Below are 56,124 nucleotides of genomic sequence, written 5' to 3'. Positions count from 1 at the left end.
CTCAATCGCCGGACGGGCTGGAATGGGGCGTAGGGGCGGGTAGGGACCAAAGCCCGCCGCAGGCGCGCCCACCCGCACCCACCCCGTCCCACCCTGCTAGCTCGTACGGCGCAGGGCCTCCGAGAGGCGGGCGGCCGCGTCGATGACCGCCTGGGCGTGCATACGGCCCGGGTGGCGGGTCAGCCGCTCGATCGGGCCGGAGACGGACACCGCCGCCACGACCCGGTTCGACGGCCCCCGTACGGGCGCGGACACGGACGCCACGCCCGGCTCGCGCTCGCCGATCGACTGGGCCCAGCCCCGGCGCCGTACGCCCGACAGGGCGGTCGCCGTGAAGCGCGCGCCCTGCAGACCGCGGTGCAGCCGCTCCGGCTCCTCCCAGGCCATCAGGATCTGGGCCGAGGAGCCGGCCTTCATCGTCAGTGTGGAGCCGACGGGCACCGTGTCCCGCAGTCCGGACAGCCGCTCGGCCGCCGCGACACAGATGCGCATGTCTCCCTGCCGGCGGTAGAGCTGCGCGCTCTCGCCGGTCACATCGCGCAGATGTGTCAGTACCGGCCCCGCCGTCGCGAGCAGGCGGTCCTCGCCCGCGGCCGCGGCCAGCTCGGCCAGCCGGGGACCGAGGATGAACCGGCCCTGCATGTCCCTCGCCACCATCCGGTGGTGTTCCAAAGCCACGGCAAGGCGATGTGCCGTGGGTCGTGCGAGCCCTGTCGCCGCGACCAGCCCGGCGAGGGTGGCCGGACCGGACTCCAGGGCGCTCAGTACCAGAGCTGCCTTGTCGAGAACGCCGACGCCGCTAGAGTTGTCCATGCAACGATACTCACGTCTCACTCTGTGAAACGCAAGTTCAATTTCTCCGAGAAGTTGCGAACCTGGATGTACGGCCGCACAAGGGCCCGCGTTACCCGCCGGTACCAAAGTGCGGACGGCGGCGCAATTGATCTCTAGTTGGGCCCGGCGAAGCTGCCGGGCCGGAGGGAAAGCGATGGGTAGGACACTCGCGGAGAAGGTCTGGGACGACCACGTCGTCCGGCGCGCCGAGGGCGAGCCCGACCTCCTCTTCATCGATCTCCATCTCCTGCACGAGGTGACCAGCCCGCAGGCCTTCGACGGTCTGCGGCAGAACGGCCGTCGGGTGCGGCGGCTCGACCTCACCATCGCGACCGAGGACCACAACACCCCGACCCTCGACATCGACAAGCCCATCGCCGACCCGGTCTCCCGCGCACAGCTGGAGACCCTGCGCAAGAACTGCGCCGAGTTCGGCGTACGTCTGCACCCGCTGGGCGATGTCGAGCAGGGCGTTGTCCACGTCGTGGGACCGCAGCTGGGACTGACCCAGCCCGGCACCACCGTGGTCTGCGGTGACTCCCACACCTCCACCCACGGCGCCTTCGGCGCGCTCGCGTTCGGTATCGGCACCTCGCAGGTCGAGCACGTGCTGGCCACCCAGACGCTGCCGCTGGCCCGCCCCAAGACCATGGCGATCACCGTCGAGGGCGAACTGCCCGACGGCGTCACCGCCAAGGACCTGATCCTGGCGATCATCGCCAAGATCGGTACGGGTGGCGGCCAGGGCTACATCCTGGAGTACCGCGGCTCCGCCATCGAGAAGCTCTCGATGGAGGCCCGGATGACCATCTGCAACATGTCGATCGAGGCCGGCGCCCGCGCGGGCATGATCGCCCCGGACCAGACCACGTTCGACTACCTCCAGGGCCGTGACCACGCCCCCAAGGGCGAGGACTGGGACGCGGCGGTCGCGTACTGGAAGACCCTGCGCACCGACGACGACGCCGTCTTCGACGCCGAGGTGCTCATCGACGCCGCCTCGCTCTCCCCGTTCGTCACCTGGGGCACCAACCCCGGCCAGGGCGCCCCGCTGTCGGCGAACGTCCCCGACCCGGCTTCGTACGAGGACGCTTCGGAGCGCCTCGCGGCCGAAAAGGCCCTGGAGTACATGGGGTTGACCGCCGGGCAGGCGCTGCGCGACATCAAGGTCGACACCGTCTTCGTAGGCTCCTGCACCAACGGCCGGATCGAGGACCTGCGCAACGCGGCCGCGATCCTGGAAGGCCGCAAAGTCGCCGACGGCGTACGGATGCTGATCGTTCCCGGCTCGGTGCGGGTCGCCCTGCAGGCCGTCGAAGAGGGCCTGGACAAGGTCTTCAAGGAGGCCGGCGCCGAATGGCGGCACGCGGGCTGCTCGATGTGTCTGGGCATGAACCCCGACCAGCTGGCCCCCGGTGAGCGCTCCGCGTCCACCTCGAACCGCAACTTCGAGGGCCGGCAGGGCAAGGGCGGCCGGACCCACCTGGTCTCGCCGCAGGTCGCTGCCGCCACCGCGGTGGTCGGCCACCTGGCCTCGCCCGCCGACCTGTCCGACACCGCCACCCGTACGCCCGCCGGAGTCTGAAAACCATGGAAGCTTTCACCACGCACACCGGCCGGGCCGTCCCGCTGCGCCGCTCCAACGTCGACACCGACCAGATCATCCCGGCCCACTGGCTGAAGAAGGTCACCCGCGACGGCTTCGAGGACGGTCTCTTCGAGGCCTGGCGCAAGAGCGACGACTTCGTCCTCAACCGGCCCGAGCGGCAGGGCGCCAGCGTCCTGGTCGCCGGCCCCGACTTCGGCACCGGCTCGTCCCGCGAGCACGCCGTCTGGGCGCTGCAGAACTACGGCTTCAAGGCAGTCATCTCCTCCCGGTTCGCCGATATCTTCCGCGGCAACTCGCTCAAGAACGGCCTGCTGACCGTGGTTCTGCCGCAGGAGACGGTGGACCGGCTGTGGGAGCTCACCGAGTCCGACCCGAACGCGGAAGTCACCGTCGACTTGGAGCAGCGCCAGGTCCGCGCGGGAGACATCACCGCCGACTTCGAGCTGGACGAGAACGCCCGCTGGCGGCTGTTGAACGGACTCGACGACATCAGCCTCACCCTTCAGAACGAAGCGGACATCGCGGCCTACGAGGTGTCCCGCCCGTCGTTCAAGCCCCGTACAATTGAGGTCTGAGCAGCGCTTTTCCCGTACTGCGCCCTCCACCGTCCGGTGGGGGGCGCAGTCGCTTGTTGATACCCCCTCGGGCGACAACTCGCCCCAGATGGCACAATCGGTGCATGGAACGCGACAGCCAACTCGAGCTCTACGAGGCAGTCGCCGCCCGATTGAAGGAAGCGCACACGCGGGTGCGTGAACTGCAAGTCCCGGAGGGCGTAAGGATGGCGCTGTCCCGGAAGCTGCTGGCCGTCACGGCTGTGGCGAAGCACGATCTCGCGGATGCCGCAAGGCGTCTGGACCGGTTGATGAAGGACCTCGATGAAGGTCGTTTCCCCCAAGGTGACTGATCACCCGGTGGCTGGGCCGATATGCGGCTCCGCCGCGTGGCCGCGACAGTCGACTTCGTTGCGGCACTAGGGTGATTAGCCCGTTTCGTGTTTGATTTGCGGTATATATCTGCCTAACGTGCGAAAAGGCTTGAACAGTTTCGTTCCGGCAATGTCTCCGAAGGGGAAGACGTGAACAAGGCGCAGCTCGTAGAAGCGATTGCCGACAAGATGGGCGGCCGTCAGCAGGCCGCCGAGGCTGTCGACGCGGTACTCGACGCGATCGTCCGCGCGGTTGTCGGCGGCGACCGGGTTTCGGTCACCGGCTTCGGCTCGTTCGAGAAGGTCGACCGTCCGGCCCGTTACGCTCGTAACCCGCAAACGGGTGAGCGCGTGCGGGTCAAGAAGACCTCCGTTCCGCGCTTCCGTGCGGGACAGGGCTTCAAGGACCTGGTCAGCGGCTCGAAGAAGCTCCCCAAGGGCGGCGAAGTCGCCGTCAAGAAGGCGCCGAAGGGCAGCCTCCAGGCCGCGGCGAAGAAGGCCGCCGCCAAGAAGGCCACCGCCAAGAAGGCGGCGGCCAAGAAGGCTCCCGCCAAGAAGGTCACCGCGGCGAAGAAGGCCGCCGTCAAGAAGGCCCCCGCCAAGAAGGTCACCGCGGCGGCCAAGAAGGCGGCTCCCGCGAAGACCACCGCCGCGGCGAAGAAGGCCGCGGCCAAGAAGACCGCTCCCGCGAAGAAGGCGGTGGCGAAGAAGGCGCCCGCGAAGAAGGCGACGGCGCGCAAGACCACGGCCAAGAAGGCCACCGCCGCGAAGAGGTAAGCGGCACGGCAGCACAGGGCCACTCACGCGACGGGCCGGACTCCCCGAGGGGAGCCCGGCCCGCGGCGCGTTCGGGGGGAGTCAGAGTGTTTGCAGCGTCACCAGTGTGATCCGCAGGCCCTCGCCCTCGCCCTCGGTCTCGATCCGGACGCGCTGGCCCGGGCGCAGCATCCGCAGGCCGCCGGCGTCGAAGGCGGCGGTGTCGAACGCGACGGGGGTGCCGTCGTCGAGCAGCACGCTTCCGCTGCGGGTTTCTGGGTCGTACGTGTACGAGGTCGCCTGCATACCCCGAGCGTATCCGCCCCGCCCGCTGTCCCTGGCGGGTGGGCGGGGGTTGGGGCGCCGGAAATCAGCCCGTCCGGCGTTTGAGGACACCGCCCGAAGGGCGGTACGGGGGTCTGGGGGCTTGCCCCCGGTTGTGGGAAGGGGCGGGTAGGGGAAAGGCCCGCCGCAGGTGCCTCCACCCGTACCCCCACTCGCACCGCTCCCCCCTACCCATCGCCCCCCGCCCCAGGGTCCCGTTGAGCCGGCAGGGAGGCGCAGTGGGCCGCCGTGCGGGGGCCCACCCCGAGGGCGAGGGCCGCGAGGAGGTCCTCGCCCGTGTCCACGTCGCGCCGCATCGAATCGACGCCCATCAATTCGATTTCCCGGGCCCCGGAGATCAAATGGCGGTCCCGCGACCGGCCCCCGAAAGCCGGACGCAATTTGACGCCGGGCCCGGCCGACAGCAATGTCGTGCCAATTCCGGCGGCGTCCGCCAGAAAAGACCGGGGGAATTCCCCGGCGGCGGCCAGCACCCGCGACAATTCAGCAGGTCGCAGCGCCGGCAGGTCCGCGTTCAGCGCCGCCACCGCCGCACCGGGACGCGCGGCGCGCACCGCGTCGGCCCCGTGCGTCAGCGCGGCGTTGAGCCCCGCCGCCGGGGAGTCCGGCACGATCCGGGCCCCGAGCGCCCCCAGCTCCGCCGCCGCCACCGGATCGTCCGTGACGACCGCCACATCCCGTACCGCCGGACACGACAGCGCGGCCGCCACCGTGTCCTGGGCGAAGGCGAGCGCGAATCGCGGGCGCAGCGCCCCACCCGCGGCCTTCGCCAACCTGCTCTTGGCCAGTGCGAGGGGCTTCAGCGGGATGACCAGTGACCAGTGCACGGGCCCATTGTCACCTGTTGTCACCTGCCCGTGCGGCGACCCGGACCGGTCGGCCCGGAGGCGGGGCGTACGGTGTTCTCGACAGACCAGGGGCCTGGGGCGACACTTGACCCCCAGCAGCCAGGCAGCAGCCAGTAGCAGCCAGGTCCTAGAGGAAGGTGTCCAAGTGTCCCGCCGCAGAATCGGCTTCTGGTACCGCCTGGCGGCGGTCATCGTGAAACCGCCGTTGATGGTTCTGTTCAAGCGGGACTGGCGGGGAATGGAGCACATTCCGGCCGACGGCGGATTCATCACCGCCGTGAATCACAACTCCTATCTGGACCCGCTGTCCTACGCGCACTTCCAGTACAACACCGGACGTGTTCCGCGCTTCCTGGCGAAGGCCGCCCTCTTCAAGGGCTCGTTCGTCGGCATGATGCTGCGCGGCACCGGCCAGATCCCCGTCTACCGGGAGACCACCAACGCGCTGGACGCCTTCCGCGCGGCCGTCGACGCCCTCGAACGCGGTGAGTGCGTGGCCTTCTACCCGGAGGGCACGCTGACCCGCGACCCCGACATGTGGCCGATGGCCGGCAAGACCGGCGTCGCGCGCATCGCGCTGCTCTCCAAGGCCCCGGTCATCCCGGTCGCCCAGTGGGGCGCCAACCTGGCGATGCCGCCGTACGCCAAGGAGGACAAGCTCCGTCTCCTCCCGCGCAAGACGCTGATCGTGCAGGCGGGACCGCCCGTCGACCTCTCGCGGTTCTACGGCCTGGACCCCACGCCCGAGGTGCTGCGCGAGGTCACGGAGGCCATCATGGCCGCGATCACCGCGCAGCTGGAGGACGTACGCGGCGAGAAGGCCCCCGCCGAGCCGTACGACCACCGCAGGGCCCGCGCGGAGCAGCGGCGCAAGGCCGCGGAGGAGGGGACCAAGTGACGCAGTCCGTCAAGGCCGCCGTATTCGGCACCGGATCCTGGGGCACGGCGTTCTCCATGGTGCTCGCCGACGCCGGTTGCGAGGTCACCATGTGGGGCCGCCGCGCCGGGCCCGTCGACGCCATCAACACCACCCGCGTCAACCCGGACTATCTGCCGGGAATCCAGCTCCCCGAGGCGGTACGGGCCACCACCGACCCCGCCGAGGCCGCCCGCGACGCAGACTTCACCGTCCTCGTCGTGCCGTCCCAGACGCTCCGCGCCAACCTCACGGAATGGGCGCCCAAGCTGGCCCCCGACACCGTCCTCGTCTCCCTGATGAAGGGCGTCGAACTCGGCACCGCCAAGCGGATGAGCGAGGTCATCGTGGAGGTGGTCGCCAAGGCGCCCGCTGGGGGTACCCCCGACGAAGTCAGGGGGAGGGTCGCGGTCCTCACCGGCCCCAATCTCGCCAAGGAGATCGCCGACCGCCAGCCCGCCGCCGCGGTCGTCGCCTGCGCCGACGAGACGGTCGCCCAGCGGCTCCAGGCCGCCTGCATGACCCCGTACTTCCGCGCGTACACCAACACCGACGTCGTCGGCTGTGAACTCGGCGGCGCCGTCAAGAACGTCATCGGGCTCGCCGTCGGCATCGCCGACGGCATGGGCCTCGGCGACAACTCCAAGGCCACCCTCATCACCCGCGGACTGGCCGAAACCACCCGCCTCGGCCTCGCCATGGGCGCCGACCCGCTGACCTTCTCCGGCCTCGCCGGGCTCGGTGACCTCGTCGCGACCTGCTCGTCGCCGCTCTCCCGGAACCACACCTTCGGCACCAACCTCGGCCGCGGTATGACCCTCCAGGAGGCCATCGCGGCCACCAAGCAGACGGCCGAGGGCGTCAAGTCCTGTGAGTCCGTACTGGATCTGGCCCGGCGGCACGGTGTCGACATGCCGATCACCGAGACCGTGGTGTCGATCGTCCACGAGGGCAAGCCCCCGGTTGTCGCCCTCAAGGAGCTGATGTCGCGCGCCGCCAAGCCCGAGCGCCACTGACCTGCCCGGCGCTCGGCCCTGCCGCCCCGCCGAAGGCGCAAGGTAGTCTCGTCGCGATATGAGCGAGAACCCCTCCCACAGCAACGACCTCGCCCCCTCCGGAGGCGAGGCGCGCCGCAAGCCGCGCGTCGCGGTCGTCTTCGGCGGCCGCAGCTCCGAGCACGCGATCTCCGTCGTGACGGCCGGTGCCGTCCTGCGGGCCATCGACCGGACCAAGTACGACGTGCTGCCCATCGGCATCACGACGGACGGCCGCTGGGCGCTGACCGCGGACGAGCCGGACCGGATGGCGATCGCTGACCGGAAACTGCCGTCCGTCGCCGACCTCGCCGAGTCGGCGGAGGGCGGCGTCGTCCTCCCCGTCGACCCCGCCAACCGCGAGGTCGTCTACAGCGAGCCCGGCTCCGTGCCCAAGGCCCTCGGCGAGGTCGACGTCGTCTTCCCGATGCTGCACGGCCCCTACGGCGAGGACGGCACCCTCCAGGGTCTGCTGGAGCTCTCCGGCGTCCCGTACGTCGGCTCGGGCGTCCTCGCCTCGGCCGTCGGCCAGGACAAGGAGTACATGAAGCGCGTCTTCACCTCCTTCGGGCTGCCCGTCGGCCCGTACGTCACGATCCGCCCCCGCGAGTGGGAGCAGGATCCTTCCGCCGCCCGCAAGAAGATCGTCGACTTCGCCGGTGAGCACGGCTGGCCGCTCTTCGTGAAGCCCGCCAGGGCCGGCTCCTCGATCGGCATCACCAAGGTCGACGACCTCTCCGGACTCGACGAGGCCATCGCCGAGGCACAGCGCCACGACCCCAAGATCCTTGTCGAGTCGCTGCTGCGCGGGCGGGAGATCGAATGCGGAGTGCTGGAGTTCGAGGACGGGCCGCGTGCCAGCGTGCCCGCCGAGATCCCGCCGGTCAGCGCGCACGACTTCTACGACTTCGAGGCCAAGTACATCGACTCGGCCACCGGGCTCGTGCCCGCGCCGCTGACCGATGAGCAGACGGCCGAGGTGCGGCGGCTCGCGGTCGAGGCGTTCGACGCCGCGTCCTGCGAGGGGCTGGTCCGCGCGGACTTCTTCCTCACCGAGGACGGCGAGTTCGTGATCAACGAGATCAACACCATGCCGGGCTTCACGCCGATCTCCATGTACCCGCGGATGTGGCAGGAGACCGGGGTCGGCTACCCGGAGCTCGTCGACCGGCTGATCCAGGCGGCGCTGCGGCGCTCCACGGGACTGCGCTAGCCGGACCGCCACCCACCCCCCCCGCTGCCGACGCTCAGCCGGCGGCGGTGGGGGAGGCTTCCGGGAAGCGGTGCGGGATCGTCTTCGCGACCGGTTTCGCCAGCTCCATCAGCGGACCCACTTCCGTGAACCGCTTCGACAGCGTCACCTCGACGTACGTCTTACGGTAGGTGGTGGTGAACCGGGGGCCGTCGTCCGAGCGCTCCTCCGCCATCCACTCGACGCCGTTCACGACCACCCCGGGCGCCAGCGGATCACGCATCCCCGCGGGCCGGGGAACACCGCAGCGCAGTACGATCGCGGCGTCCCCCCACCCGGCGGTCAGCTCGGAACGCGGTTCGGGGTCCTGCCGGGCCAGACCGGCAACGGACTCCGGCAGTTCCTCGTGCAGCGCACGGCACAGCGCCTTCTCCTCGGCGGGAGGAGCCGGAACCGTGATGGACGCGGGGGCGTCCGTGGAGGAACAGCCCGTCAGCAGCACGGCGAACACCACGGCTGCGGCGGGCACAGAGAGAGGCCGGCGAGGGAACATCACCGGCCAAGGGTAGACGGGGGCTACAGGTGCACGACCGGGCAGGTCAGTGTTCGCGTGATGCCGTCCACCTGCTGGACCTTGGCAACCACCATGCGGCCCAGCTCATCTACCGTATCGGCCTGAGCGCGCACGATGACGTCGTACGGACCCGTCACGTCCTCGGCCTGGATCACCCCCGGGATCTTGGAGATGGTCTCGGCGACGGTCGACGCCTTGCCCACCTCGGTCTGAATAAGGATGTACGCCTGTACCACGGAACCTCCAGGGCGGCCACGAGGATCATGTGGGGAGAAGGGACGCCACGGTATCGCGTCGCCACGGGCCACGGGGAGACCCGCGCGCCCCGAGGCCCGCGCAGCGTGGCGTACGAAGCACAGGAATTGACGGCCGACTCGGCCTACTCGACGGTACCTACAGCAGTGATGGCTCGCTACCGCAAGCGCACTGGGGCAGAAGGGGCACAGGAATGAAGGGCACTGTGGGCGAACTGGGAGAGTTCGGACTCATCAGGGAGCTCACCTCCCGGCTCACCTCCACCCCGGCGGTACGGCTCGGACCCGGCGACGACGCCGCGGTCGTGGCCGCACCCGACCGACGGGTCGTGGCCAGCACCGACCTCCTGCTGGAGGGCCGGCACTTCCGCCGCGACTGGTCGACCGCGTACGACGTCGGCCGCAAGGCGGCCGCGCAGAACCTCGCCGACATCGCCGCCATGGGCGCCGTGCCGACCGCGCTGCTCCTCGGCCTGGTCGTCCCGGCCGACCTGCCGGTCACCTGGGCCACCGAGCTCATGGACGGCATCCGCGACGAATGCCAGGTCGCGGGCGCCGCGGTGGTCGGCGGCGATGTCGTACGCGGCGACACCATCACCGTGGCGATCACCGCGCTCGGCGATCTGCGCAACCACGACCCGGTCACCCGCTCCGGCGCCCAGCCCGGCGACGTCGTCGCCTACACCGGCTGGCTGGGCTGGTCGGCCGCCGGGCACGCGGTCCTCTCGCGCGGCTTCCGCTCGCCCCGCGCGTTCGTCGAGGCCCACCGGCGCCCCGAGCCGCCGTACCACGCCGGCCCGGCCGCCGCCGGACTCGGCGCCACGTCCATGACCGACGTCAGCGACGGACTCGTCGCCGACCTCGGGCACATCGCCGAGGCCAGCAAGGTCCGTATCGACCTGCGCTCCGGACTCATCGACATCCCCTCGCAGATGAACGACATCGGCCAGGCCGTCGGCGTCGACCCGCTCCAGTGGGTGCTCAGCGGCGGCGAGGACCACGCGATCGTCGCGACCTTCCCGGCCGATGTGAAGCTGCCCGCGCGGTGGAAGGTGATCGGCGAGGTCCTCAACCCCTCGGCACTGCCGCAGGTGACGGTGGACGGGGCGCCGTGGACGAACAAGGGCGGCTGGGACCACTTCGGGGAGGACGCGTGACCCCGCCCCTCGTCCTCACGGTCGCCGGGTCCGACTCCGGCGGCGGCGCGGGCATCCAGGCCGATCTGAAGACCATGCTGGCCCTCGGCGTCCACGGCATGAGCGTGATCACCGCCGTCACCGCGCAGAACTCGCTGGGCGTCCAGGGCGCCTGGGAGCTGCCCGCGGAGGCGGTACGCGCCCAGTACCGCAGCGTCGTCGACGACATCGGCGTACAGGCCGTGAAGACCGGCATGCTGGCCTCGGCCGAGCTGGTCGAGACGGTCGCGGACCTGCTCGCCGGAACCGACGCGCCCGTGGTGGTGGACCCGGTGGGGGTCTCCAAGCACGGGGACTCCCTGCTCGCCGCGTCCGCGCTCGACTCCGTACGCAAGAGGCTGCTGCCCGCCGCGACCGTGGCGACCCCGAACCTGGACGAGGTCGCCCAGATCACCGGCGTCCAGGTGGAGTCCGAGACCGACATGCGGCGCGCGGCCGACGCGGTGCTCGGGTACGGGCCGGGCTGGGCGCTGATCAAGGGCGGGCACCTGGCGGGGGACGCCGTGGACCTGCTCACGGACGGCACCGAGGAGCACTGGCTGCGCGCGCCCCGCCACGACAACCGGCACACGCACGGCACGGGCTGCACGCTCGCCTCGGCGGTGGCGGCGGGCCTGGCGAAGGGCCTGCCGGTCCCGGAGGCGGTGGCCGCCGCCAAGGAGTACGTGACGGGCGCGATCGCGGCCGGGTTCGCACTGGGCGGGGGAATCGGCCCGGTCGACCACGGCTGGCGTTTCCGCTAGGCGGTTCGGCCAGGCGGTTCCCGCCGGGCCGTTCCTGCTGGGCCGTTCCCGCCGGGCCGCTCCCGCCGGGCAGGGGAGGTGCGGGAACAGCGAAAAGCCGGTCCACCGTGAGGTGGACCGGCTTTCAAGGCAACCGCAGGGGCTGCGCTACGACGAAACGTCGGCGTTAGCGCGAGACCTTGCCGGCCTTGATGCACGAGGTGCAGACGTTGAGCCGCTTCGGCGTCCGACCGACCACGGCACGCACGCGCTGGATGTTCGGGTTCCAGCGACGGGACGTACGGCGGTGCGAGTGCGAAATGTTGTTGCCGAAGCCCGGCCCCTTGCCGCAGACGTCGCAGTTGGCAGCCACGGGTCACTCCAAAGACTTCAGGTGCACTTACAGTGAATTCCGGCGTGCCGGAATCAGTGATCTGAAGTGGCCTGCCGGGGGAAAATGGCCCGACTCTCATCGGGCAACCGGAGCAGCATACAACGACTGCGTCGGTAGAACGAAACTACCATGGCTCCCTCCGACCCCGCCCCGCCCCCGGGCCCGGACCGGGTCTACCCTGCGGTGCAGCCCGGCGCCGCACAAGGAGGACGTCAATTGCCGCAGTCTCTCGATGCCCTGGCGGTACGCACGTGGTGCTCACTGGCGCTGGAGGCGCTGGGCCGGGAGCGCGAGGAGATCGACGCGATCAATGTCTATCCCGTCGCGGACGGGGACACCGGCACGAACCTGTACCTGACGGTCGAGTCCGCGGCGCGGGCGGTGGAAGCGGTCTTCGAGGCGTACGAGACCGGCGAGCCCGCGCCGGCCGACGTGGCGCGGGCCATGGCCCACGGAGCGCTCATCGGCGCCCGGGGGAACTCGGGGACGATCCTGGCGCAGCTGCTGCGGGGCATGGCGGAGGTCCTCGGCGGGGACGATGACCCGCGGCTGGCGGGCGCGCTGCGCCGGGCGGCCGAGTCGGCGCGCGAGGCGGTCGCGCACCCGGTCGAGGGCACGATCCTGAGCGTGGCGTCGGCGGCCGCGGAGGGCCCCGTGACGGACGACGACGCGACGGCGGTGACAGCCGCGTACGCGCGCGCCCGCGAGGCGCTGGAGCGCACCCCCGGGCAGCTGGAGGTGCTCGGCCGGGCGGGTGTGGTGGACGCGGGCGGGCAGGGGCTGCTGGCGGTGCTCGGCGCGCTGGTGGAGGCGGTGACGGGGGAAGCGCCCGCGGTACGTCCGGTCGTACGGGCCCACCCCACGCCGGTCCCGGTCGCGGCCGCCGTCACCGAGCCGTGCGCCGACGGGGGCCCCGCCTTCGAGGTGATCTACCTCCTGGAGGCGGACGACGCGGCGGTGACCCGCCTCAAGGCGCGGCTGGACGGGCTCGGCGACTCGCTCGTCGTGGTCGGCGGCGATGGGCTGTGGAACGTCCATGTGCACGTGGACGACGCGGGCGCGGCGGTGGAGGCGGGCGTCGAGGCAGGGCGGCCGTACCGGATCCGGATCACCCACTTCGGCGCGGCCGCGCCTGAGGCGCGCGAACGGGTGCAGCGGGCCGTGGTCGCCGTGGTGCCGGGCGAGGGGCTGGCCGGGCTGTGTGCGGAGGCCGGGGCGACCACGGTGCTCGCGCGACCGGGGGAGCCGCCCGCCAGCGGGGAGCTCGTGGAGGCGATCCGGCGCGCCCACGCGCGTGAGGTGGTGCTCCTGCCCAACGACGCCGAGCTGCGGCACACGGCGGCCGCGGCCGCCGAACAGGCCCGCACCGAGGGCGTCCGGGTCGCCCTCATCCCGACCCGCTCGGCGGTCCAGGGCATCGCGGCGCTCGCGGTCCACGAACCCGACCGCCGTTTCGACGAGGACGTCGTCGCGATGACCTCGGCGGCCGGTGCCACCCGGTACGGCGAACTGGCCGTCGCCGAGCGGCAGTCGTTCACGTCGGCGGGTGTGTGCCAGGCCGGGGACGTGCTCGGCCTGATCGAGGGCGATGTGGCGGTGATCGGCGCCGACCTCGCGACGACGGCGGAAACGGTCCTGGACCGCATGCTCTCGGCGGGCGGCGAACTGGTCACCCTGGTCCTCCCGGACGACGCCCCGCCCACGCTCGTGGCCCGCCTCGAGACCCACGTCCGCGAGGGCTACCTGGCCGTCGACACGGTGATCTACCACGGCGGCCCCGGAGCCCCTCTCCTCATCGGCGTGGAATAGCCCCCGTGCGACAGCCCCCGTGAAATGGCCCCCGTTCCTCCCCGGGGCCGCGCCACCCTCGTGACCAGCGGGTATCCACAGGGGCGCGACGGTTGTCAGCGCGGTGGTGTGCAATGGACCGCGTGTCCGCACTGGCTGAACCGCTCAAGAAGACCCTCGGTCCCGCGACCGCCAAGGTCATGGCCGAGAGCCTCGACCTGCACACCGTGGGTGACCTCCTCCACCACTATCCGCGCCGCTACGAGGAGCGCGGCCAGCTGACCCGGCTCGACGAGCTGCCCCTGGACGAGGACGTCACGGTGGTGGCCCAGGTCGCGGACTCCCGCGTGCTCAAGTTCAACGCCGGCCGGGGCCAGCGGCTGGAGATCACCATCACCGACGGCAGCGGACGGCTTCAGCTGGTCTTCTTCGGCCGGGGCATCCACAAGCCGCACAAGGACCTGCCGCCCGGCAGCCGCGCGATGTTCGCCGGCAAGGTCTCCGTGTTCAACCGGAAGCTCCAGCTCGCCCACCCCACCTACGAGCGGCTGGACGCGGACAGCGGTGACGGCGCCGTGAGCGCGTTCGCGGGGAGGCTCATCCCGATCTACCCGGCCTGCAAGGGACTCGAGTCCTGGAAGATCGCCAAGGCCGTGGACGCGGTTCTGCCGCAGGCGCGGGAAGCGGTCGACCCACTGCCGCCGGCGCTGCGCGAGGGCCGGGAATTCGTCTCCCTCACCGAGGCGCTGCTCAAGATCCACCGACCGGAGACCAAGGCCGACATCGAGGACGCCCGCCGGCGACTGAAGTGGGACGAGGCCTTCGTCCTCCAAGTCGCCCTCGCCCGGCGGCGGTACGCGGACGCGCAGCTCCCCGCCGTCGCCCGCAGACCCGCACCGGGCGGGCTGCTCGACGCCTTCGACGCGAAGCTGCCGTTCACCCTCACCGAAGGCCAGCAGAAGGTCTCCGCCGAGATCTTCGGCGACCTGGCCACCGAGCACCCCATGCACCGGCTGCTCCAGGGCGAAGTCGGCTCCGGCAAGACGATGGTGGCCCTGCGGGCCATGCTCGCCGTCGTCGACGCGGGCGGCCAGGCGGCGATGCTCGCGCCGACCGAGGTCCTCGCCCAGCAGCACCACCGCTCGATCGTCGAGATGATGGGCGAGCTCGCCGAGGGCGGCATGCTCGGCGGCGCGGAGCAGGGGACCAAGGTGGTCCTGCTCACCGGCTCCATGGGCGCCGCCGCACGCCGTCAGGCGCTGCTCGACCTGGTGACCGGCGAGGCCGGGATCGTCATCGGCACGCATGCGCTGATCGAGGACAAGGTGCAGTTCCACGACCTGGGCCTGGTCGTCGTCGACGAACAGCACCGCTTCGGTGTCGAGCAGCGCGACGCCCTGCGCGGCAAGGGCAAACAGCCGCCGCACCTGCTGGTCATGACCGCCACGCCCATTCCGCGTACGGTCGCGATGACGGTCTTCGGGGACCTGGAGACCTCCGTGCTGGACCAGCTCCCCGCCGGACGCTCGCCGATCGCGACGCACGTCGTCCCGGCCGCCGACAAGCCGCACTTCCTGGCGCGCGCCTGGGAGCGGGTCCGCGAGGAGGCCGAGGGAGGCCACCAGGCGTACGTCGTCTGCCCGCGCATCGGCGACGACGAGGAGGAGCCGAAGAAGAAGTCGGCGGAGGACGAGGCCGAGAAGCGGCCGCCGCTCGCCGTGCTCGACGTCGCCGAGCAGCTCGCGGCGGGCCCGCTGAAGGGCCTGCGGGTCGAGGTGCTGCACGGCCGTATGGCGCCCGACGACAAGGACGACGTCATGCGCCGCTTCGCGGCGGGCGAGGTCGACGTGCTCGTGGCGACCACGGTCATCGAGGTCGGGGTGAACGTGCCGAACGCCACCGCGATGGTGATCATGGACGCGGACCGCTTCGGCGTCTCCCAGCTGCACCAGCTCCGCGGCCGGGTGGGCCGTGGCTCGGCCCCCGGACTGTGCCTGCTGGTCACGGAGATGCCGGAGGCGAGTCCGGCCCGCGCCCGGCTCGGCGCCGTCGCGGCCACCCTGGACGGCTTCGAGCTGTCCTGTATCGACCTCGAACAGCGCCGTGAGGGCGATGTGCTGGGCCAGGCCCAGTCCGGCGTGCGCTCCTCGCTGCGCGTCCTCGCGGTCATCGACGACGAGGAGGTCATCGCGGCCGCCCGCGAGGAGGCGGTGTCCGTCGTCACCGCCGACCCGGAGCTGGAGCGTCTGCCGGAGCTGCGCACCGCCCTCGACGCCCTGCTCGACAAGGACCGTGAGCGCTATCTGGACAAGGGCTGACGTCCCGGCGCTGGTTATCGTGGAGGTGACCGGAACGGACAAGTACCCAGAAGGACTCGCACTCACATGACCCGCGTGATCGCCGGTGCGGCCGGCGGACGCCGCCTGGCCGTGCCGCCGGGCAACGGCACCCGCCCCACCTCCGACCGGGCGCGCGAGGGCCTGTTCTCCACCTGGGAGGCGCTGCTCGGCAGCCTGCACGGCACCCGCGTCGCCGACCTGTACGCCGGCTCGGGCGCCGTCGGCCTGGAGGCGCTGTCGCGCGGCGCGTCCCACGCGCTGCTCGTCGAGGCCGACCAGCGCGCCGCCCGCACGGTCCGGGAGAACGTACGGACGATCGCCCTGCCCGGCGCCGAGGTCCGTACGGGCCGCGCCGAGCAGATCGTCCAGGGGCCGCAGCCCGAGGCCCCGTACGACATCGTGTTCCTCGACCCGCCCTACGCCGTCACCGACGACGATCTCCGGGAGATTCTCCTCACACTCCGCGACCGGGGCTGGCTGGCGGACGACGCCCTCGTCACCGTGGAGCGCAGTACCCGAGGCGGTGAGTTCCTCTGGCCGGAGGGCATCGAACCACTGCGGGCCCGTCGCTACGGCGAGGGCACGCTTTGGTACGGTCGCGCCGCCGCCACGAGCGAAGACGCACCATGACCGGAAACACCGGACCGGAGAGCGAGGGACATCAGTTGCGCCGCGCCGTCTGTCCGGGGTCGTTCGACCCCATCACCAATGGACATCTCGACATCATCGCCCGCGCCTCCAAGTTGTACGACGTCGTACACGTGGTGGTGATGATCAACCAGTCCAAGCAGGGCCTGTTCACGGTGGAGGAGCGGATCGAGCTGATCCGCGAGGTCACCGCCGAGTTCGGGAACGTCGAGGTGGAGGCCTATCACGGCCTGCTCGTCGACTACTGCAAGGAACGGGACATCCCCGCCATCGTCAAGGGCCTGCGCGCCGTCAGCGACTTCGACTACGAGCTCCAGATGGCCCAGATGAACAATGGCCTCTCGGGCGTCGAGACGCTGTTCGTGCCCACCAGCCCGACCTACAGCTTCCTGTCGTCCTCCCTGGTCAAGGAGGTCGCGGCGTGGGGCGGAGACGTCTCCCACCTCGTGCCCCCCGCGGTGCTCTCGGCGCTGACCGAACGCCTCCCGAAGAAGTGACGTACAGCGTCCCTTCCTGACTGACCGTCACCCGGTGTCGGACGGGGACCGCCTGCCCGTACAGTCGTCCCGTCCGTCTCCAAATCGGCCGTAGCGGCTGAAGTGACTGTAGAGAGTGGCGAGCACACGGTGGACGTGCAGAAGAAGCTCGACGAGATCGTCGAGGCGGTCGGGAGCGCCCGGTCCATGCCCATGTCGGCCTCCTGCGTGGTCAACCGCGCCGAGCTGCTCGCGATGCTCGAAGAGGTGCGCCAGGCGCTGCCCGGCTCGCTCGCCCAGGCGCAGGAGCTGATCGGCGGCCGGGAGCAGATGGTCGAGCAGGCACGCCAGGAGGCCGAGCGGATCATCGAGGCCGCGCACTCCGAGCGCGGTTCGCTCATCTCCGACACCCAGATCGCCCGGCAGTCGCAGGACGAGGCCGACCGCATCCTCGCCGGGGCCCGCCGGGAGGCCGAGGAGATCCGCGCGGAGGCCGACGAGTACGTCGACTCCAAGCTCGCCAACTTCGAGGTCGTCCTCAACAAGACCATCGGGTCGGTCGACCGGGGCCGCGAGAAGCTGCTCGGCCGCGGACCCGGTGACCCGGGCGACGAGGACGCCCCCGAGTACAGCGCCGACCCGCAGACCCTGATCCAGCGGGCCGACGAGTACGTGGACGCCAAGCTGGGGGCTTTCGAGGCCGTCCTGAGCAAGACCCTGGAGGCCGTCGGCCGCGGTCGGCAGAAGCTGCACGGCCGCATCGCGACCGACGACCTGGGCGCGCACATGGCGGCCCAGGACGCGGCGGGCGGCGTTCTCCACACCAGCGACGCGGACTATCTGGCCGGGCTGGCGGAGCTCGCCGACCCGGAGCCGCAGCCCCTGCAGCCGCAGGTGTACGCGTACCAGTCGCAGGAGGCGTACGCCTACCAGCAGCCGGCGGACCCGTACGCGTACCAGCAGCCGGGGTACGACCAGGCGTATGGATACCAGCAGCAGCCGGACCCGTACGCGGCGTACCAGCAGCCCCAGCAGGCACAGGCCCAGCAGGCACAGCCCCATCAGCAGGCGCAGCAACAGCCGCAGCTCGACGAGACGAGCTTCTTCGACACGAGCATGATCGACCTGGAACAGCTGCGCCGCTACGAGCAGGGATACGAGCAAGGGCGCTGACTGGATTGGGCCAATAGCGAACGGTCCAGTATCCTGGCTCTTCGGTCGCGCGTGCGCTCTGCTCATGCTGCGCTGATTCGCGGCCCCTCACACGATCCGAAAGCAGGAAGAACCCTGAACGCCCGCCTCGACCACCGCAACCCCCTCGTGTTCGACACGCACGAGCTGGGCCGGCGGCCCGGTGCGCTCCAGCGGCTCTCCCGCTCGATCGCGGCTCCCGCGGACCTCGGTATCGAAGGGGTCGTCGGCGTGCCCGAGGGCGCGCCCGTGGAGATTGAGCTCCGCCTCGAGTCCGTCATGGAAGGGGTGCTTGTCACAGGCACCGCCCGTGCCGGGGCCGAGGGGGAGTGCGTAAGGTGTCTGGAGCCGACGCGCCATGAGGTCGCGGCGGACTTCCAGGAGATGTACTCGTATCCCGACGCCGATGACCGGGGCCGCCACAAGAAGGCGGAGCCGGACGACGACGCCGAGGACGAGGACATGATCCCCCTCGAGGACGGCATGTTCGACCTCGAGCCGGTGCTGCGTGATGCGGTGGTGCTCGCACTGCCGATGCAGCCGGTGTGCCGGGAGGACTGTGCAGGGCTGTGTGCCGATTGCGGCGCCAGCCTGAACGAGGACCCGGACCACCACCACGACGCCGTCGACATCCGTTGGGCGGCACTGCAGGGACTCGCCGGTTCACTCGGAACCGATGAGAAGGACAACATGAGCGGCGCCGAAGCGGGCGTCGACGAGAAGCAGGAGAAGTAGCCGTGGCTGTTCCGAAGCGGAAGATGTCGCGCAGCAACACGCGCCACCGCCGGTCGCAGTGGAAGGCTGCGGTCCCCACCCTGGTTTCGTGTGAGCGTTGCCAGGAGCCGAAGCAGCAGCACATCGCGTGCCCCAGCTGCGGCACCTACAACAAGCGCCAGGTCCTCGCGGTCTGAGGCTGGTGAGAGGCACGATGTCTGAGAGCATCAGTACGGCCTCGTCCCACACGCTTCTGGAAGGGCGGCTCGGCTATCAGGTCGAGTCCGCCCTTCTGGTGCGTGCGCTGACCCACCGTTCGTACGCGTACGAGAACGGCGGCCTGCCCACCAACGAGCGGCTGGAGTTCCTCGGGGACTCCGTGCTCGGTCTGGTGGTCACGGACACGCTGTACCGCACCCACCCCGACCTGCCTGAAGGCCAGCTGGCCAAGCTGCGGGCCGCGGTGGTCAACTCGCGTGCGCTGGCGGAGGTCGGCCGCGGGCTCGACCTGGGCTCCTTCATCCGGCTGGGCCGGGGCGAAGAGGGCACGGGCGGCCGGGACAAGGCGTCCATCCTCGCCGACACCCTGGAAGCGGTGATCGGCGCTGTCTATCTCGACCAGGGCCTCGACGCGGCCTCGGAGCTGGTACACCGGCTCTTCGACCCGCTGATCGAGAAGTCCTCGAACCTCGGCGCCGGCCTGGACTGGAAGACCAGCCTCCAGGAGCTGACCGCGGCCGAGGGCCTTGGAGTGCCGGAGTATCTGGTCACCGAGACCGGACCGGACCACGAGAAGACCTTCACTGCTGCCGCCCGCGTCGGTGGTGTCTCGTACGGCACCGGCACCGGCCGCAGCAAGAAGGAAGCGGAGCAGCAGGCGGCGGAGTCCGCATGGCGCGCGATTCGCGCGGCGGCGGACGAGCGCGCGGCGGCGGCCAAGGCCGTGCCCGAAGCGCCCGCCCCCGAAGCGGACGGGTCCGCCGACACCCCGTCCCCCAGGGCCACGGCCTGAGGCTGCGCTTCTTGCCCCCGCCGCGCCATTGGTGCGGCGGGGGTTTTCTTTTCCGCGGGGGCCGTCCCGCCGCGGAGCGCGGGCGGGGGCGCCTGCGGCGGGCCTTTCTCCCCACCCCGCCCCTTCCCGCAGTGTCGATTTGCGGCTCCGCCGCGTGGGGGGGGGCAGGCCCCCAGACCCCCGTACGGCCTCCGGCCGTGTCCTCCGGTTCCAGCCCCTCCGGCGATTGAGGAGCGGGGGTTCGGGGGGCGGAGCCCCCGCAACGAGGGCTGGGGCGGAGCCCCCCCCCACGCGGCGGAGCCGCAAATCGACACTGCGGGAAGGGGCGGGTAGGGGAAAGGAGCCCGTCCAGCACCCCAACCCCGGGATCCGTGCGCGGGATGCGCGGAGGTACGCTGCGGGCGTCGTCACCCCAGTCCCCTCCGGAGGAGCACCGTGCCCGAGCTGCCCGAGGTCGAAGTCGTACGGCGCGGACTCGCACGCTGGATCGCCGGGCGGACCGTGGCCGAGGTGCAGGTCCTGCACCCGCGCGCCGTGCGCCGGCACCTGGGCGGTGGCGAGGACTTCGCCGCTCGCCTCAAAGGGCATCGGATCGGGGCGGCCCAGCGCCGGGGGAAGTACCTGTGGCTGCCGCTGGAGGACAGCGGAGCCGCCGTGCTCGGGCATCTCGGCATGAGCGGGCAGCTGCTGGTGCAGCCGGACGAGGCCCCCGACGAGAAGCACCTGCGCATCCGCATCCGTTTCGACGACGCGCTCGGCACCGAACTCCGCTTCGTCGATCAGCGCACCTTCGGAGGGCTTTCGCTGCACGACACCACCCCCGAGGGCCTCCCGGACGCGATCGCGCACATCGCCCGTGATCCGCTGGACCCGGAGTTCGACGACGCCGTCTTCGTCACGGCGCTGCGCCTTCGCCGTACGACGATCAAGCGCGCGCTGCTCGACCAGACGCTCATCAGCGGGGTCGGCAACATCTACGCGGACGAGGCGCTGTGGCGGGCGAAGCTCCACTACGACCGGCCGACCGCGAGCCTGACCCGGCCCCGCTCCGCCGAACTGCTCGGGCACGTACGCGACGTGATGAACGCCGCCCTCGCCGCCGGCGGCACCAGCTTCGACAGCCTTTACGTCAACGTGAACGGCGAATCCGGGTACTTCGACCGGTCCCTGGACGCGTACGGCCGCGAGGACGAGCCGTGCCGCCGCTGCGGTACGCCGATGCGCAGGCGCCCATGGATGAACCGGTCCAGCTACTTCTGCCCGCGCTGTCAGCGCCCGCCGCGCCCGTCCCGTGCGGCGGCGGCCGTGCCGCGTGTCTCGTCGTAACGCTCCCTGGCCGTGAGCACCTCGGGACGGGTGAACTGCGCCTCGCGGCGTACGGGCCCGTCGCGTTCCGGTGCCTGAAGCGTCTGGGAGAGCGTCTTCTCGCTGACACCGTCGACGCGCCGCCGCAGCTCGCAGATGCGGAAGCCGCCTTCGTGCAACGCGCGCAGCGTCAGGACTCGGCGAAGACTCACCGGCGTGTGCGGCCTCAGAAGCCGAAGTCCTGGGTCCACCAGGGACCGCCGTCGGCGAAGTGCACGCCCACGCCGAGCGTCTTGTAGTCGCAGTTGAGGATGTTCGCGCGATGGCCGTCGCTGTTCATCCAGGAGTCCATCACCGTCCGGGCGTCGGCCTGGCCCCGGGCGATGTTCTCCCCGCCCAGCCCGCTGACACCGGACTGCCTGGCCCGGTCCCACGGATCGTCGCCGTCCGGGTCGGTGTGGTCGAAGAAGCCGCGCGCGGCCATGTCCGCGCTGAAGGCGCCGGCGAGAGCGCCGAGGGAGGCGTCGGCGCGCACCGGGGAGCAGCCCACCTTCGCGCGCTCCGCGTTCACGAGGCTCAGCACGGTGGCCTCGGCCGCGACCGCGCCGGACGGTGCCTTGCTCCGGGAGGGCTTCGGGGGAGCGGCCCGGCGCTCCGGCGTCGCGTTCTCGCTCTTCTCCGGCGCCGTCGTCGGCTTCTTCGGCTCGGGTGCCTCGGACGTCTTCGAAGGCGTCGGGGACGACGGCTTGGCGGACGCCGAGGACGGAGACGCCGAGGGGGTCACCGGCACGCGCTCGGCGCTGCGGGTCGCGGCGGTCGAGGGGCGGTCCGACGGGGTGGCGGAGGCGCCGCCCTGGGCGTTCAGCTGTCCGGGTCCGTCGGTGCGTATCTGCTCACCGCTGGTGCTGCCGCTGCCCACGACGAACTTCTCACCGCCCGGGAGCACACCGGTGGCCACGGCGACAGCGCCCACCGCCATGGCGGCGCAGGCCCCGAGCAGTCCGGTGCGTACGGGGCCTGTGGCCCGGTTCTTCCGGCGGTGGCGTCCCATTCCGCTGGCCCTTTCCGTGCTTCCCGGTTCTCTGCCTCGACACAATGGCGCACCCGAACGGGTGACGTTCATCGGGTCGCGACTGTACGCCAAGGCACGAGGGGGGCGATGTGCTCCCTGAGGAATTGGGCGGTTACCTTGCGGCAATGAATGAACATGTACGGCTCACGGCCTGGGTACGCGGGCGAGTACAGCGCGTGGGCTTCCGCTGGTTCACCAGGGAGAACGCCATGGAGATCGGCGCGATCGAGGGCTTCGCGCTCAATCTCGACGACGGCCGGGTGCAGATTGTCGCCGAGGGGCCACGTGAGAATTGCCACCGCTTGCTGGAGTGGCTTCGCTCCGACGACACGCCCGGCAGCGTCGACGGGGTCACCGAGATCTGGGGTGTCCCGAGGGGCGGATATGACGGATTCGCGATCCGCTGATCACGTACGCCGTTTCGAGGCCACGCGGTGTGTTCAGATGACTGCCCCGTGCACGCTCGTTCGAGGGAAAGAGCCTGGTGGTTGCCAGATAGGGGCTTGTCGTGCCAGGCTGCGGCAGTAAGGATGATCTCTACGCCCCCAGGGCCCCGCTGGAGAGCCGCCGCCGTGTGATTCGCGGCCGCGACCCCCGGGTTGCCCGCCGATACGGGGCGTGATCGTGTTGACCGTCAAACTTTTTGGTGAGACGCTGGAAGCCCCGCGCACCTTAGCTGTTTGGCAGTAAGAACCGCAGTGATGACAAGCCGCTGCCGAGCACCGCGGGTGCGAAATCCCTCACGACCCACACCGCATCGGTCGGTCACTCAGTGTGGAGGACCATCCATCATGGCAAAGGCGCTTCTCGGTTACGTCGGCGGTTCCGACCCGCGACTCCTCGCCGAGATGCGACGGCTTCAGCAGCGCGTCCAGGACCTGGAGTCCGAGCTCGTACGGATCCAGTCCGAGAACGACGCGCTGAGCGCTGCCGCCGCACAGCACCATGGCGAGTCGCTGCTCGAAGGCATCGACATCGACGTATCCAAGGCGGAGCCTGCGCTCACCTGATGTCATCCCCCCTTCGGGATCAGGTGAGAAACACTCACGCAAGGTACGTATGCGCAAAGCTACGCATGCAAGGGACGCTTCGGCGTCCCTTCTTTCTTTGTTTCGCTGCCCGTAAGCCTTCCTTTACCGTCTGATGTGCCCTGCACCTTCATGCGTGAAACCGAGGTGAAAGGTAGAGTCCGGCTGCGTGCACCTCAAGGCCCTTACCCTCCGCGGGTTCAAATCCTTCGCCTCCGCCACGACACTGCGTTTCGAGCCCGGAATCACCTGCGTCGTGGGGCCGAACGGTTCAGGCAAGTCCAATGTGGTGGACGCGCTGTCCTGGGTCATGGGCGAGCAGGGAGCGAAATCCCTGCGCGGCGGCAAGATGGAGGACGTGATCTTCGCCGGGACGACCGGCCGGCCGCCGCTCGGGCGGGCCGAGGTCTCCCTGACGATCGACAACTCCGACGGCGCGCTGCCGATCGAGTACGCCGAGGTCACGATCACGCGGATCATGTTCCGCAACGGCGGCAGTGAATACCAGATCAACGGCGACACCTGCCGGCTGCTGGACATTCAGGAACTGCTCTCCGACTCCGGTATCGGCCGCGAGATGCACGTCATCGTCGGACAGGGCCAGCTCGATTCCGTTCTGCACGCGGACCCCATGGGCCGGCGGGCGTTCATCGAGGAGGCCGCGGGCGTACTCAAACACCGCAAGCGCAAAGAGAAGGCGCTGCGCAAGCTCGACGCGATGCAGGCGAATCTCGCGCGCGTCCAGGACCTGACCGATGAACTGCGGCGGCAGCTCAAGCCGCTGGGCCGGCAGGCCGCGGTGGCGCGGCGGGCCACCGTCATCCAGGCCGACCTGCGCGACGCCCGGCTGCGGCTGCTCGCCGACGATCTCGTACGGCTGCGGGAGGCCCTGCGCTCCGAGATCGCGGACGAGGCGGCGCTCAAGGAGCGCAAGGAGAGCGCCGAGGCGGAGCTGAAGGCGGCGCTGGCGCGCGAGGCGGAGCTGGAGGACGAGGTACGGCGGCTCGCGCCGCGGCTCCAGCGCGCCCAGCAGACCTGGTACGAACTGTCGCAGCTGGCCGAACGGGTGCGCGGTACGGTCTCGCTGGCCGACGCCCGGGTCAAGAGCGCGACCTCGGCGCCGGCGGAGGAGCGGCGTGGCCGGGATCCCGAGGACATGGAGCGCGAGGCCGCCCGGATCCGCGAGCAGGAGGCGGAGCTGGAGGCCGCGCTGGAGGCCGCGGAGCGGGCCCTGGAGGACACGGTCGCGCACCGTGCCGAACTGGAGCGCGAGCTCGCTGTCGAGGAGCGGCGGCTGAAGGACGTGGCCCGGTCGATCGCCGACCGGCGCGAGGGCCTGGCCCGGCTGAACGGGCAGGTCAACGCCGCTCGTTCGCGCGCGGCCTCCGCCCAGGCGGAGATCGGCCGGCTCGCGGCGGCCCGCGACGAGGCGCAGGAGCGGGCGGTCGCCGCGCAGGAGGAGTACGAGCAGCTCAAGGCCGAGGTCGACGGGCTGGACGCGGACGACTCGGAGCTCGCGGACCGGCACGAGGCCGCGAAGCGTGAACTGGGCGATGCGGAGTCGGCGTTGTCCGCGGCCCGGGAGGCGGCCACGGCTGCCGAACGCAGACGCGCGGCCCTCGCCGCCCGCCACGACGCCCTCGCCCAGGGCCTGCGCCGCAAGGACGGTACGGGCGCGCTGCTGGCCGCGAAGGACCGCCTGAACGGTCTCCTCGGCTCGGCGTCGGAGCTCCTGTCCGTGACCCCGGGCCACGAGATCGCCGTCGCGGCGGCCCTCGGCGCGGCGGCGGACGCCCTCGCGGCGACCGACCCGTCGACGGCGGCGGACGCGATCCGCCTGCTCCGCAAGCAGGACGCGGGGCGCGCGTCCTTGCTGCTCTCCACCGGGACGGGCGGTGCCTCGCCGACCGGGGCGTCCGCCACGGTGAGCGGTGCCGCGGACGGGAGGGCCGAGGCTCCGCCGGCCGGTGCCGTGCCTGGGACGGCCGAGGCTCCGCCGGCCGGTGCCGAGGCAGCCGCGCACGGACCGGCCCGGGTCGTCGACCTGGTGCGGGGACCACGCGAGTTGATGCCCGCGGTGGAGCGGCTCGTACGGGACATGGTGGTCGTCGGGACGCTGGAGGACGCCGAGGACCTGGTGCAGGCGCGGCCGGAGCTGATCGCCGTCACCGCCGAGGGGGACGTGCTCGGGGCGCACTTCGCGCAGGGCGGGTCCGCGGGGGCGCCCAGCCTGCTGGAGGTGCAGGCGGCCGTGGACGAGGCCGCGGCCGGACTGGCGGAGCTGGCCGTACGGTGCGAGGAGCTGGCCGGGCAGCAGCACGAGGCGACGGACCGGCGCAGGGAATGTGCCGGGCTCGTCGAGGAGTTGGGGGAGCGCCGGCGCGCGGCCGAGAAGGAGAAGGCGGGCTTCGCCCAGCAGCTGGGGCGGCTCGCGGGTCAGGCGCGCGGCGCCGCGGGGGAGGCCGAGCGGACGGCCGCGGCGGCCGCCCGCGCCCAGGAGGCGCTGGAGAAGGCGACGTACGAGGCCGAGGAGCTGGCCGAGCGGCTGGCGGTGGCCGAGGAGACCCCGGTCGAGGAGGAGCCGGACACCTCCGTGCGGGACCGGCTCGCGGCCGACGGTGCCAACGCGCGCCAGACCGAGATGGAGGCCAGGCTCCAGGCCCGTACCCACGAGGAGCGGGTGAAGGGGCTCTCGGGGCGCGCCGACGCGCTCGACCGCGGGGCGCGCGCCGAGCGCGAGGCGCGGGCGCGGGCTGAGCGGTTGCGCACCCGGCTGCGGTACGAGGCCGACGTCGCGGCGGCCGTGGCGAGCGGCGCCCGGCAGCTTCTCGCGCACGTGGAGGTCTCCCTCGTACGGGCCGAGGAGGAGCGGGCCGCGGCCGAGCGCGCCAAGGCGGAGCGCGAGCGGGACCTGGCGGTGGCGCGCAACGAGGGCCGTGACCTCAAGAGCGAGCTGGACAAGCTGACCGACTCGGTGCACCGTGGCGAGGTCCTCGGCGCCGAGAAGCGGATGCGGATCGAGCAGCTGGAGGCCAAGGCCCTGGAGGAGCTCGGCGTCGAGCCGGCCGGTCTGGTCTCCGAATACGGCCCCGACCAGCTCGTACCGCCGTCGCCGCCCGCCGGGGGCGAGGACCTTCCGGACGACCCGGAGCACCCGAGCAACCAGCCCCGGCCCTTCGTCCGCGCCGAGCAGGAGAAACGGCTCAAGTCCGCCGAACGGGCGTATCAGCAACTCGGAAAGGTGAATCCGCTCGCCCTGGAGGAGTTCGCCGCGCTGGAGGAACGCCACAAGTTCCTCTCCGAGCAGCTCGAAGACCTGAAGAAGACCCGCGCGGATCTGCTCCAGGTGGTCAAGGAGGTCGACGAGCGCGTCGAGCAGGTGTTCACCGAGGCGTACCGGGACACGGCGCGCGAGTTCGAGGGCGTCTTCTCGCGGCTCTTCCCGGGTGGTGAGGGCCGGCTCGTCCTGACCGACCCGGACAACATGCTCACCACGGGGGTCGATGTCGAGGCCCGCCCGCCGGGCAAGAAGGTGAAGCGGCTGTCGCTGCTGTCCGGCGGCGAGCGGTCGCTGACCGCCGTGGCCATGCTGGTGTCGATCTTCAAGGCACGGCCGAGCCCGTTCTACGTGATGGACGAGGTCGAGGCGGCGCTGGACGACACCAACCTCCAGCGGCTGATCCGGATCATGCGGGAACTCCAGGAGAGCTCCCAGCTGATCGTGATCACGCACCAGAAGCGGACGATGGAGGTCGCGGACGCGCTCTACGGAGTGTCCATGCAGGGTGACGGCGTCTCCAAGGTCATCAGCCAGCGTCTTCGCTGAGACCGATCTTCAAGACTTGAACTCAACTGGCTGAGCCTTACGGAGGGATTCCCACTGCTCCGCCCCTTGACTTCGAAACCTGAACGCATAGTCTCTGCAGCGTTGCTTTTACCTTCAAGTGGTGGGCGGCGTGTTCTTGTGCGCCACTTGAAGGGCTCGCCCCCGACGCCCGGCGCCGCTGCCGGGCGGCCCCAGGAGTACATGTGACCAGCACACCGCAGGCGCAGCCCGAAGGCCGCAAGGCCCGGCCGGAGCATCTCAGCCATGTCATCTTCATCGCGGCCGCGGCCGCGATGGGCGGCTTCCTCTTCGGCTACGACAGTGCGGTGATCAACGGGGCCGTCGTGGCGATCCGGGACCGCTTCGACGTCGGTTCCGAGGTACTGGCCCAGGTCATCGCCGCCGCGCTGATCGGCTGTGCCATCGGGGCCGCGACCGCCGGCCGGATCGCCGACCGCATCGGCCGCATCCGCGTCATGCAGATCGCCGCCGTGCTGTTCACCGCCAGCGCACTCGGCTCCGCGCTGCCCTTCGCGCTCTGGGACCTCGCCCTGTGGCGGGTCATCGGCGGCATCGCCATCGGCATGGCCTCGGTCATCGCCCCGGCCTACATCGCCGAGGTCTCGCCGCCCGCGTACCGAGGCCGCCTGGCCTCCTTCCAGCAGGCCGCCATCGTCACCGGCATCGCCGTCTCACAGCTCGTCAACTTCGGCATCCTCAATCTCGCGGGCGGCGAGCAGCGCGGCGAGATCGGCGGCCTCGAGGCCTGGCAGTGGATGCTCGGCATCATGGTGGTCCCGGCCGTGCTCTACGGGCTGCTCTCCTTCGTCATCCCCGAGTCGCCCCGCTATCTCATCTCCGTCGGCCGCACCGAGCAGGCCCGCAAGGTGCTCCGCGACGTCGAGGGCACCGAGGTGGACCTGGACAAGCGGGTCACCGAGATCGAGCTCAACATGCGCCACGAGCAGAAGCCCACGTTCAAGGACCTGCTCGGCGGCAAGTTCCTCTTCCTGCCGATCGTGTGGGTCGGGATCGGCCTCTCCGTCTTCCAGCAGCTCGTCGGCATCAACGTGATCTTCTACTACAGCTCCTCGCTGTGGCAGTCCGTCGGTATCGACCCGGAGAGCTCGTTCTTCTACTCCTTCGAGACGTCCATCGTGAACATCATCGGCACGGTGATCGCGATGCTCCTCGTCGACCGGATCGGCCGCAAGCCCCTCGCACTCATCGGCTCCGCCGGCATGGCGGTCTCGCTGGGCCTGGCTGCCTGGGCGTTCTCGTACAAGACCGAGGTCGGCGGCGAGGTCTCGCTGCCCAGCCTGCAGGGCACGGTCGCTCTCTTCGCCGCCAACTTCTTCGTGCTCTTCTTCGCGCTCTCCTGGGGCGTCGTGGTGTGGGTGCTGCTCGGTGAGATGTTCCCCGGCAAGATCCGCGCCGCCGCGCTGGGTGTGGCCGCCTCGGCCCAGTGGATCGCCAACTGGCTGATCACCGTGACCTTCCCGCCCCTCTCGGACTGGAATCTCTCGGGCGCGTACGTGATCTACACATTCTTCGCCCTGCTCTCGATCCCCTTCATCCTCAAGTGGGTGCCGGAGACGAAGGGCAAGGCGTTGGAGGAGATGGGCTAATCCCCGCTGCCCCTCTCCTCGGCCACCGATGGCCACGGAACTGCCCCGGCTCAGCCCTTGAGCCGGGGCAGCACCTGTTCGCAGAACAGGTGCACGCTGCGCCACCCCTCGTCGACCGGCATGCCGCCGCACAGCGGATGCAGGACGAGACTGTCGGCGGCGAGCGATACGCACTCCTCCGGCGTGACGATCCGGTACACCCCCTCCGCGCGCAGCTCGTCCACCGTCGTCGCCGCCGACCTCACCGCCGAGCGGATGTCCTCGGACTGCCAGGAGGCGTACGTGTGCGCCTCGTGCAGGAAGTGCTCTCCGTAGCGGGCCCAGGTCTCGTCCGGGTCCTCCGCTATGTGCAGCAGCGGGGTCCGCTCCGCCGGCATCGTGCAGAAGCCGTCCGTCCCGTACTCCTCGCGCAGCCGGTGGTAGTACGCCTCGATCTCGGGCAGATGAGCGCTGGGGAAGAACGGCAGCCCCAGGCGGGCGGCGCGCCGGGCCGCGGCCTTCGAGGAGCCGCCGACCAGCAGCATCGGATGCGGCTGGGTGTACGGGCGCGGGGTGACCCGTACCGTACGCCCCCGATAGGTGAACTCCTCGCCGGTCCACGCCGCGAGAAGGGTGTCCAGGAGCTCGTCCTGGAGCGCGCCGCGCCTCTTCCAGTCGACGCCGTGGGCCGCGTACTCCTCAGGCCGGTAGCCGATGCCCGCGACCGTGACCAGACGCCCCCGGCTCAGCAGATCGAGTACGGCGATCTCCTCGGCGAGCCGCAGCGGATCGTGCAGCGGGCCGATGATCGCCGAAACGGTGACCGCGATCCGGCGGGTCGCGCCGAAGACCGCGCCCGCGAAGGCGAACGGGGAGGGCAGCCAGTTGTTCGCGGCGCCGTGGTGCTCCTCGGTCTGGACGGTGTCCACACCGCGATCGTCGGCGTACACGGCCATCTCCAGGGCGGCGCGGTAGCGGTCCGCGAGGGATTCGGGGGTCGCGTTCGGGTCGACGAGGTTGAACCGGACGACTGTGAAGGCCATGACGAAACGTCCCCTCCGCCGGATGCGTCGAGCGTGGCGAAGGGGACGTTAGCTGACGCTACGTCAGATGGAAACAGTCGCGGGCTCCGGAGCGGGCTCGTGCGTGGGCTCGGGCGCGCGCTCGGCGGCCGTACGGGGCAGCACCGCGTACAGCAGCGCGGCGACGACGATCGTCACGCCCCAGCCCAGGCCGTTCTCGCCGATGAACGACGACGCCAGCGGACCGGCGAACCAGTCGACCTTGGTGAAGAGCAGACCGACCACGAGCGCCAGGGCCCAGGCGGACATGGCCTGCCAGGCGAACCCGCCCCGGTACCAGTAGGCGCTGGTGCGCGTGGTGTCCATCAGAGCCTCGCCGTCGTACGTACGGCGGCGCAGCATGTCGACTCCGAACACGCCGATCCACGCGGAGAACGCCACCGCGAGCAGCGTCAGGAAGGAGATGAACGAACCGATGAAGCTGGTCGCCACCACCATCAGCAGGAAGCCGAAGACGAGCGAGATGACCGCGTTGACGCTGACGGCCCAGGCGCGCGGCACCTTGATGCCCAGCGTCTGCGCGGTGAAACCGGCGGAGTACATCGACATCGAGTTGATGAGCAGCATGCCGATCAGCGCGATCAGCAGATACGGCACCGAGATCCAGGCCGGCAGCAGCTCGCCGATGAACGACACCGGGTCCTGGGCCGAGGCGAGATCCGGCGTGGCCACCGCCATCACCGCACCCATCAGAACCATCGGCAGGACGACGATGCCGGCGCCGCCGACCGTCGAGGCGACCACCGCGCGGTTCGACGCGGTGTGCGGCAGGTAGCGGGTGAAGTCCGGACCGGAGGGAACCCAGCTGATGCCGCCCGCCGCGATCGTGCCGATCCCGGCGATCAGCATCGACGTGGAGCCGGCCGGCTTGTCGAGGACGGCCGACCAGTCGGTGTTCGCGACCAGGTGGACCAGTACGAGCACCGAGAAGGCGCCGAAGAGGTACGTCGACCACTTGCTGCACACCCGCAGGGCGTTGATGCCGAGGCCGGAGACCAGGAAGGTCGCCGCGACGAAGAACAGCAGCGTGATCACGATCAGCGCGGTGTTGGACTTGATGCCGAAGAGCAGATCGAGCACGGTCAGGACGGCGTAGGCGCCGGTGACCGCGTTGATGGTCTCCCAGCCCCAGCGGGCCACCCAGATCAGCGAACCGGGGAAGAGGTTGCCGCGCTGGCCGAAGACCGCGCGGGACAGCGCCATGCCGGGAGAGCCGCCGCGCTTGCCCGCGAGGGAGATCAGGCCGACGATCCCGTACGACAGGACGGGCGCCGTGATCCCCACGACCAGGACCTGCCAGATGTTGAGGCCGTTGAAGACGATCAGGCCGGCGCCCATCGTGAGCAGAAGCACACTGATGTTCGCGGCGACCCAGGTCGGGAAGAGTTCGCGGACGTGGCCGGTGCGCTCGTCGTGGGGGACGGGCTCGAGGCCGCGGGTCTCTATCGCGCCTTCGGTTTCGGAGGCGTGGGGCATGAAGAGGCTCCGTACAGATGTGGGGGGTAAGCCAGGCGGAATCCGGGCCGACGAGGCCAGGGCCTCATCCATCGTACGATCCCCCCAAAGGTCCAAATGGTGAGCAATCTTCTTGTCTGATCCTCCGGGGCCGCCTTCCGTCAGGAGGCGTGCCCGATACTGGGTGCGTTATGGGAATCCTCGAAACCGTCATCCTTGCTGTAGTCATCGCTCTGGTCGCGGTCGGCGCAATCAGCGGGCTCGTGGTCAGCAGCCGCAAGAAGAAGCAGCTGCCGCCCTCGGCCCCGCCGAGCACGCCGACCATCACAGCTCCGCCCGCCGAGCCGCATGTCGGCGAGGAAGCGGAGACCCCACGGGAAGAACCGCGCCGCACCATCGAGGAGGTCGACCTCCCCACGGCCGAGGCGCCGGTCGCCGAGGCTCCGGTCGTGGCGGCGCCCGAGGCGCCCGCGGCCCCCGAGATCGAGATCCCGGAGCCGACCGCGGGCCGTCTCGTACGGCTCCGCGCCCGGCTGGCCCGCTCGCAGAACACGCTCGGCAAGGGGCTGCTCACCCTGCTGTCGCGCGAGCACCTCGACGAGGAGACCTGGGAGGAGATCGAGGACACGCTCCTCACCGCGGACGTCGGCGTCGCACCGACGCAGGAGCTGGTGGAGCACCTGCGCGAGCGGGTGAAGGTGCTGGGCACGCGCACGCCGGACGAGCTGCGCGGACTGCTCCGCGAGGAGCTGCTCGCGCTGCTGGACACGGACTTCGACCGCGCGGTGAAGACCGAGAGCGGGCTGGACACCCCGGGTGTCGTGATGGTCGTCGGCGTCAACGGCACCGGCAAGACCACGACCACGGGCAAGCTGGCGCGGGTGCTGGTGGCCGACGGGCGGTCGGTCGTGCTCGGCGCGGCGGACACGTTCCGGGCGGCGGCGGCGGACCAGCTGCAGACCTGGGGCGAGCGCGTCGGCGCGCGTACGGTACGCGGGCCCGAGGGCGGCGACCCGGCGTCGATCGCCTTCGACGCGGTCAAGGAAGGCATCGCGGAGGGCGCGGACGTCGTCCTCATCGACACGGCGGGCCGGCTGCACACGAAGACCGGCCTGATGGACGAGCTCGGCAAGGTCAAGCGCGTCGTGGAGAAGCACGGCCCGCTGGACGAGGTCCTGCTGGTCCTCGACGCGACGACCGGCCAGAACGGGCTGGTCCAGGCGCGGGTCTTCGCCGAGGTGGTCGACATCACGGGCATCGTGCTCACGAAGCTCGACGGCACGGCGAAGGGTGGCATCGTGATCGCCGTCCAGCGCGAGCTGGGCGTCCCGGTCAAGCTCATCGGCCTCGGCGAGGGCGCGGACGATCTGGCGCCCTTCGAGCCGGAGGCGTTCGTCGACGCCCTGATCGGCGACTAGCGGGACGGTGTTTCCCGGGGGATCCCTCCCCGGGGCCCCTGGCTTTGGCGCCGGCCCCGGGGAGGTGGGCGGCCTGGGGCGGGGGTGGGGGGTGCCTGTGGCGGGCTTGTTCCCCTACCCGCCCCTTCCCGCAACTGGGGCTCCGCCCCGGACCCCGCGCCTCGATCGCCGGCGGGGCTGATTCTGAGCCCGTCCGGCGTTTGAGGACACGGCCGAAGGCCGTACGGGGGGCTGGGGGCGGCGCCCCCAGTTTTCGGGAAGGGGCGGGGCGGGGGGAGGCCCGCCGCAGGCGCCCCCCACCCGCACGGCCCGACCCGCCCCCCCCGGGGGCCTCAGGGCTACGTCGTCGTCGAGCGGTGGCAGATGTACGCCAGCGTGCCCAGCAGCAGACGTGCCTGCGGCGGCACGCTCGTCGTGTCCAGGGACGGCGGGCGCAGCCACCGCGTCGGGCCGAGGCCCGCGTGGTCCGAGGGCGGGGCGGTGACGTGGGTGCCCGAGCCCAGGCAGTGCAGGTCCAGATCGGCGTCGTCCCAGCCCATCCGGTACAGGAGCTCGGGCAGCTCCGAGGACGCCCCCGGGGCCACGAAGAACTGCGCGCGCCCGGTCGGGGTGGCGCACACCGGGCCCAGCGGGAGGCCCATCCGTTCGAGCCGGACGAGCGCCCGGCGGCCGACCGGCTCCGCGACGTCCAGGACGTCGAAGGAGCGGCCCACCGGGAGCAGGACCGCCGCCCCCGGCACCCGCGCCCACGCCTTCGTCGCGTCGTCGAGCGTCGCGCCCGCCGGGAGTTCGGGCGCGAAGGCCAGCGGATGCGCGCCCGGGGACGTGCACGACGCATCCCCGCAGGAGCAGCGCCCCGCGGAAGCCCGCGCGCCCGGGACCACGTCCCAGCCCCACAGTCCTGTGTACTCGGCCACCGCCGTGCACTCTGTCGTGCGGCCGCGCCGCCGTGAGCCGGGCCGGATCTCCCGGACCCCCCGGCCGCTGCCGATCGTGAAGCCCATGCCCCCTCCAACGGGTCGAACTCGCCGGTGGTTACGAACCGGAGTTTCTGTGTGACACAGAGTTGCCGCCACGTCGGCCGAGGCGGCGCCCAGAGGCACCCGGGGTGGCGCGCTTCCGCCCACGCGCCCTGACGCGCAACACTCCGTCCGCTCCTGGTTTCGTTGCGTGTCAAGTGAATCGCGCCTGGCCCGGGGCGAGTTCATTCGAAGGGGTGGCGAATGGTGGCGATTGCGGAATCGCCATGGCCTGAGCCGTGATCGTAGGATTACTTTCGGTACACGAACCCTGGAAATCTGCGCGCCCACGGGTATGCCGGAGGCAAGTCGGATCCCTGTGCCGCCTCGATGGGCTTGCAACCTCCGTACGGAGGGCAGTAAGTCACGGCATTCTGATACGGGTTCACGTGATGAAGGCACCATGGATGGGGGCGTTCCAGTGAGCGGCAGCGGCGCAGACGGTACGGCCACCGGCAAGCGCCCGAACGAGCAGCTGAGCTCGTGGTTCGTGCGCAGCGGCTGGTCGAAGGGCGAGCTGGCGCGGCAGGTCAACCGCAGAGCACGCCAGATGGGCGCGCACCACATCAGCACGGACACCTCGCGCGTGCGCCGGTGGCTCGACGGCGAGCAGCCGCGCGAACCGATCCCGCGCATCCTCTCCGAGCTGTTCTCCGAACGGTTCGGCAGCGTCGTCGCCATCGAGGACCTCGGTCTGCGTACGGCGCACCAGTCACCGTCCGTCTCCGGAGTCGACCTGCCCTGGGCCGGACCGCAGACCGTCGCCCTCCTCAGCGAGTTCTCCCGCAGCGACCTGATGCTCGCCCGCCGCGGCTTCCTCGGTACGTCCCTCGCGCTCTCCGCGGGCCCCGCGCTCATCGAGCCCATGCAGCGCTGGCTCGTTCCCAGCCCCTCCTCGGAGGCCGGGCCGCCGGAGCCGGCCGCCCTGCGGCGCCCCTCCCGGCTCTCCAAGCCGGAGCTGGACCTGCTGGAGTCCACCACCGCGATGTTCCGCCAGTGGGACGCCCAGTGCGGCGGCGGGCTACGGCGCAAGGCCGTCGTCGGCCAGCTCCACGAAGTGACCGACCTGCTCCAGGAGCCCCAGCCCCACACCACCTCCCGGCGGCTGTTCCGCTGCGCGGCCGAGCTGGCCGAGCTCGCCGGCTGGATGAGTTACGACGTGGGCCTCCAGCCCACCGCCCAGAAGTACTTCGTCCTCGCCCTGCACGCCGCCAAGGAGGCCGGTGACAAGCCCCTGGGCTCGTACATCCTGTCCTCGATGAGCCGCCAGATGATCCACCTGGGCCGTCCCGACGACGCCCTGGAGCTCATCCACCTCGCGCAGTACGGAAGCCGCGACTGCGCCACCCCGCGCACCCAGGCGATGCTGTATGCGATGGAGGCGCGGGCGTACGCCAACATGGGCCAGCCCAGCAAGACCAAGCGGGCCGTCCGCATGGCCGAGGACACCTTCGCCGACGCCCTCGAATGCGACGAGGCCGAGCCCGACTGGATCCGCTTCTTCTCCGAGGCCGAGCTCAACGGGGAGAACGCCCACTCCTACCGGGACCTGGCCTATGTCGCGGGCCGCAGCCCCACGTACGCCTCGCTCGCCGAGCCGGTCATGGAGCGCGCCGTCGAGCTGTTCGGCAAGGACGACGAGCACCAGCGCTCGTATGCACTCAACCTCGTCGGCATGGCCACGGTGCACTTGCTGAAGAAGGAGCCGGAGCAGTCCACCCAGCTCGCCGAGCGTGCGCTGCACATCGCCAAACGGGTCCGCTCCGAGCGGGTCAACACCCGGCTGCGCAAGACCGTCGACACGGCCGCCAGGGACTTCGGCGACGTCGCCGAGGTCGCGCACCTCACCGATCTGCTCACCGCCCAGCTGCCCGAGACCGCCGAAGCGGTGTGACCGGGCGCGGTCGGCAGGACTTCCCCCGGACAGCCGGATGGTATGCCCGGGGACAGGATCGTCAGCGACAGTTCATCGGGGTGTAACACGCCCCATCTCTTCGTCACTACCGCGAAACATCGAGCTGCATCGGCGGAAACGGCGGCGCGCCAACCTCTGGGCCATAACCGGCCGACTCCATAGGCAGCCGCACCGGGTACAGCCGCACCAGCTGTGCCGGCCCCCACAGGTCGGCCGGTCCTGAAGGCTCCCCGCCCCGCACAGCCGTACCGACGACGAGGAGACGCCGATGCCTCCAGGCATCACGACGCTTGCCGCAGACGCCCCCGAGCTGTCTGCCGCCAACACCGGATTCATGCTCATCTGTTCCGCCCTGGTGATGCTCATGACACCGGGCCTGGCCTTCTTCTACGGAGGCATGGTTCGCGTCAAGAGCACCCTCAACATGCTGATGATGAGTTTCATCAGCCTCGGGATCGTCACGATCCTGTGGGTGCTGTACGGCTTCAGCCTCGCCTTCGGCACCGACTCCGGCTCCGTCATCGCCTGGTCCTCCGACTACGTCGGACTGAGCGGCATCGGCGTCACCCAGCTGTGGGACGGCTACACCATCCCGGTGTACGTCTTCGCCGTCTTCCAGCTGATGTTCGCGATCATCACGCCCGCGCTGATCAGCGGTGCGCTCGCGGACCGGGTCAAGTTCACCGCCTGGGCGCTGTTCATCGCCCTGTGGGTCACCGTCGTCTACTTCCCGGTCGCGCACTGGGTGTGGGGCACGGGCGGCTGGCTGTTCGAGATGGGCGTCATCGACTTCGCCGGCGGCACGGCCGTCCACATCAACGCCGGTGCCGCAGCCCTCGGAGTGATCCTGGTCATCGGCAAGCGCATCGGCTTCAAGAAGGACCCGATGCGCCCGCACAGCCTGCCGCTGGTGATGCTCGGCGCCGGTCTGCTGTGGTTCGGCTGGTTCGGCTTCAACGCCGGCTCCTGGCTCGGCAACGACGACGGCGTCGGCGCGGTCATGTTCGTCAACACGCAGGTCGCCACCGCCGCCGCGATGCTCGCCTGGCTCGCGTACGAGAAGATCCGCCACGGCTCCTTCACCACCCTGGGCGCCGCCTCCGGCGCGGTCGCGGGCCTGGTCGCCATCACCCCGTCCGGCGGCTCGGTGAGCCCGCTCGGCGCGATCGCCGTCGGCGCCATCGCCGGTGTGCTCTGCGCCATGGCCGTCGGCCTGAAGTACAAGTTCGGCTACGACGACTCCCTCGACGTCGTCGGCGTTCACCTGGTCGGCGGTGTCGCCGGCTCCCTCCTCGTCGGCTTCTTCGCCACCGGCGGTGTCCAGTCCAAGGCCAAGGGCCTGTTCTACGGCGGCGGCTTCGAACAGCTCGGCAAGCAGGCCATCGGCGTCTTCGCGGTCCTCGCCTACTCTCTGATCGTCTCCGCGATCCTCGCCTTCGTCCTCGACCGGACGATCGGTATGCGGGTCCCCGAGGACGACGAGATCTCCGGCATCGACCAGGTCGAGCACGCCGAGACCGCGTACGACTTCAGCGGAGCGGGCGGCGGCGCCGGATCCCGCAAGGCCGTTCCCTCCGCCGACATCGCGGCAGCCTCATCCGGAGCCGCAGCAGCGCCGAACAAGAAGGTGGACGCATGAAGCTCATCACCGCGGTCGTGAAGCCGCACCGGCTGGACGAGATCAAGGAGGCCCTGCAGGCCTTCGGGATCCAGGGCCTCACGGTCACCGAGGCCAGCGGCTACGGACGGCAGCGCGGCCACACCGAGGTCTACCGGGGTGCCGAGTACACCGTCGACCTCGTCCCCAAGATCCGTATCGAGGTCCTGGTGGAGGACGATGACGCCGAACAGCTCATCGACGTCGTGGTGAAGGCGGCCCGAACCGGCAAGATCGGAGACGGCAAGGTGTGGAGCGTGCCGGTCGAGACGGCGGTCCGGGTCCGGACCGGCGAACGCGGCCCGGACGCGCTGTAGGCCCCGGACGCGCTGGTAGACGGGAGTTGCTGGGTGACGAGCCTCGATGAAGCCACGGAAGCAGAAGACTCGGGACCCAGCGGTTACGCGGCGGCCCGGCTGCGCCTCCTCCAGGAGAAGGCGCGGTCCGGGCCGCCGCGCCGTAGCGCCCTCGCCCGGCTGACCGACGACTGGCTGGGCGCGCTGTTCACCACCGCCGCGGCGGAGGCGGGCGTACGCGGCGCGGCCCTCGTCGCCGTCGGCGGATACGGACGCGGCGAACTCTCGCCACGCAGCGACCTCGACCTCCTCCTGCTGCACGACGGCAGCGCCGACCCCGGGAGGATCGCCTCCCTCGCCGACCGGATCTGGTACCCGGTATGGGATCTGGGACTGGCGCTGGACCACTCCGTCCGCACCTCCGCGGAGGCCCGCAGGACCGCGGGCGACGACCTCAAGGTGCAGCTCGGGCTGCTCGACGCACGCGCGGTCGCCGGAGACCTGGGAATGCTCGCGGGGCTGCGCACAGCAGTCCTCGCCGACTGGCGCAACCAGGCCCCCAAACGCCTCCCCGAGCTCCACGAGCTCTGCCGCGACCGGGCGGAGCGGCAGGGCGAGCTGCAGTTCCTGCTGGAACCCGACCTCAAGGAGGCGCGCGGCGGACTGCGCGACGCCACCGCCCTGCAGGCCGTCGCCGCCTCCTGGCTCGCCGACGCGCCCCGCGAGGGACTCGCCGACGCGCGGCGCGCCCTCCTCGACACCCGCGACGCCCTGCATCTGTCCACCGGGCGCGCCACCGACCGGCTCGCCCTCCAGGAACACGACCAGGTCGCCGAGGAACTGGGCCTGCTCGACGCCGACGCGCTGCTGCGGCAGGTCTACGAGGCCGCGCGGACGGTCTCGTACGCCTCCGACGTCACCTGGCGCGAGGTGAACCGGGTGCTCAAGGCCCGCTCCGGACGGCCCCGCCTGCGCGCCATGCTCGGCGGCGGCCGCCGGCCCGAACCCGAGCGGACCCCGCTCGCCGACGGCGTCGTCGAGATGGACGGAGAGGCCGTCCTCGCCCGCACCGCCAGGCCGGAACGCGACCCGGTCCTGCCGCTGCGGGCCGCCGCCGCGGCCGCCCAGTCGGGGCTGCCGCTCTCCCTGCACGCCGTACGCCACCTCGCCACAGCCACGGGGCCGCTGCCCGTGCCCTGGCCGGCCGAGGCCCGCGAGGAGCTCGTCACCCTGCTCGGCGCGGGAGAGCCCACCGTCGGCGTGTGGGAGGCACTGGAGGCCGAGGGACTGATCACGCGGCTGCTGCCGGACTGGGAGCGCGTGCGCTGCCGTCCCCAGCGCAACCCCGTGCACACCTGGACCGTCGACCGCCACCTGGTCGAGGCCGCCGTACGCGCCTCGGCCCTCACCCGCCGGGTCGGCCGCCCCGACCTGCTCCTCGTCGCCGCGCTGCTGCACGACATCGGCAAGGGCTGGCCCGGCGACCACTCGGTGGCCGGGGAGACGATCGCCCGCGACGTCGCGACACGGATCGGCTTCGACCAGCACGACGTGGGCGTCATCGCCACCCTCGTACGGCACCACCTGCTGCTCATCGAGACCGCGACCCGGCGCGACCTGGACGATCCGGCGACGATCCGCGCGGTCGCCTCGGTCGTGGGATCGGCGGGCACGCTGGAGCTGCTGCACGCCCTCACCGAGGCGGACGCGCTCGCGACCGGCCCCGCCGCCTGGTCCGCCTGGCGCGGCTCACTCGTCGCCGACCTGGTGAAACGGGTCGGCGGGGTGCTCGCGGGAGAGGCCCCCGCACAGCCGGAACCCACCGCTCCGAGCGCCGAACAGGAACGGCTCGCCATCGAGGCGCTGCGCACCGGCGGACCCGTACTCGCCCTGCACACCCAGCCCGAGCCCCACGAGCCGGACGGCGAGCCGGACCCCGTCGGCGTCGAGCTGCTGATCGCCGTGCCCGACCAGCCGGGCGTACTGCCCGCGGCGGCGGGCGTGCTCGCCCTGCACCGGCTCACCGTCCGGGCCGCCGATCTGCGCGCGATCGAGCTGCCGAGCGAGGTGGGCCCCGGAGCCGTCCTCGTGCTCAGCTGGCGGGTCGCGGCCGCGTACGGCTCGCTGCCGCAGGCCGCCCGGCTGCGCGCCGATCTCGTACGCGCCCTCGACGGCTCGCTGGACATCCCGGCCAGACTCGCCGAGCGCGACGCCGCGTACCCGAGACGGCGCGGGGTGAAGGCGCCGCCGCCCCGGGTGACGGTCGCCCCGGCGCAGTCCCGGCTCGCCACGGTCATCGAGGTGCGCGCGCAGGACGCCCCCGGGCTGCTGCACCGCATCGGGCACGCCCTCGAATCGGCGGCCGTACGGGTGCGCAGCGCCCATGTGTCGACGCTGGGCGCGAACGCGGTGGACGCGTTCTACGTCACCGACCCCGACGGTGCGCCGCTGCCGGCGGAGGAGGCCGTGGAGGTGGCCCGGGCGCTCGAAAACGCCCTGCGCGGCTGACGGCCGACGTGGGCTTGTCCACAGGGGGCAGACCCCACGCCGCGCGGGCGGATACCCTTGGGGTCATCTGTCCGCCTGCCCCCGACACCTGAGGATCCGCGACCGCCGTGTTCGATACCCTCTCCGACCGCCTTGCAGCGACATTCAAGAACCTCCGGGGCAAGGGCCGCCTGTCCGAGGCGGACATCGACGCCACGGCACGTGAGATCCGTATCGCGCTGCTCGAGGCCGACGTGGCGCTGCCCGTCGTGCGCGCCTTCATCAAGCAGATCAAGGAGCGCGCCCTCGGTTCCGAGGTCTCCCAGGCACTGAACCCGGCGCAGCAGGTCATCAAGATCGTCAACGAGGAGCTCATCGGCATCCTCGGCGGCGAGACGCGCCGACTGCGGTTCGCCAAGACCGCGCCCACCGTGATCATGCTCGCGGGTCTCCAGGGTGCCGGTAAGACGACCCTCGCCGGAAAGCTCGGCCTCTGGCTCAAGGGCCAGGGCCACTCCCCGCTGCTCGTCGCCGCCGACCTCCAGCGTCCGAACGCGGTGAACCAGCTGGCCGTCGTCGCCGAGCGCGCCGGTGTCGCCGTCTTCGCACCGCAGCCGGGCAACGGCGTGGGCGACCCGGTGCAGGTCGCCAAGGAGTCGATCGAGTACGCGAAGTCGAAGGTCCACGACATCGTCATCGTCGACACCGCGGGCCGCCTCGGTATCGACCAGGAGATGATGCAGCAGGCCGCGGACATCCGTGACGCGGTCAGCCCCGACGAGGTCCTCTTCGTCGTCGACGCGATGATCGGCCAGGACGCGGTCAACACCGCGGAGGCCTTCCGCGACGGCGTCGGCTTCGACGGCGTCGTGCTCTCCAAGCTGGACGGCGACGCGCGCGGTGGTGCCGCGCTGTCGATCGCGCACGTCACCGGCAAGCAGATCATGTTCGCCTCGAACGGCGAGAAGCTGGACGACTTCGACGCGTTCCACCCGGACCGCATGGCGTCCCGCATCCTCGGCATGGGCGACGTGCTCTCGCTCATCGAGAAGGCCGAGCAGACCTTCAGCCAGGAAGAGGCCGCCAAGATGGCCTCCAAGCTGGCGAGCAGTCAGGGCAAGGACTTCACGCTCGACGACTTCCTGGCGCAGATGGAGCAGGTCAGGAAGATGGGCAGCATCAGCAAGCTGCTCGGCATGCTGCCCGGCATGGGTCAGATCAAGGACCAGATCAACAACATCGACGAGCGGGACGTGGACCGCACGGCCGCGATCATCAAGTCGATGACCCCGGCCGAGCGCCAGGAGCCGACGATCATCAACGGCTCGCGCCGCGCCCGTATCGCCAAGGGCTCCGGTGTCGACGTCAGCGCCGTGAAGGGCCTGGTCGAGCGGTTCTTCGAGGCGCGCAAGATGATGTCGCGCATGGCGCAGGGCGGCGGCATGCCCGGCATGCCGGGGATCCCCGGCATGGGCGGCGGCCCCGGTCGCCAGAAGAAGCAGCAGAAGCAGGCCAAGGGCAAGCGCAAGAGCGGTAACCCGATGAAGCGCAAGGCCGAGGAGCAGGCGGCCGCGGCGCGCCGCGAGCAGGCCGCCCAGGGCGGTGCGTTCGGCCTGCCGGCCGGAGGCGGCGCGGGCCAGGACTTCGAGCTCCCGGACGAGTTCAAGAAGTTCATGGGCTGACGCCCACGGCGATCACTCGGAGGGCCCCGCGGTCGGATGACCGCGGGGCCCTCCGCCGTGTGCGCGGGCCCCGTCCTGCGCGGTGCCCGGGTGGCGGGGCTGCCGGATCTGTGCGGTCATGGGCAGAGGTCCGGCCGGAGACCACCGGAGCGAGCAGGTCGGCGAGGCAGCAGGGCAGGAGGGCAGGCGTGGCAAATTCCGTACCCCCGCGCGACCGCACCGACCAGCCCTGGCGCTCCGAGGGCGCGCCGCCGCCCAAGAGGAAGATGCCCGGCGGCTGGATCGGACTCACCGTCGCCGCGATCGCCGTCTTCGTGCTCGCCAATCTGGCGCTGTCGTACTTCACGGAGGGCGACGAGCCGACGATCTCGTACACCGAGTTCAGCAAACAGGTCACCGCGGACAACGTCACCAAGATCTACGCCAAGGGCGACGCCATCCAGGGCGAGCTGAAGAACAAGAAGCCGGTACCGGGCGGCGAGGGGGACTACACCAAATTCACCACCCAGCGGCCCGCCTTCGCCGATGACAACCTCTGGGCGCAGCTCACCCAGAAGGGTGTGACCGTGACGGCCGAACCGGTTGTCGCCCAGCGCGGACTGCTCGCCAATCTGCTGATCTCGCTCGCGCCGATCGTGCTGCTCGTCCTGCTGTGGGTGTTCATCGCCCGCCGGATGGGCGGAGGGCTGGGCGGCGGGATGCTGGGCCGCAAGGCGCCGCCGAAACCCGTCGAGGTGACGGCGGGCAGGCGGACCACGTTCGAGGACGTGGCGGGGATCGACGAGGTCGCGGGCGAGCTCGACGATGTCGTCGACTTCCTCAAGAAGCCGCAGACGTACTGGGAGATGGGCGCCCGGATGCCCGGCGGGGTCCTGCTCGCGGGCCCGCCGGGCACCGGGAAGACGCTGCTCGCGCGGGCCGTGGCGGGCGAGGCGCGCGTACCGTTCTTCTCCGCGTCGGCCTCCGAGTTCATCGAGATGATCGTCGGCGTGGGCGCCTCGCGGGTACGGGAACTGTTCGCCGAGGCCCGCAAGGTCGCCCCGGCGATCGTGTTCATCGACGAGATCGACACGATCGGACGGGTGCGCGGCGGCGGGGCGGGACTGGGGGGCCACGACGAGCGCGAGCAGACCCTCAATCAGATCCTCACCGAGATGGACGGATTCACCGGCTCGGAGGGCGTGGTCGTGCTCGCCGCCACGAACCGTGCCGACGTCCTCGACCCCGCGCTCACCCGCCCCGGCCGCTTCGACCGCATCGTGCAGGTCAGCCCGCCCGACCGGGGCGGCCGCGAAGCGATCCTGCGGATCCACACCCGGGAGATCCCGCTCGCCGAGGGCGTCGACCTGGCCCAGGTGGCCCGTACGACCCCGGGCATGACCGGCGCCGAACTCGCCAACCTCGCCAACGAGGCCGCGCTGCTCGCGGTGAAGCGGCGGCAGCGGGAGGTCACCCAGAGCGATCTCTCCGACGCCCTGGAGAAGGTCCAGCTCGGTGCGGAACGCTCACTCGTGATGCCCGAGGAGGAGCGGCGCAGGACCGCGTACCACGAGAGCGGCCACGCCCTGCTCGGCATGCTCCAGCCGGGCGCCGACCCCGTTCGCAAGATCACGATCGTGCCGCGCGGCCGTGCGCTGGGGGTCACCCTGTCGACCCCGGACGCCGACAGATACGCGTACACGGAGGAGTACCTGCGCGGACGGATCGTGGGCGCGCTCGGCGGGATGGCGGCCGAGAGCGTCGTGTTCGGGGTTGTCACCACCGGCTCGGAGAGCGACCTGGAGCAGGTCACCCGGCTCGCCCGGGGCATGGTGGGCCGCTGGGGCATGAGCGAGCGGGTCGGCCGCCTCACCGCGGTCCCCTCGGACGCGCAGGAGCCGTACGGCCTCACCGCCGCCCCGGCGACGCTGGACACCGTCGACCACGAGATGCGGCGCATCGTCGACGAGTGCTACGAGAGCGCCTGCCACCAACTCCGCGACAACCGCGACCGCCTGGACGCCCTGGCGGCGGCGCTGCTCGTCAACGAGACCCTGGAGGAGGCCGAGGCCTACCGGGCGGCGGGGATCCCGCGGCTGACGAAGGAGGAGGGGGCGTAGGGCGACCTCCGCCTCCCAAACCTCACCGTGTGCGCGCGATCAGGTACCGGAAGACGTTCGGCATCCACACCGCCCCGTCCGCCCGCACATGGGCGTGCAGCGCCTCCGCCACCTCCTTCTCCACCTGCCCCGGGTCCGTCGCCCGCACCGCCGCGTCGAACAGCCCCGTCGACATCAGCCCGCGCACCGCGCTGTCCACGTCCGCGTAGCCGAAGGGGCACGCCACACGACCCGAGCCGTCCGGCTTGAGGCCGGCGCGGGTCGCCACGTCCTCCAGGTCGTCGCGCCGGGTCGGCCGCCAGCCGCCGCCCGTGCGGAGGCGGTCGGTGAGACGGGCGGCCACCCGCAGCACGGCCGATGTGGAGCAGCGCTCCGGCGGGCCCCACCCGGCCAGGACGACCGCCCCGCCGCGCTCGGCGAGCGGAATTGCCGCCTCCAGCGCCGGTACGAGCCCTTCCGAGTCCCCCGCCGTGCACCCGATCGGGTGAAATGCGGTGATCATGGTGAACCGGGCGCGTGTGGGGTCCGCGGCCTCCTCGGGACCGCCCTCGACGAGCCGCGCCGCGCCTGCCGCGCCCGCCGCCCGTGCGCCGTCCGGCTCCGGCGTGAGCCGCTCGCGGGCCAGCGCGATCCGGGCCGGATCCGTGTCGACGCCCGTGACCCCCGCCCCGCGCGCCGAGGCCATCAGCAGGGCGAGTCCTGAGCCGCAGCCCAGTCCCAGCACCCGGGAATCCGGACCGACCTCCAGGTGCTCGTACACCGCCTCGTAGAGCGGCACCAGCATGCGCTCCTGGATCTCGGCCCAGTCGCGGGCGCGCGCCGCGGGGTCCGTGGACGCCGATACCGATGCCGTGGTCGATGCCTTACGGGGATGGTGCCGGACGAGCGTAGGTGTCATCGAAAAGCGCCCCAATCCGCCAAGAGGTCAGCTGTGCCCGGAAAGACAGCCCCCCGTGTACGTGCGCTCGCGCTCCCCCTGTATGTCAGGGAACTCCGCATCCGTTCCCGCGTCCAGAGGTCGCGCCGCAAAGCCTCGCGTGCTCCGTTCGCGCGCCCCCGCGCGCCCCGGTCGATTCCTCATCCAGGGTGCAGCCGCCGTACGATTCCCGCCATGGCAAAGGCACCCGTTCTCACGCCGCAGGCCGAGGACTTCCCCCGCTGGTACCAGGACCTGATCAACAAGGCCGAGCTCGCCGACAACGGCCCGGTGCGCGGCACGATGGTGATCCGTCCGTACGGTTACGGCCTCTGGGAACGGATGCAGCAGGAGATGGACGCCCGCATCAAGGAGGCCGGGGCGTCCAACGCGTACTTCCCGCTCTTCATCCCGCAGTCGTACCTGACGAAGGAAGCCGAGCACGTCGAGGGCTTCGCCCCCGAGCTCGCGGTCGTCACGCACGGCGGCGGCAAGGAGCTGGAGGAGCCGGTCGTCGTCCGGCCCACCTCCGAGACGATCATCAACGAGTACTTCGCCAAGTGGATCCAGAGCTACCGCGATCTGCCGCTGCTCATCAACCAGTGGGCGAACGTGGTCCGCTGGGAGATGCGCCCCCGGGTCTTCCTGCGCACCACGGAGTTCCTCTGGCAGGAGGGCCACACCGCCCACGCCACGTACGAGGAGGCCCGGGACTACGCGGCCCACATCCACCGCGAGGTCTACGCCGACTTCATGGTGAACGTCCTCGGCATCGATGTGGTGCTCGGCCGCAAGACCCCCAGGGAGCGCTTCGCCGGGGCCGTCAACACCCTCACGCTCGAAGGCATGATGGGTGACGGCAAGGCCCTGCAGATGGGCACGAGCCACGAGCTCGGCACCAACTTCTCCAAGGCCTTCAACACGACCTATCTGTCCCGGGCCGGCAAGCAGGAGCTGGCCTGGCAGACCTCCTGGGGCTCCTCCACCCGGATGGTCGGCGGTCTGATCATGTCGCACGGCGACGACAACGGACTGCGCGTGCCGCCGCGCCTCGCGCCCGTCCAGGCCGTGGTCCTGGCCATCAAGGGCGACGAGGCCGTGCTGGCCAAGGTGCGCGAGATCGGCGACCGGCTGCGGGGCGCGGGCATCCGGGTCCAGGTCGACGACCGCACGGACACCCCCTTCGGGCGACGGGCCGTGGACTGGGAGCTGAAGGGCGTGCCGGTACGCATCGAGGTCGGCCCGCGCGACCTGGAGGGCGGTACGGCGATGCTGGCCCGCCGCATTCCCGGGGGGAAGGAGCCCGTCGCCATCGACGCGCTCGCCGAGTTGCTGCCGAAGGTGCTGGAGGAGGACCAGGCGCTGCTGCTGAGCCAGTCGCGCGAGCGCCGGGAGTCCCGTACCGCCGATGTGTCGACGATCGCCGAGGCCGCCGACGCGGCGGTCGCCGGTGGCTGGGCGCGCATCCCGTGGGCGACGCTGGGCACCGAGGGGGAGGCACTGCTCGCCGATCAGGCCGTGTCCGTACGGTGTCTGGTCGCGGAGGACGGGTCGGTGCCGGAGAGCGACGACGCCCCGGGTACGCTCGCGATCGTCGCACGGGCCTACTGACGGTGCCCGGGGCGCAACCCGGCGCCCTCGCGCCCCTGGAGAGCAACCGCGCCCCGGCGGTACGCGCCGAGCCGGAGGGGTGGCCCGAAGCCTCCGTTGAGGGCGGTGGTGGGAGACGGGTGGGCGTACGTGTCACTACGTACCACCTTGGTGGGAGCTGTGAGGCTTCTCCGCAGATCGGCGCACCCGCCCTCGTCAGGACGCATCAACGGCAACTGACGGGTACGTGCAAATTATTTGGGATGCCCCGGAATGGAACCCAGGCGCGGCCCGGCTCGTTAGCACGACGTGAGCACGACACCACCTGTTCTCGCCGCAGAGCTGGCACAGGCGTGGGCCGACATTCAGCGGCACCACCCCGACCTGCCGGATCTTGCCGCGCCCGAATCCCTGATCGGAGAGTCCTCGTCCGCCTGCGGCCACGAGCTCTCCTTCGAGCGACTGCTCCATGAGGCAGTCCACGGCATCGCCGCCGCCCGAGGGGTCCGAGACACCTCCCGCGCCGGCCGCTACCACAACCGCCGGTTCCTGGCGATCGCCGAGGAGATGGGCCTGGACCACCCGGAGGAGCCACACCCGAGCAGCGGTTTCTCCCTGGTCACGCTCAACCCCGAGGCGAAGCGGAGGTACCGCCCGACGATCGAGCGGCTGCAGCGTGCCCTCGCCGCGCACACCGTCGCGACCGCCTCCGACACCAAGCGCACCTTCCGGGGCCCAGCCGCCCGGCACGGCTCGTCCGGTGGCGGTGTGCGGGTCAAGGCCGTGTGCGACTGCGGTCGTAACGTCAGAGTGGTGCCGTCGGTCCTCGCCCAGGCGCCCATCGTCTGCGGCGGCTGCGGAAAGCCGTTCCGCATCCCGGAAGCCGTGGGCGCGGCGAGCTGACCTGCCTGGCCGGCGGGGCGGCCGCCGCGGGGGACCGGGTCGGCCCGCCGGGATCCGTGTGGCACAATGGTCAGCTGTACTCGACAGTCGCATAGGACCCCTCTCTCCTCCGGCTGACGCGTCCATCGGGCACTCCGAGTACCGCAACCCCACGTGGCATCCCGTTGTGCCCAACCACGTCAAGACCAGGAGACACCACTCCAGTGGCAGTCAAGATCAAGCTGAAGCGTCTCGGCAAGATTCGCCAGCCCCACTACCGCATCGTCGTCGCCGACTCCCGTACCCGCCGTGACGGCCGGGCCATCGAGGAGATCGGTCTGTACCACCCGACGTACAACCCGTCGCGCATCGAGGTCGACTCGGAGCGTGCGCAGTACTGGCTGTCCGTCGGCGCCCAGCCGACCGAGCCGGTTCTCGCCATCCTGAAGCTCACCGGTGACTGGCAGAAGCACAAGGGCCTGCCGGCCCCGGCGCCGCTGCTGCAGCCGGCGACGAAGGAGGACAAGCGCGCCTCGTTCGACGCCTTCGCCAAGACGCTCGAGGGTGACGACGCCAAGGGTGAGGCCATCACCCCGAAGGCGAAGAAGACCGAGAAGAAGGCGGACGAGGCCGAGGCCGCCGCCGAGTCGACCGAGGCCTGAGCATGCTCGAGGAGGCTCTCGAGCACCTCGTGAAGGGCATCGTCGACAACCCGGACGAAGTGCAGGTGGCCTCGCGCAATCTGCGCCGCGGCCGGGTGCTCGAGGTCCGGGTGCACCCCGACGATCTCGGTAAGGTGATCGGCCGCAACGGTCGCACCGCGCGCGCCCTGCGCACCGTCGTGGGCGCCATCGGCGGCCGTGGTATCCGTGTCGACCTCGTCGACGTGGATCAGGTCTGACCTTTGTATTGAGGGCTGATGTAACGGGGCCGGAGGTGGCGCAAGCCACCTCCGGCCCTCGCATTTTCAACGGACTCAGGAGCTAGACGTGCAGTTGGTAGTCGGACGGATCGGCCGTGCCCATGGCATCAAGGGCGAGGTCACCGTCGAGGTACGTACCGACGAACCGGAGCTGCGGCTCGCGCCCGGCGCCGTACTGGCCACCGATCCGGCCTCGGCGGGGCCCCTGAGGATCGAGACCGGGCGTGTGCACAGCGGCCGCCTGCTGCTGCGCTTCGAGGGCGTACGGGACCGCAACGGCGCGGAGGCCCTGCGCAACACGCTGCTGATCGCCGACGTGGACCCGGACGAACTCCCGGAAGAGCCCGACGAGTACTACGACCACCAGCTGATGGACCTCGACGTGGTGCTCGCCGACGGCACTGAGATCGGCCGGATCACCGAGATCTCCCACCTGCCCTCGCAGGATCTCTTCATCGTCGAACGTCCCGACGGCAGCGAGGTGATGATCCCCTTCGTCGAGGAGATCGTCACCGAGATCGACCTGGCGGAGCAGAAAGCCGTCATCGACCCGCCCCCCGGACTGATCGACGACCGGGCAGTCATCGACTCCAGCCGGGACGAGGACTCCGAGGACGGCGCCTGATGCGGCTCGACGTCGTCACGATCTTCCCCGAGTACCTGGAGCCGCTGAACGTCTCGCTGGTCGGCAAGGCCCGGGCGCGCGGGCAGCTCGACGTACACGTGCACGACCTGCGGCACTGGACGTACGACCGGCACAACACGGTCGACGACACGCCCTACGGCGGCGGCCCCGGCATGGTCATGAAGACCGAACCCTGGGGCGACGCGCTCGACGACGCACTGGCCGCCGGGTACGAGACCGGCGCGCACGGCCCGGCGCTGGTCGTGCCGACCCCCAGCGGGCGCCCGTTCACCCAGGAGGTCGCCGTCGAGCTCTCCGAGCGGCCCTGGCTGATCTTCACCCCCGCCCGGTACGAGGGCATCGACCGCCGGGTGATCGACGAGTACGCCACCCGGATACCGGTCTACGAGGTCTCCATCGGGGACTACGTCCTGGCCGGCGGCGAGGCGGCCGTACTGGTCATCACCGAGGCCGTCGCGCGTCTGCTGCCCGGCGTCCTCGGCAACGCCGAATCGCACCGCGACGACTCCTTCGCGCCCGGAGCGATGGCGAACCTCCTGGAGGGGCCCGTCTACACCAAGCCTCCGGAGTGGCGCGGGCGCGGCATTCCGGACGTGCTGCTCAGTGGGCACCACGGGAAGATCGCCCGCTGGCGTCGCGACGAGGCCTTCCGGCGCACCGTGGCCAACCGGCCCGATCTGATCGAGCGCTGTGACCCCTCGGCGTTCGACAAGAAGGACCGGGAGATCCTCTCCATCCTGGGCTGGGCGCCCTCGCCCGACGGTCGATTTTGGCGCAGGCCCCAGGCCGTGGAAGAATAGGCCGCTGCCGTACGTCCGGCGTGCGCCCCTGCCACAGGGGGATACGACGCCCGCTCCGACGCCACGGCCCCATGACTCTCCCTCTCTCCCGCTGATGACCTGTGGCATCGGCGAAGAAAGCAGACGAACATGTCTCAGCTCCTCGACGCTGTCAAGGCCGCGTCCCTGCGGTCCGACGTCCCCGCCTTCCGTCCCGGTGACACCGTGAACGTCCACGTTCGCGTCATCGAGGGCAACCGCTCCCGTATCCAGCAGTTCAAGGGTGTCGTCATCCGCCGCCAGGGCTCGGGCGTCAGCGAGACCTTCACGGTCCGCAAGGTCTCCTTCTCCGTCGGCGTCGAGCGCACCTTCCCGGTGCACAGCCCGATCTTCGAGAAGATCGAGCTCGTCACCCGCGGTGACGTCCGTCGCGCCAAGCTCTACTACCTGCGTGAGCTGCGCGGCAAGGCCGCGAAGATCAAGGAGAAGCGCGAGAACTGAGCTCCGGCTCACACCCGCGCCCCCGCTGTGGACTTCATACGGCTCATACCTGCGGCCGGATAGCATCTGGCCGCGATGGACACCGAAGCACAGCACACGGAGCGCGACCGCTCATCCGCACCCGAGACCACCGAGTCCGGGCCGGAGGAGGGGTCGCGCTCCGCGCGCGTTTCCGGGCGCCCCGAGGCGTCCGCCTTCTGGGCGCGCATCTCCTGGCGGCGTGCCGGGCTGCTCGGGTGCGTCTGTGCCGTCTTCCTGCTGCTCCTCAGTCACTTCGTGGTGCAGCCCTTCCTGATCCCCAGCACCTCGATGGAGCCCACCCTCGCCGTCGGTGACCGGGTGCTGGTGAACAAGCTGGCGTACCGTTTCGGCTCCGAGCCGCGGCGGGGGGACGTCGTCGTGTTCGACGGCAGCGGCTCGTTCGTCCGCCAGGCGCCGGAGGAGAGCCCGGTCGCCGGGCTGCTGCACGGGGCGGCCGCGGGGCTGGGTCTGGCCGAGCCCGACGAGACCGACTTCGTGAAGCGGGTGGTGGGCGTCGGGGGCGACCGCGTGGTCTGCTGCGACGAAGGGGGAAGGGTCGAGGTGAACGGCGTACCCGTCGACGAGCGTTACGTGTACGTCGGCGATGCCCCGTCCCGGGTGCCCTTCGACATCGTCGTACCGCAGGGCACGTTGTGGGTCATGGGCGACCACCGCAGCAAGTCCCGCGACTCGCGTGATCACCTGGGGGACCCCGGCGGCGGCATGGTGCCCCTCGACATGGTGATCGGCCGGGCGGACTGGATCGGCTGGCCGGCCGGCCGGTGGTCCTCGCTGGAGCCGACCGCCGCCTTCGACGGCGTACCGGCTCCCGGAGGTGCCCATGGGTAACCGCGGACGTCGCGCGAGCCATCGGTCCGACACCCGGCTGCCTACCGGCACCCGTCCCACGGACGGTGCGCGGCCCTTGCCAGGGCGTGCGGAGCGGCGCAGGCTCGCACGCAAGGTGAAGCGACGGCGGCAGCGGTCCGCCGTGAAGGAGATACCGCTCCTCATCACCGTCGCGTTGCTGATCGCGCTGGTCCTGAAGACCTTCCTGGTCCAGGCCTTCGTGATCCCGTCCGGCTCGATGGAACAGACGATCAAGATCGACGACCGGGTGCTGGTGGACAAGCTGACGCCCTGGTTCGGATCGAAGCCCGAACGCGGCGACGTCGTCGTCTTCAGGGACCCGGGCAACTGGCTGCAGCAGGAGCAGGCCCCGAAGCAGGACGATCCGGTCGGCATCAAGCAGATCAAGCAGGCCCTGACCTTCATCGGGCTGCTGCCGTCCGACGACGAGCAGGATCTGATCAAGCGGGTCGTCGCGGTCGGCGGGGACACCGTCAAGTGCTGCGACGCGAACGGCAAGGTCACCGTCAACGGCGTACCGCTGAACGAGCCGTACCTGCACCCCGACGATCTCGACACCCCGTCCGAACGATCATTCGAGGTCGCCGTCCCCGCCGGGCGGTACTTCGTGATGGGGGACCACCGCTCCGACTCGGCCGACTCGCGCTTCCACCTCGAAGAGCAGTTCCGCGGCACGGTCGCCGAGGAGGAGGTCGTCGGCCGCGCGGTCGTCATCGCCTGGCCGTTCGGCCACTGGCGCACGCTGGAGCAGCGTGATGCGTACGCGTCGGTACCGGACGCACGTGGTGGTGCGGCCACCGCGCGCGGCCCGTCGCATAGTGTGGCCACTCAGGATCTGAACGGAATGACCCGGCTCCCGGGCTCTGCGGAACTCCCGCTCGTTATGGGAGTGGTGGGCCTGCATCGCCTCCGGTACGGGCGGGCGTGGGGCGAGGAGTGGACGAGGAGTGGATGTGGGGGACGTGGCGGTCGACGCACGATCCGGACGCGAAGGACCCGAAGGACCCGAAGGACCTGGGGGACCCGGCGAACTGCCCGATCCGCCGGGCGGGGCATCCGCGGACGCGACGGTCGGCGAAGGTGATCCGGACGGGGCCGGTCCGGGGGAGGACGGCTCCCCGAGGCAGCGGTCGTTCTGGAAGGAACTGCCCCTGCTGATCGGCATCGCCCTGGTCCTCGCGCTGCTGATCAAGACGTTCCTGGTGCAGGCGTTCTCGATTCCGTCGGACTCGATGATGAATACGCTGCAGCGGGGCGACCGGGTGCTGGTCGACAAGCTGACTCCGTGGTTCGGCTCGGAGCCCGAGCGCGGCGAGGTGGTGGTCTTCCACGATCCGGGCGGCTGGCTGGAGGGGGAGCCGACTCCTGAGCCGAACGTGATGCAGGACGTTCTGAGCTTCATCGGCCTGATGCCGTCGGCCGAGGAGAAGGACCTGATCAAGCGGACCATCGCGGTCGCCGGCGACACCGTGGAGTGCAAGAAGGGCGGCAAGGTCACCGTCAACGGGAAGGCGCTGGACGAGACGTCGTACACCTTCCCGGGGAGCACGCCGTGCGATGACATGCCCTTCGGGCCGTTCAAGGTGCCCGACGGCAAGATCTGGGTGATGGGCGACAACCGGCAGAACTCGTGGGACTCCCGCTATCACACCGAGGACGCGAACAACGGCTTCGTGCCGGTCGACCAGGTCGTCGGGCGGGCCGTCGTGGTGGCGTGGCCGCTCGGCCGCTGGTCCACGCTGCCGGTGCCGGACACCTTCGATCAGCCGGGTGTGAGTGCCACGGCGGCTGTGGCGCCCGGTGCGATCGCGATCGCCGCTGTCGTGCCGATCGCGCTCTGGCGCAGGCGGAAGCCGCAGCGCCCGGGGTCGGCCGGCTGACGTCCGAGTCGGCAGGATGAACTGCCCCCGGCCGTTCGGCGATCATGCCGAGCGACCGGGGGCGTTCGTCTGTGGTGGGCGTGCCGCGGTGCCCGGCGGCCCACCGACGGAAAGGCGATCGGAGAACGGCAGTAGCTCCGCGGAACTTCCGCTCGTTATTCGGGGAAGTGGGCTTGTGACGAACAGGGCCCAGAGGGCAGGCGTTGGCGCGGAATGAGGAGTGGATGTGAGCGACGTGGCCGTCGGTGCACGATCTGGACCCGGAGAGCCCGAGAAGAGGCCCGAGCAACCCGCTGACTCCGCCTACGATCCCGCGGACGACACACAAGATCCGGACGGGCACGGGAACGAGAGCTCCGCGGACGGGGGCGGCGGGAAGTCGGGGAAGCACCGGTCCTTCTGGAAAGAACTGCCGCTGCTCGTCGTCATCGCGCTGGTCCTCGCGCTGCTGATCAAGACGTTCCTGGTGCAGGCGTTCTCGATTCCGTCGGACTCGATGATGAACACGCTGCAGCGGGGCGACCGGGTGCTGGTCGACAAGCTGACGCCGTGGTTCGGCTCGGAGCCCGAGCGCGGCGAGGTGGTGGTCTTCCACGATCCGGGGGGCTGGCTGGACGACACCTACACGCCCGAGCCGAACGCGCTGCAGGAATTCCTCAGCTTCATCGGCCTGATGCCGTCGTCGAAGGAGAAGGACCTGATCAAGCGGGTCATCGCGGTCGGCGGGGACACCGTGGAGTGCAAGAAGGGCGGCAAGGTCACCGTCAACGGCAAGACGCTGGACGAGACGTCGTACATCCACCCCGGCAGCACCCCCTGCGACGACGAGCCGTTCGGGCCGATCAAGGTGCCTGAGGGCCGGATCTGGGTGATGGGCGACAACCGGCAGAACTCGCGGGACTCGCGTTACCACCAGGAGCTTCCCGGCCAGGGCACCGTCTCCAACGATCAGGTCGTCGGGCGGGCCGTCGTGGTGGCGTGGCCGCTCGGCCGCTGGTCCACGCTGCCGGTGCCGGCCACCTTCGACCAGCCGGGTCTGAACGCCGCGGCCGCTGTCGCGGCGGCGGCGGCGCCTGCCGCGCTCGGGGTGGCGGGCGCGCTGCCGATCGTGATGCTGAGGAGGAAGAGGCTCACCGACAGGCAGGCCGCGGGGCAGGCTGCCGCGCAGGCCACCGAGCAGGTCGCCGCGCACAGTGTGGGGCAGACTGCCGGGCGGACCGCCGGGTAGGGTGCCGCTCGGATCAGCGATCGTCGATCTCCGAGGTGGGGAGCGCTGGGATGAGCGGAACAGGACGTACTGAGGACGGCCACGGCCGTCTCGGCAGCCTGCTGTCGGGACTGGCCGTGGCCGTCGGCTGTGTGCTCTTCCTCGGAGGGTTCGGCTGGGGAGCCGTCCAGTACAAGCCGTACACGGTGCCCACGGACTCCATGTCGCCGACCGTCGCCGCGGGCGACCGGGTGCTGGCGCAGCGGATCGACGGCTCCGAGGTGCGACGCGGTGACATCGTGGTCTTCACCGACAAGGTGTGGGCCGATATGCCGATGGTGAAGCGCGTGGTCGCGGTGGGCGGTGACAAGGTCGCGTGCTGCGATGCGGACGGCCGGATGACCATCAACGGCAAGGCCATCGAAGAACCGTATCTGCGCGGTCAGGGAGCGGCGTCGCTGACGAAGTTCAGCGTCACCGTGCCCGAGGGACAGCTGTTCCTGCTCGGCGACGAGCGCGGCGGTTCCCTGGACTCCCGCACGCACCTTCAGGACGCCGGGCAGGGCTCCGTGCCGCGCGAAGCGGTCCAGGGGCGGCTGGACGCCGTGGTCTGGCCGCTGGGCAGTCTGCTGGAGCGCCCGCAGAGCTTCGCGGCGCTGCCGGGCGGGGTGTCGCAGCCGGGGCCGGTGAAGCTGGTTGCGGGGGCCGTGGTGCTCGGGGCCGTACTGGTGCTGGGAGGTGGGGTGTACGGGCCGGTCGCGCGGTTCATCGGCCGACGGCGTGCCCGCCCCGAGCCGGGGAAGCCTGGGAAGGTGACGGCCGATGTCTGAGCGGCGACTGAGGGAGGTCGCGAGGGTGATCCTGCTCGACCCGCAGGACCGGGTCCTGCTGATCCACGGGTTTGAGCCGGACGATCCCACGGACACCTGGTGGTTCACTCCGGGCGGCGGGATCGAGGGCGGTGAGACCCGTGAGGAGGCCGCGCTGCGTGAGGTCGCGGAGGAGACCGGGATCACCGATGTCGAGCTGGGCCCGGTGATCTGGAAGCGCGAGTGCTCGTTCCCGTTCGACGGGCGGCGCTGGGAGCAGGACGAGTGGTACTACCTGGCGCGTACGCGGCAGACCGCGACCAGTCTCGCCGGGCTGACCGGGCTGGAGCGGCGCAGCGTCACGGGGCTCAGGTGGTGGACCTCCGCGGAACTGTCGGCGGCGCGTGAGACGGTGTACCCGACCAGACTCGCCGAGCTGCTCCGCACGCTGCTCGACGACGGTCCTCCGAGTTCGCCGGTGGTCCTGGCCCCAGAAATCGTTTAGGGGAGCGGGGCGCTGGCGCACAATAGGGGGACGCACGGCTGAAGGGGAACATGCCATGAGTGCCGAGGACCTCGAAAAGTACGAGACCGAGATGGAGCTGAAGCTCTACCGGGAGTACCGCGACGTCGTCGGTCTGTTCAAATACGTGATCGAGACCGAGCGTCGCTTCTATCTCACCAACGACTACGAGATGCAGGTGCACTCGGTGCAGGGTGAGGTCTTCTTCGAGGTCTCGATGGCGGATGCCTGGGTCTGGGACATGTACCGGCCGGCCAGGTTCGTCAAGCAGGTCCGGGTGCTGACGTTCAAGGACGTGAACATCGAGGAGCTGAACAAGAGCGACCTGGAGCTTCCCGGCGGGTGATGGCCGGCGGGTGATCACCCCGAAGGGTGATGGAGTTGTCCACAGTCGTGCGGTTGTCCACCAAGATCCACTGCTGAGGGTGCGAGGCGTCAGAGTCGGTGCCGGAGGTGGTGCCGACATGAACGCACGGGGGGCACTGGGCAGGTACGGCGAGGAGCTGGCCGCGCGGCGGCTGGCCGAAGCCGGGATGACGGTCCTGGAGCGCAATTGGCGCGGTGGCAGGACCGGTGAGATCGACATCGTGGCCCGGGACGGCGACGCCCTGGTGATCTGCGAGGTCAAGACCCGCAAGGCCGGACCGTTCGAGCATCCGATGGCGGGCGTCACGGCCACCAAGGCGGAGCGGCTGCGGGGACTGGCCGAGCGCTGGATGCAGGAGCACGGCGGCGCTCCGCCGGGAGGGGTCCGGATCGACCTCGTCGGAGTCCTGGTCCCCGAGCGCGGCGCGCCCGTGGTCGAGCACGCGCGGGGGGTGGCCTGATGGGATTCGCGCGTACGTGCTCGGTGGCGCTGG

56 protein-coding genes and 1 pseudogene (1 of these 57 running past the window's edge) are annotated in these 56,124 nt (G+C 70.9%); 45 read left to right on the top strand and 12 right to left on the bottom strand.

Going from position 1 to position 56,124, the window contains the following annotated elements:
- Positions 1-96 precede the first annotated feature (96 nt).
- The gene (gene ndgR, locus ABT342_RS20595) at positions 97-813 is read right to left on the bottom strand and encodes an IclR family transcriptional regulator NdgR (RefSeq protein WP_326652847.1); all 717 of its coding nucleotides are present in this window, start codon (positions 811-813) and stop codon (positions 97-99) included.
- 175 nt (positions 814-988) lie between these two features.
- Between ndgR and leuC the strand changes: the two genes are divergently transcribed.
- The 4 genes from leuC to ABT342_RS20575 all read left to right on the top strand — a co-directional run bounded on the left by leuC (position 989) and on the right by ABT342_RS20575 (position 4,148).
- A complete protein-coding gene (gene leuC / locus ABT342_RS20590; protein WP_351575542.1) occupies positions 989-2,419 on the top strand; it encodes a 3-isopropylmalate dehydratase large subunit in 1,431 nt (476 codons plus the stop codon).
- A gap of 5 nt (positions 2,420-2,424) precedes the next feature.
- Complete coding sequence (gene leuD / locus ABT342_RS20585; RefSeq protein WP_351575540.1) at positions 2,425-3,018, top strand: 3-isopropylmalate dehydratase small subunit; 594 nt, start codon at positions 2,425-2,427, stop codon at positions 3,016-3,018.
- A gap of 104 nt (positions 3,019-3,122) precedes the next feature.
- Positions 3,123-3,350, top strand: coding sequence for an SCO5555 family protein (locus ABT342_RS20580; RefSeq protein ID WP_093653521.1), 228 nt, complete (start codon positions 3,123-3,125; stop codon positions 3,348-3,350).
- Positions 3,351-3,521: 171 nt separating this feature from the next.
- Positions 3,522-4,148: an HU family DNA-binding protein gene (locus ABT342_RS20575; protein WP_351575537.1), complete on the top strand. Its 627-nt coding sequence runs from the start codon at positions 3,522-3,524 to the stop codon at positions 4,146-4,148.
- An 81-nt stretch (positions 4,149-4,229) separates the two neighbouring features.
- Here the strand turns inward: ABT342_RS20575 and ABT342_RS20570 are convergent, their stop codons facing one another.
- Entirely contained in the window at positions 4,230-4,433 is a 204-nt protein-coding gene (locus ABT342_RS20570) for a hypothetical protein (RefSeq protein ID WP_351575534.1), read from the bottom strand.
- Between the two features lie 206 nt (positions 4,434-4,639).
- Positions 4,640-5,299 (bottom strand): 2-phospho-L-lactate guanylyltransferase, encoded by a 660-nt coding sequence (cofC, locus tag ABT342_RS20565; RefSeq protein WP_351575531.1) that lies wholly within the window; start codon positions 5,297-5,299, stop codon positions 4,640-4,642.
- A gap of 166 nt (positions 5,300-5,465) precedes the next feature.
- Between cofC and ABT342_RS20560 the strand changes: the two genes are divergently transcribed.
- Genes ABT342_RS20560 through ABT342_RS20550 form a run of 3 tightly spaced genes read left to right on the top strand, consistent with a single transcriptional unit; the run spans position 5,466 to position 8,483 of the window.
- Positions 5,466-6,218 carry a lysophospholipid acyltransferase family protein gene (locus ABT342_RS20560; protein ID WP_351575528.1) on the top strand — a complete coding sequence of 251 codons (753 nt, stop codon included), beginning with the start codon at positions 5,466-5,468 and terminating at the stop codon, positions 6,216-6,218.
- Positions 6,215-7,252: an NAD(P)H-dependent glycerol-3-phosphate dehydrogenase gene (locus ABT342_RS20555; RefSeq protein WP_351575525.1), complete on the top strand. Its 1,038-nt coding sequence runs from the start codon at positions 6,215-6,217 to the stop codon at positions 7,250-7,252. Before ABT342_RS20560 ends, ABT342_RS20555 begins: the two co-directional genes overlap by 4 nt.
- Before the next feature lie 58 nt (positions 7,253-7,310).
- The gene (locus ABT342_RS20550) at positions 7,311-8,483 is read left to right on the top strand and encodes a D-alanine--D-alanine ligase family protein (protein WP_351575522.1); all 1,173 of its coding nucleotides are present in this window, start codon (positions 7,311-7,313) and stop codon (positions 8,481-8,483) included.
- 34 nt (positions 8,484-8,517) lie between these two features.
- Here the strand turns inward: ABT342_RS20550 and ABT342_RS20545 are convergent, their stop codons facing one another.
- The gene (locus ABT342_RS20545) at positions 8,518-9,015 is read right to left on the bottom strand and encodes a DUF3515 domain-containing protein (protein WP_351575603.1); all 498 of its coding nucleotides are present in this window, start codon (positions 9,013-9,015) and stop codon (positions 8,518-8,520) included.
- A gap of 23 nt (positions 9,016-9,038) precedes the next feature.
- A complete protein-coding gene (locus tag ABT342_RS20540; RefSeq protein ID WP_028802415.1) occupies positions 9,039-9,272 on the bottom strand; it encodes an Lrp/AsnC family transcriptional regulator in 234 nt (77 codons plus the stop codon).
- Between the two features lie 212 nt (positions 9,273-9,484).
- Here ABT342_RS20540 and ABT342_RS20535 point away from each other — a divergent pair, with 212 nt between their 5' ends.
- The gene (locus ABT342_RS20535; protein ID WP_351575519.1) at positions 9,485-10,447 is read left to right on the top strand and encodes a thiamine-phosphate kinase; all 963 of its coding nucleotides are present in this window, start codon (positions 9,485-9,487) and stop codon (positions 10,445-10,447) included.
- Positions 10,444-11,229: a bifunctional hydroxymethylpyrimidine kinase/phosphomethylpyrimidine kinase gene (thiD, locus tag ABT342_RS20530; protein ID WP_351575516.1), complete on the top strand. Its 786-nt coding sequence runs from the start codon at positions 10,444-10,446 to the stop codon at positions 11,227-11,229. Before ABT342_RS20535 ends, thiD begins: the two co-directional genes overlap by 4 nt.
- 166 nt (positions 11,230-11,395) lie before the next feature.
- Here thiD and rpmB read toward each other — a convergent pair whose 3' ends face one another.
- On the bottom strand, positions 11,396-11,581 hold the full coding sequence (rpmB, locus tag ABT342_RS20525) for a 50S ribosomal protein L28 (RefSeq protein ID WP_003957616.1): 186 nt from the start codon (positions 11,579-11,581) through the stop codon (positions 11,396-11,398).
- 237 nt (positions 11,582-11,818) lie between these two features.
- Here rpmB and ABT342_RS20520 point away from each other — a divergent pair, with 237 nt between their 5' ends.
- The 9 genes from ABT342_RS20520 to mutM all read left to right on the top strand — a co-directional run bounded on the left by ABT342_RS20520 (position 11,819) and on the right by mutM (position 21,096).
- Positions 11,819-13,411, top strand: coding sequence for a DAK2 domain-containing protein (locus ABT342_RS20520; RefSeq protein ID WP_351575512.1), 1,593 nt, complete (start codon positions 11,819-11,821; stop codon positions 13,409-13,411).
- A gap of 113 nt (positions 13,412-13,524) precedes the next feature.
- The gene (gene recG, locus ABT342_RS20515) at positions 13,525-15,708 is read left to right on the top strand and encodes an ATP-dependent DNA helicase RecG (protein ID WP_351575509.1); all 2,184 of its coding nucleotides are present in this window, start codon (positions 13,525-13,527) and stop codon (positions 15,706-15,708) included.
- A gap of 66 nt (positions 15,709-15,774) precedes the next feature.
- Positions 15,775-16,359: a 16S rRNA (guanine(966)-N(2))-methyltransferase RsmD gene (gene rsmD / locus ABT342_RS20510; protein ID WP_351575506.1), complete on the top strand. Its 585-nt coding sequence runs from the start codon at positions 15,775-15,777 to the stop codon at positions 16,357-16,359.
- Positions 16,360-16,394: 35 nt separating this feature from the next.
- Complete coding sequence (coaD, locus tag ABT342_RS20505) at positions 16,395-16,874, top strand: pantetheine-phosphate adenylyltransferase (protein WP_351575600.1); 480 nt, start codon at positions 16,395-16,397, stop codon at positions 16,872-16,874.
- Between the two features lie 129 nt (positions 16,875-17,003).
- Positions 17,004-18,026, top strand: a complete 1,023-nt coding sequence (locus tag ABT342_RS20500; protein ID WP_351575597.1) for an ATP synthase subunit B family protein — start codon at positions 17,004-17,006, stop codon at positions 18,024-18,026.
- 114 nt (positions 18,027-18,140) lie between these two features.
- Positions 18,141-18,779 carry a YceD family protein gene (locus ABT342_RS20495; RefSeq protein ID WP_351575594.1) on the top strand — a complete coding sequence of 213 codons (639 nt, stop codon included), beginning with the start codon at positions 18,141-18,143 and terminating at the stop codon, positions 18,777-18,779.
- Between the two features lie 2 nt (positions 18,780-18,781).
- Positions 18,782-18,955: a 50S ribosomal protein L32 gene (rpmF, locus tag ABT342_RS20490; RefSeq protein ID WP_003957604.1), complete on the top strand. Its 174-nt coding sequence runs from the start codon at positions 18,782-18,784 to the stop codon at positions 18,953-18,955.
- Between the two features lie 17 nt (positions 18,956-18,972).
- Positions 18,973-19,770: a ribonuclease III gene (gene rnc / locus ABT342_RS20485; protein ID WP_351575502.1), complete on the top strand. Its 798-nt coding sequence runs from the start codon at positions 18,973-18,975 to the stop codon at positions 19,768-19,770.
- Between the two features lie 435 nt (positions 19,771-20,205).
- Complete coding sequence (gene mutM / locus ABT342_RS20480; protein ID WP_351575500.1) at positions 20,206-21,096, top strand: bifunctional DNA-formamidopyrimidine glycosylase/DNA-(apurinic or apyrimidinic site) lyase; 891 nt, start codon at positions 20,206-20,208, stop codon at positions 21,094-21,096.
- Here the strand turns inward: mutM and ABT342_RS20475 are convergent.
- Positions 21,039-21,269, bottom strand: a pseudogene (locus tag ABT342_RS20475) (winged helix-turn-helix transcriptional regulator); the annotation flags it as partial. The gene mutM and the pseudogene ABT342_RS20475 overlap by 58 nt on opposite strands.
- A gap of 32 nt (positions 21,270-21,301) precedes the next feature.
- On the bottom strand, positions 21,302-22,126 hold the full coding sequence (locus ABT342_RS20470; protein WP_351575498.1) for a CAP domain-containing protein: 825 nt from the start codon (positions 22,124-22,126) through the stop codon (positions 21,302-21,304).
- A gap of 146 nt (positions 22,127-22,272) precedes the next feature.
- Between ABT342_RS20470 and ABT342_RS20465 the strand changes: the two genes are divergently transcribed.
- From ABT342_RS20465 to ABT342_RS20450, 4 genes are all read left to right on the top strand, one after another.
- Positions 22,273-22,554, top strand: a complete 282-nt coding sequence (locus tag ABT342_RS20465) for an acylphosphatase (protein WP_351575496.1) — start codon at positions 22,273-22,275, stop codon at positions 22,552-22,554.
- Positions 22,555-22,938: 384 nt separating this feature from the next.
- A complete protein-coding gene (locus ABT342_RS20460; protein WP_351575493.1) occupies positions 22,939-23,157 on the top strand; it encodes a hypothetical protein in 219 nt (72 codons plus the stop codon).
- A 187-nt stretch (positions 23,158-23,344) separates the two neighbouring features.
- A complete protein-coding gene (locus ABT342_RS20455) occupies positions 23,345-27,001 on the top strand; it encodes a chromosome segregation SMC family protein (RefSeq protein WP_351575490.1) in 3,657 nt (1,218 codons plus the stop codon).
- 203 nt (positions 27,002-27,204) lie between these two features.
- Positions 27,205-28,629 (top strand): sugar porter family MFS transporter, encoded by a 1,425-nt coding sequence (locus ABT342_RS20450; RefSeq protein WP_351575487.1) that lies wholly within the window; start codon positions 27,205-27,207, stop codon positions 28,627-28,629.
- A gap of 50 nt (positions 28,630-28,679) precedes the next feature.
- Here ABT342_RS20450 and ABT342_RS20445 read toward each other — a convergent pair whose 3' ends face one another.
- Complete coding sequence (locus ABT342_RS20445) at positions 28,680-29,651, bottom strand: LLM class flavin-dependent oxidoreductase (RefSeq protein ID WP_351575484.1); 972 nt, start codon at positions 29,649-29,651, stop codon at positions 28,680-28,682.
- A gap of 63 nt (positions 29,652-29,714) precedes the next feature.
- Positions 29,715-31,166 (bottom strand): cytosine permease, encoded by a 1,452-nt coding sequence (locus ABT342_RS20440; RefSeq protein WP_351575481.1) that lies wholly within the window; start codon positions 31,164-31,166, stop codon positions 29,715-29,717.
- 170 nt (positions 31,167-31,336) lie between these two features.
- Here ABT342_RS20440 and ftsY point away from each other — a divergent pair, with 170 nt between their 5' ends.
- Positions 31,337-32,563 carry a signal recognition particle-docking protein FtsY gene (gene ftsY / locus ABT342_RS20435; RefSeq protein WP_351575478.1) on the top strand — a complete coding sequence of 409 codons (1,227 nt, stop codon included), beginning with the start codon at positions 31,337-31,339 and terminating at the stop codon, positions 32,561-32,563.
- A 338-nt stretch (positions 32,564-32,901) separates the two neighbouring features.
- Here the strand turns inward: ftsY and ABT342_RS20430 are convergent, their stop codons facing one another.
- Positions 32,902-33,567, bottom strand: a complete 666-nt coding sequence (locus tag ABT342_RS20430; protein WP_351575475.1) for a bifunctional DNA primase/polymerase — start codon at positions 33,565-33,567, stop codon at positions 32,902-32,904.
- 436 nt (positions 33,568-34,003) lie between these two features.
- Here ABT342_RS20430 and nsdA point away from each other — a divergent pair, with 436 nt between their 5' ends.
- The 6 genes from nsdA to ftsH all read left to right on the top strand — a co-directional run bounded on the left by nsdA (position 34,004) and on the right by ftsH (position 43,718).
- Positions 34,004-35,476, top strand: a complete 1,473-nt coding sequence (gene nsdA, locus ABT342_RS20425; protein WP_351575472.1) for a transcriptional repressor NsdA — start codon at positions 34,004-34,006, stop codon at positions 35,474-35,476.
- 289 nt (positions 35,477-35,765) lie between these two features.
- Positions 35,766-37,136, top strand: coding sequence for an ammonium transporter (locus tag ABT342_RS20420; protein ID WP_351575469.1), 1,371 nt, complete (start codon positions 35,766-35,768; stop codon positions 37,134-37,136).
- Positions 37,133-37,471, top strand: coding sequence for a P-II family nitrogen regulator (locus tag ABT342_RS20415; protein WP_242330074.1), 339 nt, complete (start codon positions 37,133-37,135; stop codon positions 37,469-37,471). Before ABT342_RS20420 ends, ABT342_RS20415 begins: the two co-directional genes overlap by 4 nt.
- A gap of 33 nt (positions 37,472-37,504) precedes the next feature.
- On the top strand, positions 37,505-39,958 hold the full coding sequence (locus tag ABT342_RS20410; protein WP_351575466.1) for a [protein-PII] uridylyltransferase: 2,454 nt from the start codon (positions 37,505-37,507) through the stop codon (positions 39,956-39,958).
- 107 nt (positions 39,959-40,065) lie between these two features.
- A complete protein-coding gene (gene ffh, locus ABT342_RS20405) occupies positions 40,066-41,619 on the top strand; it encodes a signal recognition particle protein (protein ID WP_351575464.1) in 1,554 nt (517 codons plus the stop codon).
- Between the two features lie 188 nt (positions 41,620-41,807).
- Positions 41,808-43,718 carry an ATP-dependent zinc metalloprotease FtsH gene (ftsH, locus tag ABT342_RS20400; RefSeq protein ID WP_351575461.1) on the top strand — a complete coding sequence of 637 codons (1,911 nt, stop codon included), beginning with the start codon at positions 41,808-41,810 and terminating at the stop codon, positions 43,716-43,718.
- Positions 43,719-43,740: 22 nt separating this feature from the next.
- Here the strand turns inward: ftsH and ABT342_RS20395 are convergent, their stop codons facing one another.
- Positions 43,741-44,616, bottom strand: coding sequence for a methyltransferase domain-containing protein (locus ABT342_RS20395; RefSeq protein ID WP_351575458.1), 876 nt, complete (start codon positions 44,614-44,616; stop codon positions 43,741-43,743).
- A gap of 213 nt (positions 44,617-44,829) precedes the next feature.
- Here ABT342_RS20395 and proS point away from each other — a divergent pair, with 213 nt between their 5' ends.
- The 16 genes from proS to ABT342_RS20315 all read left to right on the top strand — a co-directional run.
- Complete coding sequence (proS, locus tag ABT342_RS20390; RefSeq protein ID WP_351575455.1) at positions 44,830-46,245, top strand: proline--tRNA ligase; 1,416 nt, start codon at positions 44,830-44,832, stop codon at positions 46,243-46,245.
- 288 nt (positions 46,246-46,533) lie between these two features.
- Entirely contained in the window at positions 46,534-47,127 is a 594-nt protein-coding gene (locus ABT342_RS20385) for a hypothetical protein (RefSeq protein ID WP_351575452.1), read from the top strand.
- 203 nt (positions 47,128-47,330) lie between these two features.
- A complete protein-coding gene (gene rpsP / locus ABT342_RS20380) occupies positions 47,331-47,768 on the top strand; it encodes a 30S ribosomal protein S16 (RefSeq protein ID WP_351575449.1) in 438 nt (145 codons plus the stop codon).
- A gap of 2 nt (positions 47,769-47,770) precedes the next feature.
- Complete coding sequence (locus ABT342_RS20375; RefSeq protein ID WP_215084856.1) at positions 47,771-48,007, top strand: RNA-binding protein; 237 nt, start codon at positions 47,771-47,773, stop codon at positions 48,005-48,007.
- Between the two features lie 88 nt (positions 48,008-48,095).
- Positions 48,096-48,653 (top strand): ribosome maturation factor RimM, encoded by a 558-nt coding sequence (gene rimM / locus ABT342_RS20370; RefSeq protein WP_351575445.1) that lies wholly within the window; start codon positions 48,096-48,098, stop codon positions 48,651-48,653.
- Positions 48,653-49,474: a tRNA (guanosine(37)-N1)-methyltransferase TrmD gene (gene trmD, locus ABT342_RS20365; RefSeq protein ID WP_351575443.1), complete on the top strand. Its 822-nt coding sequence runs from the start codon at positions 48,653-48,655 to the stop codon at positions 49,472-49,474. Before rimM ends, trmD begins: the two co-directional genes overlap by 1 nt.
- 129 nt (positions 49,475-49,603) lie before the next feature.
- Positions 49,604-49,954, top strand: coding sequence for a 50S ribosomal protein L19 (rplS, locus tag ABT342_RS20360; protein WP_351575441.1), 351 nt, complete (start codon positions 49,604-49,606; stop codon positions 49,952-49,954).
- A 75-nt stretch (positions 49,955-50,029) separates the two neighbouring features.
- Entirely contained in the window at positions 50,030-50,824 is a 795-nt protein-coding gene (gene lepB / locus ABT342_RS20355) for a signal peptidase I (protein WP_351575438.1), read from the top strand.
- Positions 50,817-51,929, top strand: a complete 1,113-nt coding sequence (gene lepB, locus ABT342_RS20350; RefSeq protein ID WP_351575435.1) for a signal peptidase I — start codon at positions 50,817-50,819, stop codon at positions 51,927-51,929. The genes lepB (ABT342_RS20355) and lepB (ABT342_RS20350) overlap by 8 nt, the downstream gene beginning before the upstream one ends.
- Entirely contained in the window at positions 51,877-52,725 is an 849-nt protein-coding gene (lepB, locus tag ABT342_RS20345; RefSeq protein WP_351575591.1) for a signal peptidase I, read from the top strand. Before lepB (ABT342_RS20350) ends, lepB (ABT342_RS20345) begins: the two co-directional genes overlap by 53 nt.
- 235 nt (positions 52,726-52,960) lie before the next feature.
- Entirely contained in the window at positions 52,961-53,953 is a 993-nt protein-coding gene (gene lepB / locus ABT342_RS20340; protein WP_351575589.1) for a signal peptidase I, read from the top strand.
- 50 nt (positions 53,954-54,003) lie between these two features.
- On the top strand, positions 54,004-54,762 hold the full coding sequence (gene lepB, locus ABT342_RS20335) for a signal peptidase I (RefSeq protein ID WP_351575432.1): 759 nt from the start codon (positions 54,004-54,006) through the stop codon (positions 54,760-54,762).
- On the top strand, positions 54,755-55,246 hold the full coding sequence (locus tag ABT342_RS20330) for an NUDIX hydrolase (protein WP_351575429.1): 492 nt from the start codon (positions 54,755-54,757) through the stop codon (positions 55,244-55,246). Before lepB (ABT342_RS20335) ends, ABT342_RS20330 begins: the two co-directional genes overlap by 8 nt.
- 55 nt (positions 55,247-55,301) lie before the next feature.
- Positions 55,302-55,610, top strand: coding sequence for a DUF2469 domain-containing protein (locus ABT342_RS20325; RefSeq protein ID WP_003965949.1), 309 nt, complete (start codon positions 55,302-55,304; stop codon positions 55,608-55,610).
- 118 nt (positions 55,611-55,728) lie between these two features.
- Positions 55,729-56,091: a YraN family protein gene (locus tag ABT342_RS20320; protein WP_351575426.1), complete on the top strand. Its 363-nt coding sequence runs from the start codon at positions 55,729-55,731 to the stop codon at positions 56,089-56,091.
- Positions 56,091-56,124 carry the 5' portion of a YifB family Mg chelatase-like AAA ATPase gene (locus ABT342_RS20315; RefSeq protein ID WP_351575423.1) on the top strand. The gene runs 1,598 nt beyond the window's last position, so 34 of the gene's 1,632 nt are visible here — the first part of the coding sequence; its start codon is at positions 56,091-56,093; its stop codon lies off the right edge, out of view. The genes ABT342_RS20320 and ABT342_RS20315 overlap by 1 nt, the downstream gene beginning before the upstream one ends.

This window comes from Streptomyces sp. NPDC000410, from assembly GCF_040300305.1.
Taxonomy (GTDB): Bacteria; Actinomycetota; Actinomycetes; order Streptomycetales; family Streptomycetaceae; genus Streptomyces.
This window is presented reverse-complemented; position numbering and strand designations above follow the sequence as displayed.

What these genes read in the sequence shown, in the direction of transcription:
- ndgR (WP_326652847.1), bottom strand. Translation starts at nt 813, where the DNA reads ATGGACAACTCTAGCGGCGTCGGCGTTCTCGACAAGGCAGCTCTGGTA.
- leuC (WP_351575542.1), top strand. Translation starts at nt 989, where the DNA reads ATGGGTAGGACACTCGCGGAGAAGGTCTGGGACGACCACGTCGTCCGG.
- leuD (WP_351575540.1), top strand. Translation starts at nt 2,425, where the DNA reads ATGGAAGCTTTCACCACGCACACCGGCCGGGCCGTCCCGCTGCGCCGC.
- ABT342_RS20580 (WP_093653521.1), top strand. Translation starts at nt 3,123, where the DNA reads ATGGAACGCGACAGCCAACTCGAGCTCTACGAGGCAGTCGCCGCCCGA.
- ABT342_RS20570 (WP_351575534.1), bottom strand. Translation starts at nt 4,433, where the DNA reads ATGCAGGCGACCTCGTACACGTACGACCCAGAAACCCGCAGCGGAAGC.
- ABT342_RS20550 (WP_351575522.1), top strand. Translation starts at nt 7,311, where the DNA reads ATGAGCGAGAACCCCTCCCACAGCAACGACCTCGCCCCCTCCGGAGGC.
- ABT342_RS20545 (WP_351575603.1), bottom strand. Translation starts at nt 9,015, where the DNA reads ATGTTCCCTCGCCGGCCTCTCTCTGTGCCCGCCGCAGCCGTGGTGTTC.
- ABT342_RS20535 (WP_351575519.1), top strand. Translation starts at nt 9,485, where the DNA reads ATGAAGGGCACTGTGGGCGAACTGGGAGAGTTCGGACTCATCAGGGAG.
- recG (WP_351575509.1), top strand. Translation starts at nt 13,525, where the DNA reads ATGGACCGCGTGTCCGCACTGGCTGAACCGCTCAAGAAGACCCTCGGT.
- rsmD (WP_351575506.1), top strand. Translation starts at nt 15,775, where the DNA reads ATGACCCGCGTGATCGCCGGTGCGGCCGGCGGACGCCGCCTGGCCGTG.
- rnc (WP_351575502.1), top strand. Translation starts at nt 18,973, where the DNA reads ATGTCTGAGAGCATCAGTACGGCCTCGTCCCACACGCTTCTGGAAGGG.
- ABT342_RS20470 (WP_351575498.1), bottom strand. Translation starts at nt 22,126, where the DNA reads ATGGGACGCCACCGCCGGAAGAACCGGGCCACAGGCCCCGTACGCACC.
- ABT342_RS20465 (WP_351575496.1), top strand. Translation starts at nt 22,273, where the DNA reads ATGAATGAACATGTACGGCTCACGGCCTGGGTACGCGGGCGAGTACAG.
- ABT342_RS20460 (WP_351575493.1), top strand. Translation starts at nt 22,939, where the DNA reads ATGGCAAAGGCGCTTCTCGGTTACGTCGGCGGTTCCGACCCGCGACTC.
- ABT342_RS20445 (WP_351575484.1), bottom strand. Translation starts at nt 29,651, where the DNA reads ATGGCCTTCACAGTCGTCCGGTTCAACCTCGTCGACCCGAACGCGACC.
- ABT342_RS20440 (WP_351575481.1), bottom strand. Translation starts at nt 31,166, where the DNA reads ATGCCCCACGCCTCCGAAACCGAAGGCGCGATAGAGACCCGCGGCCTC.
- ftsY (WP_351575478.1), top strand. Translation starts at nt 31,337, where the DNA reads ATGGGAATCCTCGAAACCGTCATCCTTGCTGTAGTCATCGCTCTGGTC.
- ABT342_RS20430 (WP_351575475.1), bottom strand. Translation starts at nt 33,567, where the DNA reads ATGGGCTTCACGATCGGCAGCGGCCGGGGGGTCCGGGAGATCCGGCCC.
- ABT342_RS20420 (WP_351575469.1), top strand. Translation starts at nt 35,766, where the DNA reads ATGCCTCCAGGCATCACGACGCTTGCCGCAGACGCCCCCGAGCTGTCT.
- ABT342_RS20415 (WP_242330074.1), top strand. Translation starts at nt 37,133, where the DNA reads ATGAAGCTCATCACCGCGGTCGTGAAGCCGCACCGGCTGGACGAGATC.
- ABT342_RS20395 (WP_351575458.1), bottom strand. Translation starts at nt 44,616, where the DNA reads ATGACACCTACGCTCGTCCGGCACCATCCCCGTAAGGCATCGACCACG.
- proS (WP_351575455.1), top strand. Translation starts at nt 44,830, where the DNA reads ATGGCAAAGGCACCCGTTCTCACGCCGCAGGCCGAGGACTTCCCCCGC.
- ABT342_RS20375 (WP_215084856.1), top strand. Translation starts at nt 47,771, where the DNA reads ATGCTCGAGGAGGCTCTCGAGCACCTCGTGAAGGGCATCGTCGACAAC.
- trmD (WP_351575443.1), top strand. Translation starts at nt 48,653, where the DNA reads ATGCGGCTCGACGTCGTCACGATCTTCCCCGAGTACCTGGAGCCGCTG.
- rplS (WP_351575441.1), top strand. Translation starts at nt 49,604, where the DNA reads ATGTCTCAGCTCCTCGACGCTGTCAAGGCCGCGTCCCTGCGGTCCGAC.
- lepB (WP_351575438.1), top strand. Translation starts at nt 50,030, where the DNA reads ATGGACACCGAAGCACAGCACACGGAGCGCGACCGCTCATCCGCACCC.
- lepB (WP_351575435.1), top strand. Translation starts at nt 50,817, where the DNA reads ATGGGTAACCGCGGACGTCGCGCGAGCCATCGGTCCGACACCCGGCTG.
- lepB (WP_351575432.1), top strand. Translation starts at nt 54,004, where the DNA reads ATGAGCGGAACAGGACGTACTGAGGACGGCCACGGCCGTCTCGGCAGC.
- ABT342_RS20330 (WP_351575429.1), top strand. Translation starts at nt 54,755, where the DNA reads ATGTCTGAGCGGCGACTGAGGGAGGTCGCGAGGGTGATCCTGCTCGAC.
- ABT342_RS20325 (WP_003965949.1), top strand. Translation starts at nt 55,302, where the DNA reads ATGAGTGCCGAGGACCTCGAAAAGTACGAGACCGAGATGGAGCTGAAG.
- ABT342_RS20320 (WP_351575426.1), top strand. Translation starts at nt 55,729, where the DNA reads ATGAACGCACGGGGGGCACTGGGCAGGTACGGCGAGGAGCTGGCCGCG.